The organism is Paenibacillus sp. J22R67, assembly GCF_059692175.1.
On sequence record NZ_JCAUAX010000003.1, the window covers coordinates 691650 to 749320 of the forward strand.

A 57671-nucleotide genomic window follows, 5' to 3' on the forward strand; every position below is an offset into this window, starting at 1 on the left:
TTCTATCGGAAGTTGTCCTGACAGGCAAGAAAAAAAGCCTAATGGAAGAAACGCTGCAATGCCTGCTCTATATCGTAAAATCATTGGAAGAGGTTGAACTTCCAGATACGGTTGTCAATCAAATTGAAAGCTTGATGGCAATGATTGAATCGGATTTGCGCGATGAAAATGAGCGGATGCAGGAGATCAGGGGCCACTTAGATTGGACGCAAAAGCGGAGGCGAAATCCGCCAGATGTTGATAGATTGTGAGAAATGGTCTCCTCATGATATAATGTAGAGTACTGTTTTTTTTATAATTAAGAGGTGATAGATATGAGCTATGAAATCCCAAGAGATGTGCAAATGTTGGGACGTGACATCACAGAGAACCAATTAAAATATCATCACAAATCCGTTTTGATTTCTAAGGAATTTACGTTTGACAGTGCGCATCATCTGCATTGTTATGAGGGAAAATGTAAAAATCTGCACGGCCACACCTATAAGCTGCAAGTTATTATGCGCGGTAAGGTCGACAGCCGGGGGATCGCAATAGATTTTGGAGATATTAAACGTATTGCAAAAGAACGCGTCATTGATCGTTTGGATCATAAATATTTGAACGATGTGCTGCCACCTATGAATACAACGGCAGAAAACATGGTTGTTTGGATGTATGAGGAAATTCATCAGGCGCTCCTGGATGAAAAACTTTATCCAGCCATTAAGCTGGAAGAAATCCGGCTGTGGGAGACGCCGACCTCCTACGCGGCCATCACTCGCTCGATGATGGAGGAGGAAGAGTAATGCGAGATATCCGCATTCCGATGGTCGAGATCTTCGAGACGGTTGAAGGCGAAGGGACCCGTGCCGGGTTCCCAACGGTCTTCGTCCGTCTTTTTGGTTGCAACCTGCGCTGCACCTGGTGTGACACCAAGTACAGCTACCCACCCGCTGAAGCGGAGAACGTCATGACCATTGCTGAAATTATCAGCAAGGTCACTTCGTTCCGCTCCCGGCATATTTGCCTGACCGGCGGCGAGCCGCTCCTGTACGGCGAGAAGTCGCTCGCGCTCATCGACGCGCTCGCTGAGCTGGAGCAGGTCGACGACCTGCACATAGAGACGAACGGCGCGATCGATCTCGCTATGTTTGTAGAGCGTGTATCCTCACCGAAGGTGCGATACATTATGGACTTTAAGCTCCCTGACTCCGGTGAGATGGAGCAGATGATTGTCAGCAACTTCGGCTTGCTGCGCGAGCAGGATGAGCTGAAGTTCGTTATCGGCAGCGAGCACGATTTCCACACGGCGGTGGACGTGCTTGAGAAGTATCCGACGAAGGCGCTGCCGATGTTCAGCCCGGTGTGGGAGACGATGCCGCCGCACAAACTCGTCCAGCATATGCTGGAAGCGGGACTTTCCAAAGTAAAGCTGAATATGCAGCTGCACAAGATTATCTGGGATCCGGCGATGCGCGGCGTTTAGCCGCGTGTTAGCCGTGGTATCCCTTTTTTCACAACAATTAAATAAAAATGAGGTGTCTTTATGAACATGAGCAACGATAACAAGAAAAGAGCCGTTATTATTTTGAGCGGAGGCCTGGACAGTACCACGTGCATGGGCATTGCCAAAGAGGCGGGATACGACCTGTATCCGATTTCTTTTGACTATGGACAGCGCCATAAGATTGAACTGGAAAATGCGAAGCAAGTCGCGGAGCACTATGGAGTGAGCCAGCGGCACAAAATAATTAAGCTTGATTTCTTTCGTGATTTTGGCGGCAGCGCATTAACGGACGATAGCATTGATGTGCCTAACGTGATGAACGGTGAAGCGGAGGAATCCGAAATTCCAGTGACTTACGTGCCTGGCCGTAATCTGATGTTTCTCTCCATTGCAACGTCATATGCAGAAGTAACTGGCTCAGAGGCGATCTATATCGGCGTGAATGCCCTTGACTACAGCGGATACCCGGATTGCCGTCCGGAATTTATTCATAAAGTGGAAGAAGTGATCGCCCTGGGAACCAAGGTAGGTGTAGAGGGGAAAGGTATCACGATTGAAACGCCTCTCATTGACTGGACGAAAGCGAAGATCATTGAGGAAGGTTTGAAAATCGGAGTTCCCTACGAGCTGACGACTTCTTGCTACAATGGAAAAGCGGAAGCCTGCGGCGTTTGTGACAGCTGCAGATTGCGTTTGAAAGGCTTTGAAGAAGCGGGTTCGAAGGACCCTATTCCGTATCTGTAAGCAGTTCGAAGCTGGATGAAAGGCAGGGTATGTCGTGACCAGAATCATGGTGGTGGATGATGACGCGGACATCAGAGAGCTGATACGCGTATATTTAGTTGGAGAAGGCTTGACGGTATCGCAAGCTAGCAACGGCGTCGAGGCGCTCAACATGCTCGAAACAACCCCGGCGGATCTAGTCGTCATGGATATTATGATGCCCTTGATGGACGGTTGGGAATTATGCCGCGAGCTCAGGGCGCGTTACGACGACTTGCCTCTTCTCATGGTTACGGCCAAAAGCGAGTCCGTACATAAGGTGAAAGGGTTTCAGCTGGGCACGGACGATTACCTCGTGAAGCCCTTTGATCCTTTGGAACTGGTGATGCGGGTCAAAGCTTTGCTGAAGCGTTATCGCATTAACGCCTCGCAGACGATCTCGGTCGGCAATGTCGTGATAGACCGTACGGCTTATGAAGTGCGTTTGCAGGATCAAAGGCTGTCCCTCCCGCTAAAAGAGTTTGAATTGCTTTATAAGCTGGCTAGTTATCCTGCACAAATTTTCACACGAACACAGCTCATTGAACAGATCTGGGGGATCGATTACGAAGGTGATGATCGGACCGTCGATGTACATGTCAAAAGGTTGCGAGAGCGATTCGAGCCGCTGACCGAAGAGTTTCGGATAGCCACAATCCGAGGATTGGGGTATAGACTTGAGGTGAAAGCATGATCAAGTCGCTCTACCTCCGCGTGGTGCTGACTTTCTTAGCCGTTGTGGTCGTGAGTGTGTCGGTCGCATTTCCGCTGGCAACGATATTTTTCAGAAATCTGATTACGAACGAATTCCAGGATGAAATGCTCACGATCGGTAATCAAATCATCAAGTTAAGCGAAGACATGCAGGTTAGGCAGCTTGATTCCTTTGTAACGGGGAGCAACCGTTTTAATGATAACTACATTTTTACATTGTTTAACGAAAATGGAGAGCCTATGACGGCAGTTTCATTAAATAAAAACGGCGTCCCCCGTATTGAAGCATCGGAAGTTGCTTTTGTTTTGAAAGGCAGTGTGTACAAAAGCTTAGATTATGGCAGGATTAGAGATCCCCTGAAGGATATGAAAGTAGGCATCCCTCTTAAAGTTGGAGATAAGACGTTTGCTCTTTTCATTCATCCGTACTTATCTGAAGCGACCCGCCGACAAGTACAGACTGCTGTCATTACCGTTCTGGTTATTGTGCTTGTTGTCGGCAGTTTGCTCATTCTCATTGCCTCTCGGTATTTGGTGAATCCGCTGAAGAAATTAACGCTGGCTACCCAGCGGCTGGCTCGCGGTAACTTCAATGTGCATGTCGCGGTTATGCAGAAAGATGAGCTGGGAGAGCTTGCCGCTAGCTTCAATCACATGGCTGGCGAGCTGAAGCAGCTTGAACAGATGCGCCAAGACTTTGTTTCGAACGTGTCGCACGAAATTCAAACACCGCTTACGTCGATTCGCGGCTTTTCCAAGGCCTTGCGGGGGTCTGAAATTGAGGAGCCCGAACGAGAGCGTTATTTGGAAATTATTGAACGTGAGAGCGAACGATTATCTCGCCTCAGCGATAATTTGTTAAAGCTTGCTTCGCTAGAGTCCGAGCATCACCCGTTTCATCCGTCGACATTTGATTTGGATGAGCAGTTGCGAAGAATCGTCGTCTTTTATGAACCGTTGTGGTCAGAAAAGCAGCTTGATATGGATTTGTCGTTACCCAGAGTCAAAATTTCCGCGGATTCGGATCAGTTGAACCAGGTGTGGATGAATCTGATAGGAAACGCGGTCAAGTTCACGCCTGTCGGAGGTCATATTTTTGTAAAGCTTGTCCCTTTAAGAGATCGGGTTCAGATCTGGGTTCAAGACAGTGGGATTGGCATCGCGGAGGAAGATCAAGGACGGATTTTCGAGCGGTTCTTCAAAGTAGATCAAGCAAGACAACGGGATTCGGGAAGCGGGCTAGGGCTTGCGATTGCTAGGAAAATTATTGACCTGCACCAAGGCACGATTGAGGTTCGGAGTGAACAAGGGAAAGGGACTCAATTTCTAGTCACTCTTCCAATTTTAACCTATACGTTGAAGAAATAATGGAGAAATAATGAACAACGAAAGCTTGGAAAGCTTATTTCCAGGCTTTTTTGATGTTTGTTCATATTGGGTTCATATTTAAAATGTATCTTATAGAAACAATCATTAGTAGAGGGGAGTAAAGGAATGAATCGACTCACATACTTTTCCATGAAAAATGTTTCGGCATTATTCATTATCATGATCATGCTTTTTGTAGGCGGCTTGTATTCTTCATCGCAGCTTAAAGTAGAGAACATGCCGAACGTTTCTTTCCCGGTAGTTGCTGTAACGACTACGTATACAGGTGCACCAAAGGATGTCATGGATGAAATTACATCACCGATAGAGAAGAAGCTTGCGAATCTCGAAGATCTAGATTCGATGCAATCGACATCAAGTGATAACTTCTCCATGATCATTTTAATGTTCAAGCAAAATGTAGACACAGATAAGAAGAAGCAGGCCGTGCAGGATTTGCTGGCTGAAGTTTCACTTCCAGCTACTGCCGGAGCACCTAAAGCGTCGACATTCGGCGCGGCTTCATTCCCTTCCAACTATTTAGTTGCTTATGCCGATAATGGCATCAGCCAAACCGAGCTTGATAAATCTTTTAAAGATAAAATTAAGCCAGGTCTTGAAGGAATCAAAGGGATTGACCACATGGACGTCATCGGAGCCAGAGACACCTCGCTGGATATTGAGCTGGATGCCTCCGCCCTTGATGTCTATGGCTTATCACCAGGCATGGTATCGAATGCGATTAATGCCGCTGCGACGAAAAGTCCGATCGGCAGCGTAGAAATCAGCGGCAATGACAAGATGACGCGTGTAACTGGCAACTTGTCCAGCTTGTATGAGTTGGAGCAGCTAGAAATCACAACGCCAAAAGGCGATATTGTAACGCTAGATCAGGTTGCAAACGTCAAAGCGATTACAGAATCTGATTTCATTGGTCGACTGGATAGCAAGCCGGCGATTGGGATGATTTTGTACAAAGCAGGCAGTGCGAATGCTGTTGAATTCTCAGATGAGATTCAGAAACAGATTGAAGACTGGAAAACAACTTTGCCTAACGTAACATTCAAGAATACGTACGATAGTGCAGACCAAATTAATGAATCGATTTCAGGACTTATACGTGAAGGTATTGTAGGGGCTATATTGGCATCCTTAATGATTCTGATTTTCCTCCGGAATGTTCGGATGACGCTTATTGTTCTTGTTTCGATTCCACTTTCCATTTTGATTACTTTACTATTAATGTCTACCCTAGGTTTAACGCTCAATACGATGACCCTCGGCGGTATCTTTATTGCAGTAGGCCGGGTCGTGGATGACTCGATTGTCGTTATTGAAAATATATATGCCTCCTTGCAGAGAGCACAGGAGCGCAATGAGTCTGTAATTGCTTTAGCGACGAAGCAGGTATCCATGGCAATTACGTCCTCCACCCTTGCAACTGTTGGGGTATTCGCACCGCTTGCTTTGGTTACAGGCGTTGTCGGCGGATTCTTCAGACCTTTTGCCTTAACAATTGCTTGTGCGTTGCTTTCTTCCTTGATTGTAGCTTTAACGGTTATTCCGATGCTGGCTAAGCTGCTTGTTCTTCGCAGTAAACCAAGCAAAGCTCATCACGATGAGTCGCAACCAACGAAGCTAACAACCTTTTACGAGAAAGTATTGACTTGGAGTTTGAAAAATAGAATCAAAACGCTGCTTGCCTCAGCGCTCATACTCGTTGTGACAATGGCTGGAACTATTCCATTCCTGTCAGTGGCCTTCTTACCTGAATCAAGCGCCGCGACGACGATGTATTTCCAACTGAAGCTGCCATACTCGACTTCGTTTGAAGCGACAGATGCGAAAACGAAGGAAATCGAAAAAGTCTTGTTAGATACGAAAGACTCAAATGGCGAGCCTGTATTTAAATTTGTGGAATCCTTAGTTGGTTATGCTGGCAGTGACGATGAGCGTACACCTTATGCTTCACAGATTTTTGTTCAAGTAAACGATAATGTAGATGGTAATCAAGTAAAAGATGAAATGAAGGCTTATATTCTCTCAGAATTGCCTAGTGGATCTGAGGTTGAGCCTAAAGCCATGGAAGGTGATTTCGGCGTTTCATCGACGGATTTTGCCTATACACTGCAAGGTGATGATCAACTTCAACTGGAGAAAGCAGCCAAAATCGTGAAAGATAAGCTGCAAACTTACCCAGAGCTTGCTGAGATTGAAGATAATTTAAGTGATGCCAAAACAGAGATAGAGATTGCTGTGGATCAGAATAAAGCAAGAGCTTATGGCCTCAGCTCCTCATCTGTTCGAGATACAGCTCGTGCCTGGATTCAAAAACAAAGTCTGGGAGATATGAAATTCGATAATATCACGTATACAACAACGGTATCGTTAGACAAATCGGACAAAAATACGCTTGAAAAATTGGGCAACATTCCGTTAGCTGGATCAAATGGATCAACGATTCTGCTCAAGGAAGTAGCCAAAATTAACGAAACGAAGGGCGCTGCCTCCCTTGCACGTGAAGATCAGCAGCAGCTTGTCAAAGTGTCAGCGAAAATTAATGATACAAATAAAACTGGCGTAAGTGCTAAACTTACCGCGGCATTAAAAGATGTTGAATTACCAGAAGGCGTAACACCGAAAGTAACTGGTGTTTCCGACGATGTCAATGAGAGCTTCGGTCAATTGTTCGTCGCCATGGGAGCTGCGATTTTTGTTGTTTACCTCATCATGGTTCTAGCTTTTGGAAACGCAAGTGCACCATTTGCCATCTTGTTCTCTCTACCGCTTGCGGTTATCGGAGGGCTGCTCGGACTCGTTATTGCCCGCGAGCCGCTAACAGTTACATCTATGATTGGTTTCCTTATGCTCATCGGAATTGTCGTCACGAATGCGATCGTCTTGATCGACCGTGCACAGCAGCTGCGTCATGAAGGCTACACGGTTCGCCATGCTCTAATTGAAGCAGGGAAAGTGAGACTTCGTCCGATTATTATGACAGCTGGAGCTACGATTATGGCTTTGGTGCCGCTAGCATTAGGTATTTCTGCAGAAGGCGGGTTGATTGGTAAAGGACTGGGTGTTGTCGTTATCGGTGGTCTGATTACCTCTACCGTTCTTACTCTAGTAGTCGTACCAATTGTTTACGAGTTGATTGAAAGCATAAAGAACCGCATAGGTCGCATGTTCAATCGTAAAAAAGATAACCAAAACACAACTACAAGTACGATAGAGGTATAAGGAGGCACATAGATGATTAACGATAGTTCGCGAAAACGTAAATTTAGATATCGCTCGATGGGCGTGATTGCGCTACTGACCGCAGCTGCGGTCATGGCGTCCGCTTGTGCAGCGCCAGGCTCCAAAGGGGCTGCGACAGTTTCATTGGCGCCAAAAGCGGTTAAAACAGAAGCTGTTAAGAAGCAAAAAATTAGCAATCCCATTGAGCAAGTGGCTGATGTAGCGGCAGGAACGACTCTGGATGTTGTTTCAAAAGCAAATGGTGAAGTACTGAGCGTGGTGAAAAAACGCGGAGAATACGTGGAAAAAGGCGAAGTCTTGTTCGTTATCGATAATAAAGACGCCTTATCTGCGCAACGGAAAAGCGAGCTAGCTTTAAAAAGCGCGCAAGAATCTCTACAACAAGCACGAGACAATAAAGTGAACAACCGCAAGGATCTGGCGGACAATGTGGCAAGATCGCAGACCGCTTTGACCAATGCTCAGCAAGATTACAACAAAACACGTAATGATTTTGATGCTGGTACAGCTGTTCAACATCAAGTGGATCAAATGAAACAAGCATTGGATAATGCACAGATGAATTTGGAAGCTGCACAAAGCAAGCTGTCGGCCTTTGATAATTCCGATTCGATCTCTTCCGCACAAACGCAGGCAGAATCTGCTAGTTTATCCTTAGAGGATGCCACGCGGTCTTTAGAGAATTATGAAGTTAAGGCACCGGGCAGCGGCGTACTCACTGACTTCAATGTGGTCGTAGGCCAAACAGTAGCTGCGGCTGCTGGAAAGGTCGGCCAAGTTCAGCAAATTGATCCGATTAAAATCAAAACGGAGCTTACAGAAACCAACTACCAGCTTGTAAAAGGGAAACAAGAACTTGTTTTCTATAATCCAGATACACCGGACAAAAAAGGAACAGCGAAAATTAGCTATTTAGCTCCAATCATGAGCACAGCAACAAAAACATACACGCTTGAGTTGGAAGTTCCAAATAGCGATCACTTACTTCAGCCAGGCAACAGATTCATGGTGCAGCTAACAACGGAAACCGAAGAGCAAGTCGTTGCGATTCCAACACTCAGTGTGATCCGTGAAGAATCAGATACTTTCGTCTTTGTTGAACAAGGCGATCAATATGTGAAACGCAAAGTGAAGCTTGGACGTATCAGTGGAGAGTTCCAAGAAGTGATAGATGGCGTAAAAGATGGCGAGAAATTAGTCATTTCCGGACAGAACACATTGAAAGACGGGCAAAAAGTAGAGGCCGCTAGCGCTTCTCCAGCAGCGACTGCGACACCAGCAGCGAAATAATCCAGCAGCGAAACTACACAAAGAGGAGCGTATATACATGAAAAAAAGACCATGGAAATCCAGTCTGACCGCCATTATGCTTGGCGCAATGATCGTACAAGGCGGCACCGCCGTATGGGCAGCTGATGCTGCGCCAACCGCGCCAGTTAGTGCACCTACTGTCAATTATGGATTGACAAGTGACATCCGCGCAGCCGTGAAAAGTGTAGCCGTGACGCCAACCGCGACCGGTTCACAGCTTGCTGTCACGGTTCGCTTATACAATGGCGGTGTGACACAGAACCGAGTGCCTGAGCACGAGCTTCGTGTGCAGACCTCGAGCGGTGTTTCCTATACGCTAAAGCCAAGTGGAACCAATAAAGAGTCCTTGCAGCCGAAGGAAATTGGCGAGCTAGTTTATATGACAGCTGTTGATACGAAGGAAATTGGCACAATTGATCAGCTTTCTTTCGTCAATGTTGACGTGTACTCATACCCGAAAGTGGAAAAAACATTGCTTGCTATGCCAACCAATTCCGTTTGGTATGGCGCCATGGGAAGTGCAGCATTACAAAACCTTGGTAATATTGCTTGGGGGCAATCGTTTTTGATCCCGGGTGTTAACTCAGGATTAACTTATACAGCGATTGAAGCTTCTATGCAAAATACAACTGCCGGCCGCGTAGCTGTAGTGACAGTACTTGCTAGCAATCCGGGCGCTGGCCGCGAAACAGTGCCAGCATTCCGCGTGGATGCGCAATCCGAAACGAAGAACTACGAAGGAAAACGCGCGGAAGTGGAAGCTGTTACGTTGGAAGCAGGCGAGAAAAAATACATTCATTTTGCAATCCCGGTTGAGAATGGCGTGACTTTGTCTAACTTGGTGGTTTTATCAACGGATAACTTTGTTCCAAAGGGTGGAACCGAGGCGGCAACACTAGCAACAGGTAAACTGGCTATTGCATGGCCGAAAGAACAAGGGTCCTCAACAGCAGTTCCTTATACGGTCGGTCAACCGATCGCGTTTGATGCCTTGACCAAAGTGGTAGACAAATCGACCCAAGTATCTTTGATGGAGCTTCATCTGCATGAGAATCCAGGTGAAGGATTCAAAACAGCAGTAGCGAAGTTCAAACTAACGAATACGAGCACGACGCCTATTGCGTTGCCAGCCTTCATGTCGGAATTGGTGAGTACGCAAGGCTTAACCTACCAAGGATCTCGTCAAGCGAATGTGACGGAAATGATGAACCCAGGACTAAGCTACGTCGTAAGCTACTCCTACATTGTTCCGCAATCGGAAGAGGGAACAAGCTTCTCCCTGAAACTGCTTGATGCTGTGGCTGCCGCGCCGTACACAACGACAATTGCAGCACTACAAACGGATCTGCAGCAGGAAGAAACAGATTCAACGATTTCCTTGTATCCTTTCGATCTGAAATTTAATGATGTAACAGTTAACTCGATAACGACACCTCAATTGACATACACGTACAAAGTACGTCTTGATCTAGGCATCGAGCAAAAAGAGAATGTTGTCGTAGACAATAATTTCTCTAAATTGAGATTCGAGATCGTCGATAGTGCGGGACGCGTCATTGGTTCCAAAGATGCGGCATTCACAGGCGCCAATAAACTGATTAGCGGCGTTCAGACGCTGGATGCTTCGAACATCACAACGGATCAATTTAGCTATCCATTCACAGTGAATGTGTATGAAACAATTGAAACGGCTAGCGGTACAGCAAAACGTTTATTGAAAGTAATTAAATAAAGCGGATATCAAAAAAGCACCCTTCTTGGGTGCTTTTTTGATACATATATGAATTTATATGTTAAGGGGAAACCATATTCAAACGCGATTTACGAAGCCGAGTCATCCGTTGGGATAAACATATCACGTTAGCAGTGTTAATCAGTGTTTCAGGGTTGGGAGCAGGTGGCCTCGTTGGATGATATCCAACGAAAACACCAATACCGCATCAAAATTGTTCGATTTATTGGACGAATTCCAATAGAACTGCCATATTCAGCTCATTAGCGCCACGATTTAGCGATCTCATTGGATTTCATCCAATAAGATTGCAAATCGAGCCTTCAAATCACTGTGTTCATTGGATTTCGTCCAATGAACACAGTGATATCTTTTTACTATAAGAGGTGGCTAAACACGCGCTTTAACCGATTTTGCATAATCCGAGGGTGACATGCCGACCGTTTTCTTAAAGTCTCTGGAGAAATAATGAATGCTGGCATAGCCGAGCATCTCAGCAATTTCCGTGAAATTGTACTGACCTTCTCTGACATAGGTTTTGGCTTGTTCGATTTTCATAGATTTGAAGGCTTCTAAGACACCCGTCTGCATTTGTGACTGGAAAAGCTCCTTCAACCGGCTTTTTCCCAAGTGAAACGTCTGGCATAACTGATCCTGGGTAAAAGATTGAGAGAGATTATCCTTCAGATAATCGATAATTTGCTGAACGATGCGTTGTTCGGCTTTTTCTTTTTGCAGAGATGATTGCTTAATCTTAATGGTTGCATCTATGGATGAAGTGGCTTGTTTTTGATTGCGAATCAGTGTGATAAGCAAGGCTTCCAAGTACGATTTGATCAACTGCTCGCTGGCAAAAGGGGCTTCCAGATTTCGTTCAAGATGATGAACGGAAGGCTTATCAAATGGGGGCAGAAATGCCTGAAACCCCTCTTGGATAATGAGGGATAGCATATTTCTTTCCCGGTCGCCAAGGGACAAAATTTTATTATCAAAATCAGACATCGCTGCAGATGCGCATTCGAAGGAAATGACGATAAGATTAGGCGGTTTATGTTCATGCTTAACGCTAACCGTATGGAATTCTTCTGGTTTATGAAAGATCATATGCCCTTGCTGAAGTGTGTGAATGTGATCATCGGCCCGAACCTCGACCTCACCTTTGTCGACATATAGAATTTCCCAGAAGTCGTGTTGTTCGCCGTCAAACACATATCCCTTTGCATACTCAAAATAGTGAAAGGAAATGAGATTGCGAATGGTTATTGATTCTTGAAGCTGTATGCGTGGGAATTCCATGCTGTCCGTCCTTTCATAGCGTCGTTGTGGTGGTAGGACACAGCCTTATTTTATCATATCCGTTTTTGCAAAAGTGCAAATAAATCGGCTTTTTGGATAAATCTTATCCTGCCAACGTCTTTTATAATAAAGGAAAGAGACGGAGGAGATAACGATGAAAAAAGGGATTAATATCTGGTCATTTCCAGGCTCCATGAAGGTGGAAGAATGTATAGCGGTCGCGAAGGATGCTGGGTTTGACGGTATCGAGCTGGCTTTGAACGAAACAGGTGAACTCAGCCTTGAGAGTAATGAAAGCGAAATCAAACAATACCGCCAGCTTGCCGATGATAAAGGAATTGCGCTAACGAGCTTAGCCAGCGGTTTATATTGGACGTACTCTATCACTAGTGGACATGCTGGAACGCGTCAAAAGGCGAAAGACATCATCAAAAAGCAGCTGGAAAGCGCAGCGATTTTGGGCGTAGACACGATATTAGTTGTACCTGGCGCGGTTGGCGTTGATTTCATTCCGGACTCTGAAGTTGTGCCGTATGATCAAGCCTACGATTATGCACTTGAAGCTATCAGTGAATTGTCTGCGGTTGCAGAGTCTCTGAAGGTGTCCATCGGTATTGAAAATGTTTGGAATAAATTTTTGTTGTCACCACTTGAGTTGAGAGATTTCATTGATAAAATCAATTCCCCGTATGTCGGTTCCTACTTCGACGTTGGGAATGTCTTATTTGCAGGTTACCCGGAGCACTGGATTTCGATTCTGAATCATCGTATCAAGAAAGTTCATTTCAAAGATTATCGACGCGCTGCAGGCGGCTTGCACGGATTCGTAGATCTGCTTGCAGGCGATGTGAACTATCCGGAAGTGATGAAGGCTTTGCAAGCTATCGGCTACGAGGACTATGTCATCGCAGAAATGATTCCTGGCTATACGCATCACGGTCAGCAAATTATTTATAATACATCAGGTGCTATGGATGCCATTCTAGGGAGGAAATAAGCCATGTTAAAAATCGGATTAATCGGATTAGGTTTTATGGGAAGAACGCATCTGGAGAATTACATTCGTCTCGAAGCCGAAGGGGTTCCCATTAAAGTTGTTGCTTTATGCGATATTGACATTGAAAAGTTGGAAGGACATGCATCCGGAGGTAACATTGATACGGGAGCTTCCGGCATTGACTTCAGCGTTTACAATAAGTACACAAGTGTTGCTGAGATGATTGAGAAGGAACAGCTTGATTGTGTGGATATGACACTGCCAACATTTTTGCACAGAGATATTTCCATTCAATGCTTGAATAAAGGCCTTCATGTTTTGTGTGAAAAGCCGATGGCACTGAATGCAGATGAGTGTAAAGACATGATTGAAGCAGCCGAGCAAAACGGGAAACAGCTGATGATCGGTCAATGCCTGCGCTTCTGGCCAGCCTATGAGTATTTGAAACAAGTTGTCGCAAATGAAACGTATGGCAAAGTTCTCGCTGGTTACTTCTACCGCGGCGGCGGAACGCCGACTTGGGGACCATGGCTGTTGCAGAATGCGAAAAGCGGCGGAGCGCTGCTCGACATGCATGTGCATGACATTGATATGATCAACTGGTTGTTTGGTAAACCAGAATCCGTCTCCACGTTGGCTCGCAACGTTGTTCCAGGCAGTGGGTACGATGTCGTTTCAACGAACTATTTGTACGAAGATGGCAAGGTCATCAATGCGCAAGCGGACTGGACGCTGCAAGGGGATTATGGCTTCGATATGCAGTTCCGGGTTAATTTCGAAAAAGGTAACGTCGTATTCACAGCGGACGGCTTGAAAGTGAATGTGAACGACGGTCCTGGCTTCAGTCCTGAGATTTCCGCGGAAATGGGCTATTATCAGGAACTCAAATATTTCGTTGAGACTTTGATTTCCGGACAGCATGTAGCAACGGCCACGCCTTTCAGTACGATGGACAGCATTGTCATTGCGGAAGCTGAAATTGAATCTGCTGATAATCGCGGTGCATGGGTTCGTGTAAAATAGCTTGAATCATGGAACAACCTTGGACGTTCTCGAAAGAGAGATCCAAGGTTGTTTTATTGGATTTTAGTAGCATTTGACTGAAATCGCTTACGTATCCTAAACTAAAGGCAATTGAAATTGAGGAGCATAGAAAATGATAGACACCCAGTCAACAGCAACATGGAAAAAGCTTAGTCTATTCGCCATTACGTGGCCGATCTTCATTGATTCCGTTTTGCGGATGATGCTCGGTACCGCGGATGTGTTCATGCTCAGTCGGATCTCAGATGAAGTAACCGGAGCTGTCGGATTAGCGAATGAAATCATCGTATTCTGCATTCTGATGTTTGGCTTTGTCGGAATCGGAACGAGTGTAGCGGTAGCTCAGAACTTGGGCGCAGGCAGGGCCAAGGAAGCAAGTCGTATTTCCGCTTTGGCGATAACCATCAATTTAATATTTGGGGTCGTTGTCAGCATCGTCTTGGTCGTATTTGGCGAATCGATCATGCAGCTTATGAACTTGGCTCCTGACCAGATTACCATAGCTAAGAAATACCTGAATCTTATCAGTGCTTTTATTTGGATCGAAGCACTGTCGTATGCAGTTTCCTCCGTGCTTCGTTCGAATGGTCAGACGAGAGACGTTATGTACGTGACCCTTGGCGTGAACGTGATCCACGTCGTTGGTAACATCCTGCTCATCTTCGGGAATCTCGGATTTCCTGAATGGGGGGTAACGGGGGCTGCAGTCTCCACAGTCGTAAGCCGTTTACTAGGACTTATTGTACTTTTCGTCATTTTATATCGCCGGATTTCGTCCCCGATTCGCTTCAAGGATTACATCACGTTCGATAAGCGTATTGTGAAGCAAATCTTGAGCATTGGACTCCCTTCTGCGGGAGAGCACTTGTCCTGGCAATCTCAATATCTCATGATTGTGAGCTTCGTGAATATCATCGGTCAAGTCGCTTTAAGCACGCACGTGTATGTGATGAATGTTACGAATTACTTTATGGCGCTTGGCATGGCGATCGGTATGGGGACGGAGATCATCGTAGGCCATATGGTTGGAGCTGGCGAGTTTAAAGCAGCGTACCATAAGCTCATTCGCAGTCTGAAAATGACATTTTTACTCACCTTTGTGGTTGTTGGTATCGCATCTATCTTCCGTAAAGAGCTGCTCGGGTTATTTACGGATAATCCAGAGATTATTGCGATGGGATCGGGGATTTTGCTGTTAAGCGTAATTCTGGAGCCCGGTCGAACTTTTAATCTTGTTGTTATTAATTCACTCCGCGCTGCGGGTGATGCTAAGTTTCCTGTTGCCATGGGAGTCCTTTCCATGTGGGGGGTTGCAGTGCCGCTTGCGTATTGGCTGGGGATTCATATGAGCATGGGGCTTCTAGGCGTATGGATTGCCTTTGCAGTCGATGAGTGGCTGCGAGGTTTGATTATGTATTTGCGGTGGAGAAGCCGCATATGGGAGTCCAAGTCGCTGGTCAAACCTACTAGCGGTGGCATTGCAGCTAACTCATAACCGAAAACCGAAAAGCACAGGGCCCCTAAGGGTTCCTGTGCTTTTTTGGGTTGGAGGTTGACATACACACGGCTGCTGGTGGCTGGTGTAATACTATTCTATGCAGGTTTCTTCTAAATAACTGGATGTTTGGAGGATATGGTAGAAAAAATGCTAGTGTCCCGCTCACTGGGCTATTATTTCGTAAAACCCGTATAAATGTGTATGGAATCTCTCAGAAATTCTGCGGTTCCTGGTTGTTTATCATCATAGTAGGCTTTAAATCTTTCATCATCCACATACATTTGGGCTAGACCGGCATGTGCCTCTTTGCTGTATTCACTCCAGTAGTAGGATAGCCATTGCTTGTGCAAATTCGCGGCTTTTTGGGCGGCCTCACCAGCGGGATCTCCCGTTACAAAAGCTTCTGCGAGTGAGGCTGTTACTTCAGCTGCAAGACGCGTAACCTCATCATGCTCCTCTTGCGTCATATTTTTCAATTTTTGGTTCGATTGATTGACTCGCTCATCGCCATATTTCTCGCGAATTTCCTTCCCGTACTTTTTCTCGTTCTCATCAATAAGTTGTTGTTTGAAGCCTTCGAATTTCTCTTTATTTGACATGGATATACTCCCTTCATTTGATGCTATCGTTTTTTCAACATTGGCAATCAACACATCGAGCTGGGCTCTTCTGTCTAGTAACTGTACATAATGTTCTTTCAGAGCATCCTCTGCGTTGAAGGTGGGCGCGGTTATGATTTCTTTGATGCGATCCAGATTTACACCTAGTTCTCTGTAAAATAAAATCTGCTGGAGTCTATCAACTTCCGCCTGTCCATAGATTCGATACCCGGAAGAATTGATTCTTGCCGGCTTAAGAAGCTCAATCTCATCATAATATCGAAGCGTTCTGGTGCTTACACCTGCCAACTTCCCTAGGCTCTGCACGGTGTATTCCATCTGTTCACCTCCTGACAACTTAACTCTACAGCTTAACGCTGCGTGAATGTCAACGACTTTTTAATTGCCAAAACCCAAGAATCAAAGTTATACAAGCCCTATTCAAAGAATAGGATATTACGAGCCATAGGGCTTGTATGTATAAAGAGCGAATGGGTGATTGAGATGTATGTGATGCTAAGCTTTTTACTTTTAGGTTTGTCACTTTCCGCGCCGATTGGCCCTATTAATGCCGCCATGCTGGATAGAGGCATCAAACGCGGCTTTGTACATGCGTGGATGGTGGGGATTGGCGGTATGCTTGCGGACGTCATTATGATTGTTCTCATTTATTTCGGTCTTGTTCACTTTCTTACAACACCATTTATGAAGACGTTTCTATGGCTATTTGGTTGTTTTATTTTACTCTACACGGGAATCGAAAGTGTCATTGGGGCTGGCAAGTTGAAAACGGAGGGATACAAGTCAGAAGAAACGTTGGCAAATTCTTTTTTTACTGGATTAATTATGGCCATTAGTTCTCCGTTATCTATCCTATTTTGGCTAGGGATTTATGGATCTGTGTTAGCAGAAACCATTGCCAAGTATGATAGAAACCACGTGATTTTGTATACGGGGATCATGTTCGTGGGTATTATCCTGTGGGATCTCATCATGGCTTCATTAGCCAGCGTATTTCGCAGATTCCTTACGCCGCGCGGACTTTCGGTTATCTCTATCGTTTCAGGTTTATCCCTGATCGGTTTTGGTCTGCATTTTGGATTAAAAGCTTTTCATGCCCTTTTCAACTAATGACTAAGTGGCTCCCTCACGATTATCGGGTTTGGGTATGGACAACTTGTCAGGATGGAAAGTGGTGACGGAACCGGGTGCATGCTTCTTCCATTTGAAGCTCAGCCCCAAAGTCACAAAGCCAATCAAAACGATGAATAAGAGACTGATCCAGAAGCCTGGCCGGCTCGTCGGATGAAAGGCGGTGCCAGTGATAGCGGTTAGGATAAGAAGTATGCCAGTATATCTCTTGATTTTCCCCCACCGGGATAACGTCAGTAATCGTCCTGATGAAAGCAGGATGAACAGCCAATTCATCAGCAGCATAATCCCTGCCGCGGTGGTGATATACGCATACAATTGCTCAGGTAGAAGCAAGGCCATCAGCACCGCAGCCGTTATTCCGCCAGTCGTAAATCCGATGGCGGGTAACGGCATTTTGCGTTTGCCACCTGTTCGTTTAGCGAATATAGCGGGTGCATTGTGACCTTGAGCTAACGTGATAAGAATCGTTGTAACCGCAAATAGGGAAGCGACCATCGTCGAAAATCCCGCGATGATTAGAATCGCATTGAAGGCATGGGGGACAAAAGGGAGTTGGTAAGCACCTAGAGCCACCTGAAAAGGACTTTCTTTCCCTTGGAGATCGCGCAAGGGGATCAAAGCCAAGGCGAGTGCTAACGAGGCGATGTAGATGATGGTTAACAGGAGGATCATCATGTTCCCAGCTTTAGGCGCCTCTTCAGGCCGCTTAAGTCTGGCGGCCATGATGCCCAAGATTTCAATGCCACCAAAAGCGTAAAAAGCATAGATGAAAGATGACCAAATGCCGACTCCGCCTTTTGGTAAGAAGGCATCCTGGGTAGTTGGAAACTTCGGCGGGTATGTGCCTGCAAGGAACCCGAAGACCGCCGCACCCGCGATTATGACAAACATCACAATGGCGGATACTTTGATGATGGCAAAAATATGCTCAGCACGTTCAAAAACTTTGGTCCCTAGCAGAATAACGCCAAGTCCTAGTAGGGCATAGGCCGTCGCAAAGACCCACATCGGTAACCTGGGGAACCAGAAGCGGGTGAAAAATGATAAAGCTGTTAACTGACTACCCATAATTAATAGCTCTGAGCTCCAGTAGACCCAGCCACTGCTAAAGCCTGCCCAGCGACCGAAAGCATTAGCCGCATAAGTTTGAAACGAACCTTGCTGTGGATCCTTGCCTGTCATTTTGGCCAGCACGTCAAAGACGATATAAGTGCCGAAAGCTGCGAGTATAAACATGAACAGGACGGAGACGCCGCCCATTTGAATTGCGATTCCAGAGCCTAGGAAATACCCGGTACCTATCGTGCAAGCGACTCCGAGTAAGCTCAGTTGCCACCACTTCATTCCCTGGAACTTACTCGTACTCATCTTGTCGGGCATGTTGCCTCCTGAAGCCGTTCTATTGATAACAATAGCTGTTATTATAGCTTGACCACTGGTAAAATATACGTGAGATCATGCCATCTGAGCGAACAACTGGTTGTCACGAAGGATGACGTTATAAGAGGCAAGTCTGGCGCTAGGCACGTTATGACAGCGTCCTGTATGGACTTCAAAGGTCCAACCGTGCAAAGGGCATTCGAGCTCCCCGTCAATCAGATCCACGGTGTAACCGCCATGAGGGCAAACACTTGAGTAAAGATTGTACTGGTCATCATCTACCTGCATCAAAAAATATAAGTCACGGTCAAGCTGAACCTCCACAGGAAAAGTAGTAAATTGATCAATGGAGCCGATAAGGATTTCCTTCATGGCTTGAGTCTCCTTTTTCGAATAGAGTTAGCTTAATTATAATCCACCCCCTTTCTGAGACCAAGAGGGAGTTGTGACAAACAAAGGAGTACGATACAAATGAACAAAATCAATCCATTATTAGCAGCGTTTCAACAAACTAACTTCCCAGTGGGTGGGCATGGCAAAAGAAATATTCAAGTATTGATAGATGCCTTGCAGGAGGTAGATGGTCAAACAGATGGAGATACTTATGGCAATGGCAAGCTAATTGAGGATTTCCAAGCGGAGATGGCCGCTTTTCTTGGTAAAGAATCTGCCGTCTTTTTCCCAAGTGGAACGATGGCTCAGCAAATTGCTTTGCGAATCTGGTGCGATCATAAAGGGATCAAGAAAGTCGCCTATCACCCGCTCAGTCATTTGGAAATCCACGAGGAAGACGGGCTGAAGGAACTTCATCACATCCAGGCTAATCTGCTAGGTGAGAAAGAGCGACTGATTCGTCTGGAAGATGTGCTGCAAATAAAAGAAGATATCGCTTGTTTATTGCTGGAATTGCCGCAGCGGGAAATTGGCGGACAGCTGCCAGATTACGAAGAGCTTGTGCAGATCTCTGCCTATTGTCGAAGTCATGGCATCAAATTACATTTGGATGGGGCTAGACTGTACGAGATTCTTCCTTATTATCAGAAGTCTGCAAGCGAAATCTGTGAGCTGTTTGATAGTGTTTATATTTCTTTCTACAAAGGGATTGGCGGTATTGCTGGAGCCGTGCTTGCGGGAGACGAGACGTTCACGAAACAATCTAAAGTATGGAAAAGGCGCCATGGCGGCGATTTGATCAGTCTTTACCCGTATATCCTTAGTGCAAGCCATTATTTCAAGCAGCGTTTGAATAAAATGGAGCAGTACTACGAGGAAGCCATAGAACTTGCTGCTTTGTATAATCAGGTTCCAGGCGTTGCTACGAACCCTAGTAAACCAGTCACAAATATGTTCCACGTACATATCAAGATGCCAAAAGAGAAGATGGAATCCCTGTTAATCAACTTATATGAGGCAACAGGCGTTGGACTCACTCATTATGTAAAGGAAGTGAATGAGTCATCATGCTGTTATGAGGTTTCCATCGGTGATCGGTATGCAAATGTACCGAAGGCAGAGCTTAGGAAAGCTTTTGCGTGGATGGGGAGTCATTTGAGCGAAAATGGCGTTTAGACTGTCGATGAAATCCCCAAACTGGTAACAGGAGGGGATTTTTATGTTATTTTCAGCCATAAAGCCAATGGCCGTTAGCTTCGGTGAGGAGCCTTTTGACGATCAACACTTTATTTATGAGCCGAAATGGGATGGCGTTCGAATCCTTATCCATAAGCAAGGAAACCGCATTGAAGCCTATTCGCGGAGCGGAAGAGCCGTAACGCACAGATTCCCAGAGCTTCAGGAAGCATTGCGAGCGATTAAGATTCATTCTGCTATTCTGGATTGTGAAGGGATTGTACTGCGTGACGGGGCACCTGCATTTGATGACTTTCTATATCGAGATCGGATTAGTCACTCAGGGAAAATAAGCCGTGCGGTGCATACACATCCGGTGACTTTTGTTGCGTTTGACCTTTTATATACGGATAGAGAGCATCTAAATGAGCCTTTAATAGAGCGGAAAAAGCGTCTAGCTGCTGTCGTTGATCCTACCGCAGTACTGATGCCGACGTTGTTTGTGGAGGCGCAGGGGAAGGCGCTGTTTGAAATGATGAAAGCACGGAATATGGAAGGGATCGTGGCCAAAAGGAAAAACTCGATGTATGTGCCTGATACTAGAAGCAGTGAGTGGCTTAAAATTAAGTATGTGAAGTCCATAGATGTGGAGATATTGGGGTACAGAATGGACCCTTTCGAGCTGGTCATCGGATTGAATTTCAGGACGGTGAAGCATAAAACTGTTGGTGTAGTGGCAGATGGAATTACAGCAGAGGACAAGGAAATGTTTGTTGCATTAGCAGCGCCACTAGGTACGGTAAAAGAGGGAAACACACAGTGGATGGAGCCGCGCTTATGCTGCCGTATTGATTATTTGGATCGAACGGATATGCATCAGTTAAAGATGACGACGTTTCGGGGGTTTCTACTCGATAAGAAGCCTGAGGATTGTGTTTGGCATTATTGAGACTTGTTCACATGGGCATACTCAAATTGAAACATTTCAACTTGGTAAAAAAAGTGTGATAAAATAGTTTTATGTAGAGTAGAAAAATAATAATCAGGAGGTTGGTCCGACGCGATGTTTGAACATTTGGTGTGTTTTAGATTTAAGGAGACTTTAACTGCGCAGAAGGAACAGGAATTGATTGAGACGTTGTTGTCTTTCAAAGGTAAAATCCCGGGCATTGCCCAGATTACTGCAGGCGTAAACGAGACATCAGAAACGGGCAATATTCAGGGATACACGATAGGACTACGGGTGACCTTCCAAGATCGAGAGTCTTTACGGCAGTATGGCCCACATCCTGTTCATCAGGAGTTCGTGCAATCGCTCAAAGGTATAATTGAAAATGTGATTGTGCTTGATTACCCTATTAAATAAAATGGGGGTTGATAGGAAGGGGACTGGCAGCTTTTGCCGGTCCTCTTTTTGTTTTTTGGAACGAATGATTACCCTTATTTCCCATAAAGGAAATGAAGTAGCAGGCTGGAGAGTTGGGGAATAGTATTAGCGCGGTAAAATAATTTTCAACATAAGGAAGGTGTCTGCTAGTGCAACAATGGAAGGGAAATAACAAACAAAGAACGAGAATCGGTCTGTTTGCAGGAAAATATCTAGGCGTTGCCATTCTGTCTGTTATGCTGCTGCTGTATGTGCCGAATCTGGCAGGGGCAGTTGGGAAACCCGCCAATGGTCCTGATGTATTTGTTATTCAGGGAATGCTGAAGACACTGGGCAGCTATTCAGGTGAAATTAATGGATACTATGATGATGTGACCGTTAGGGGAGTTAAGTATTTTCAGAAAAAACACGGGCTTCCCGTAACAGGAGCGGTAGATAACCGAACCCTCGAGTCAATCACTTATGCTTATATACGTGCTAAAGGAGCAGGTCAAGGCGGAACCGGAGGCGGACAAGGCGGTAGCCAAGGTGGCGGCGAAGGTAAAGGTGGTACCGGAGGCGGACAAGGCGGTGGTCAAGGCCAGGGTGAAGGTAAAGGCTTTGGCGGAGGCGGCAAGGGTCAAGGTGGTACTGGAGGCGGACAAGGCGGTGGTCAAGGCCAGGGTGAAGGTAAAGGCTTTGGCGGAGGCGGCAAGGGTCAAGGTGGTACTGGAGGCGGACAAGGCGGTGGCCAAGGTCAGGGTGAAGGTAAAGGCTTTGGCGGAGGCGGCAAGGGTCAAGGTGGTACTGGAGGCGGACAAAACGGTGGCCAAGCCCCTAGTGCTCCGACACCAACGCCGAAGGGAAATGGCTTTAAAGCTCCGAATGGTAACGGAGGGCAGGCACCGATGCCAAATGGTAATGGAGGGCAGGCACCAGCACCAAACGGAAATGGCTATAAAGCGCCGAATGGTAATGGAGGACAGACGCCGATGCCGAATGGCAATGGTTCTAAAGCACCGAACGGTAACGGAGGACAAGCTCCTGCACCAAATGGCAATGGCAATGGAACTCAAACGCCAAATGGGAATGGGAACAATGGCAACGGAAATGGCAATGGGATCAGCAATGGAAATGGCAATGGGAACGGCAGTCAGTCAAACAATGACTAATTGAGTTAAGTAGGGCCTGTTTCATCCGAATAGGATGAAATGGGCTTTTAATACATAAGAATTTTTCGGGTAGCTGAAGGTTAGCCATTATTTATATACTCGTTGGTGAAATAACAGCAATTTCTACGGTTAATAATGGTGCTGAGCAAGGATTTTTGCGGAATAACAGGAGTTTCTCCAGTTAATTCGTCCGCTGCGCCTAATAATGGGTAAACGAAGCTCGCCTCTTATTTTATGTCGTAGGCGAGTCCTCAAGCTTCGATTCCTGACGCTGCTTCCAAAATAAAACGGTCAACATCCGCTCGACCCATTCCTTATCTTCATCGGTTAAAAGAATGCCATCGAACATGAGCTCATTCTCACGCAAAAACCTCCGTAAATTGACGGGGTTACTTTGGAATTTTTCAGTTGAAGGCGTTGATTCCAAATATCCAGCTAGGTCCATTAGCTCAGAATAAGACGTGTTGAGCCCTTCGGAAAGCTTCATCAGCACTTCCGGAGACGGGATGCCGCGATTGCCGTTTTCTAACTGGGAGATATATGCCGCAGAAACGCCAGAACGGTCAGCTAGCTCTCGCAGGGTAAAACCTTTTAATTTACGCATATCTCGTAATTTATCATAGAAATACATTATTCTCACCCTCGCGTTTCGAAAAGTAAACAGTAGTAAACATTTTAATAATATCAGTATACAAAAGTAATTACAATGAGCGGAGGACTGGAAGATAGGCGGAAGGATTGTTATTTAAAGTAAACGTTTTTGGTTGCAATAGTTAAATTTTGTGATATAATAGAAATTAGGGGAACAAAATGAGAACGGGAGGGGAGCAGAAACGACGACGTGATCAAGGAAAATAGAGATCGTTAGTGGAAAATAAAGTCCGTTAGTCGCTGTTAACTTTTGTAAACATGTGGTTTTGGGAAGAATATATGAAAAATTTTGCGATTTATTAGAATTTAATTCAGATAATTCGTTTTCCTGATGGTTAAAGCCAAATAAGGACATTAAATAATTATTTTTTTAACAATGAATTATAAGTTTTTTTAATAAGTGCTTATGTTATTGGATGAAGGAGAGCAGGGATATGAGGATTATGGCTAAAACCGATTCGTTTATGAGGGCTCGAATTATCAAAGGGTACTCCCAGAGGGAGTTGGCAAAACACTCGGGGTTAAGTCATTCCTATATCAGCTTACTGGAAAGATCACTAAAGTCAGTGGGACCTGCAACAGCGAAGAAGTTAAGTGATTTATTGGGAAAGGATTTGGAGGATGTGTTTCGGATTGATTAATGAAAAGGAAAATAAAGTGTTTAATTTTTTTCTTTATGAAAGGGGAAAATAATGCACGAAATCAATTTTTTATCGATTTTTCCAGAGGAAGACTACAGAAGTATAATTACTAGATATAATAAGCATTCATCGGACATTACTCTAAATAAAACCAATAAATCACTTTTTAATAAAAACTCTGCAAGAATCGGCTTAGTTCCAATCATTTGAATTGGTTAATTAGTAGAGCAAGAAATAGTTAGAAAGAGCAGATAGAATGTTTAACCTTCTAATAATACTTTATTACCTCTCATTATTTCGTTTTTAAATAATTCTCAACTTGAGTATTAAAAAAACGTTTCAAAAAATATTAGGTGCTGCCCAAAATGCGTATATTGTTTATCTACTAAAGCACCCTGCTAATTCAGAGATAATTTATAATAATTTTATTACTATGGAAGCGAAAACTCCTGGGGTTAACGTTCGCAGATTAAATAACAATCTTTATGTTTGGTTAATTGCGATGACATAAAATGGTTAGATAAGGTTCTGCCATCAAGGCAATACTCACATAAACCCGTATTTCGTGATCTTGATACCGATAATTAAGGCTCTTTTTATTAAAAATAGAGTTCACTATATCTCAAACAATTTTTTAGTTTGTAAATGAAGTGGAACAGGTGAGCGAAAGCCTTCGTCTTTTTTAAGGACGAGGGCTTTTTTATAAGCGGATTAGAAAATCGAGAAAATGGTGCTATGCTAATTACTGAGCGTGCTAAATAACCCTCCAAACGATCTGCACATAAACCCGTGATCTTCTCTGTTTCTCTGTTAATTTAGATTCACCGGTACTGAGAACGTCCTTGGACGTTGGAAAGGCTAACAAGGTTTGCAGAGACGCCGCAGAGTACAAAGCCCCGTAAACGCCCCTAAACTCCGTAAATGCCTGTGTGTGAATGATCGTAAAGCTCTTACCGTAGGGCTTTCCTTTATCCAAGAAGGCCTGACCCTGACTTTCTCCTTTTGCAATATCCAGTCCAATTACTGGATTCATACTTCAATCCCTCCTAATACTGAATTTGCCGGCAGCCACTAGTCCTTCTTGCAGTGTCATAGCCTTAAGTAGGGATTGGTTACCGCATGTGCTTTTACATAAGGCTGTAGATGAAAACAACAGGGGCACTCCTTGGGGGAAGAGTTCAAATTGTAATTAACCATTGAAGGGTCTACATTTCCCTCAACTGTTCGTAGGAGCAAGGAGAATGTAACCTAGGCTTTCCGCAAAGTACACCATTCTTCATGCGTAAATTTGGTGCAATAAGAGTTCAAATCGTCACGCAGACCATCAACGCGTTTGGAATGTTCTGGCTAAGCGATTTGGATATGGGTAAAATTACTCGTCTTTTATTCTTCCGGCCTGTATGGAACCATACTAAATCATATTTAATAATGGACATGGAGTATAGTTCAGGTACTATTCTTGAAACCGTAACTGAATAAAACGTCACGATTGAATGCTAATAGGTAGTCAATCAATTATCAATCACCAATTAAAAGAGAGAAGGAATACTCGTGGCACAAATTCGAATTCACAATACAAACGAGCGCATTGAAGCTGAGGATCAAGTGCTTGATTTTCTGCAAAAGCAGACGATTCTGTATGAGCACTGGAATGCTGACAAGCTCTCGGAAGAACTTAAAGAAAAATACGTGCTGAGCGACGAAGAGAAGCAGCGAATTCTCGCGACCTACGATTCCGAGATTAAAGAACTGGCTGTTCGACGCGGCTACAAGATCTGGGACGTTATCACCTTGTCCGAGGCGACGCCTAACTTGGAGGAGCTGCTGCAAAAATTCGAAGCAGTGCACACACATTCCGAAGATGAAATTCGCGCCATCACAGCGGGCAAAGGAATCTTTAATATCAAAGGCACGGATGATACCGGCTATTTCGACGTCGAGCTTGAGGCAGGAGACGTCATCTCCGTACCGGAATCGAAGCCACATTTCTTCACGCTGATGGACAACCGCAAAATCGTAGCGGTTCGTCTCTTCATCGAGACGGAAGGCTGGGTAGCTTCTCCTTACAACGAACCTGAGTTTACGAAGGCTAATGCCTAATTGCAGCACAATCCCATTCAGTAGCCTCTTGCGGGGCCAGCTAGATGGATATAGTAAATGATTTGAAATTTGACTGGTGATCAGGAAAAGGATTGATCGGGATAATAGGAGAGATAGTAATGAGTACATTTGTTTTGGTACATGGATCGTGGCATGGAGCATGGTGCTGGGAAGAAATAATTCCAATGCTCGAAGAGGCGGGGCACCGGGTGATCGCTTTAGACTTACCTGGGCATGGCCAAGATAATACGCCGATGTCCGAAGTTAACTTAAAAAGTTATACAGACCACCTAAGCAATATTCTGGATAAGGAGTCTGAGAAAGTCATTTTGATAGGGCACAGTATGGCAGGGCTTGTCATTAGCCAGACAGCCGAGTACCTCCCCGAAAAAATTGAGAAACTTGTTTATTTATGCGCTTATCTTCCGAAAAATGGTCAGACCTTACTTCAAATTTCTCAAAACGAGAAAAAAGAAAAAGAATCTCCTTCCATTGTTATCATAAGTGAGGATCAAACGTTCATGGATATTAAAGACGAACTGATAAAGGATTCTTTCTATGGCGATTGCTCCGAAGAAGACGTAATTAAAGCGAAGGAAAAACTTTGTCTTGAGCCGCTGGCACCTTTTTTTACCCCAGTGCATCTCACGGACGCAAGATTTGGCACGATACCTCGCGTTTATATAGAAACTTTAAGAGATAAAGCTATTTCCATAGGCTTACAAAGGGATATGTATAGCGTGTCTCCGTGCAATCAGGTTATTACAATGGACTCAGACCACTCGCCATTCTTTTCACACCCGAAAGAGTTAACGTCTCATTTAATACAGTTAACATTTTAAACGAACAGGAGCAGTCGTTACTTACGCCAAGGATCTAAAATGGTTTGACACGATGCCAGGCGAACAAATGGCCATTCGCATCCACAGCAATCAAGTTGGTGGAGCAATATCTATCGTTGAAGCGCGTGTACCGTCTCTGATGGGCCCTCCAAAGCATTTCCATAACGAACGCGAGGAAACGTTTGAAATTCTTGAAGGCACTTTTCGTTTCCAAGTTGGTGGCGAGGAATTCGATGCTACACCTGGAACAAGTGTCTCGGTTCCTCGCGGCGTGCCCCACGCGTGGACTAACGTAAGTCTTGACACGGGTCGGATTCTGTTTATCTTCACGCCGGGTGGAATCGAGGATTTCTTCCCTGAAATTGGTCGTCATTCTCTCGAGGAAATTGTTCAACTGGCCGCGGAAAATGACACAGTGATTATCGGACCTCCGATGGTTGTGAAATAATCAAGTGGTCATCTAGACCTCAAGAAAACAAACCATCATAACAAACACAAGCCTAACGGGACAAAGCACAGAAGAAGATGCCAGATTAACGATATCGCCAAATTTGCTTGAAGTGTAATGTAGAAGTAGTGCACTTTAAAATCGTTAGTATTCAAACACATGAATCACACGAAAGACTCCCTTCTGATATAACTAGGAGGGAGTTTTTCGTCTTTTTAGATCAGGAACGTGTGCAACCTTGTAGAAACATTAGGTGCTGATTGTATAAATTTACTGTTACCTGATGGAAAGGTGGCGTTTGCATGGAAGAAACGCTACGACCTATCTTCAAATATTTGGAAGTGACTTCTGAGGAATCAGGCTTTTTGTCCGAGAATTATACCAGTCGTTGAAGCGATAGGCCATGTTTGGTGTTACTGGAAGATCGGAACAAAAGGTGGTAATTATGGGTACAAATCAAGCAGGACTAGTAAAACTAAATCAATCAATGAGCGATTTAGAATGTTCGACCCAACAATATAAAAAGATAAATCAAATGAAGAAAAAAGGCAGCATACACCGTGTCAGGCTTATATGCATATTGTTGGAAACGGTGTATTAATTTCTTTAAGCACCCCCTATAATTTTTTTATGCACTGTCTGTGTCCGCCCTCTCCGACTTTTCACTCTACATAAAAATTCCAATAAAAAGATGTCAATGATCTAATCCCTTGTGCTTTCGATTCGTCTTAGTTTCTTCGTGTCCCGAGCTGCAGATGAACCGAAGAAGCGGGAGTACTCTCGATTAAACTGTGAAGGACTTTGATAGCCAACATGAAATGCGGCACTGGTTACTGAATAGCCCTCAAATGCAATGAGATTTCTAGCCTCCAAAAGCCTTAATTGCTTTTGAAATTGAATAGGACTTAAACCGGTTGCCCTTTTAAACTGACGGTGAAAGGTATTTATAGCCATACCAGATTTTGATGCCATATCACCAATGTCTATTGGCCTCATAAAATTTTCACGAAACCATTTTACAATCTGGGAAATATTAGATAAATTACTTTCCTGCAGACCAAATTGCCTCAGATTCCATCCTTGTGGTCCCATCAGAACGCGATAAAGAATTTCGCGCTCATAAGCTGGTGCAAGAGCTGGAATATCTTTTGGTGTTTCCGATAATCGCAATAAGCGCAGCCATGCCGCCATAAATTCAATGTCTATTTCACAAGCTGCGAAATGCTCGGAAGCAGTTGGGATTAGATTTTCAGGGAGATCTCTTAATAAACACTGAAGAACATCCTGATTCAACCTAAGACCAAGGGACATGTAAGGACGGCCATCACGATCTGGGTGTACACTCGCTGTTGCAGGAACATGTACCGGTAACACGTAATAGGATGGCCCTTTCAGGTCTGTGTAACGCTCCCCAATGGAAAGAATCTTTGTTCCTTGAACCGTAAAACCAATCATCGGCTCGTAGAGCGCTGCAAGTTGATGTGCGGGTATGTCTCCCTTAATCATACTTAGCCCTGGTACTCCAGTTTCAATCGGTCGAGTGCTTGCACTTTTCATTAGATCAATAATTTCATTAAGGATTATATTCATACACTTATTTTATTACACGACTTCTTATTCCTCAACACCACTATGAAATGATTCGGCACTTTTAGGCTCTTCTTGTGATAATTATTAGGGATAATCCGGATTCTTTGAAAGGGTCTATGGTGTTTTTAGGCAATAAAAAGGCATGATTGGATCTATATTATTTCAGTAGATACGACTAAAATTAAATCCAGATCGAACACAAAAAAGGAGAGATCTTATGAAAATTGCAATTGTAACAGGTGGAAGTAATGGCATTGGAAAAGCGACGGCTCTTGGGCTTGGCAAGCGCGGAATTAACGTCATTCTCACATACAATTCCTATAAGGACCGTGCGGAAGCTGTCGTTAAGGAAATTGAGAAGAATAGTGGAGTTCGGGCATTAGCACTGAAGTTGGATCTGACTCAACTATCATCATTCGAAGGTTTCGTTCTAGAAGTGAAAAAGAACCTCAAAGAAATTTGGAATAGAACGACTTTTGATTACTTAGTTAATAATGGCGGTATTGGCGGGCCAATGATGTTCTCTGAAATGAGCGAAGAATATTTCGACAAGATTCTTAATACGAACTTCAAAGGACCGATTTTTTTAACACAACAGCTTGTCGGATTCATGAATGATAATGGAGCCATTGTAAATACCACAAGTTCATCAAGGAACCAATCATTTCCAGGCTACTCCGCCTATGGATCGTTAAAAGCAGCGTTCTCAACTTGGACTCGCTACATCGCCAAAGAACTTGCTCCTCGCCAAATTCGGGTCAATGCCGTTTCTCCTGGTCCTACGCACAGCAATTTTGGCGATGGAGCATTCGATAAACATCCTGAATTTATTAAGCCGTTGGCTGAGCAATCTGTATTTGGTAGAATCGGCCAACCCGAAGATATTGCGAAGGTCATTGTGAACTTATTGTCCGATGATTTCAGCTGGGTTACTGCCCAGGACATTGAAGTGTCTGGCGGACATTTGCTTTAAGAATGCTGTCCATTTGAGCAATGACGATCGGAAGAGATAAAAAGGGTGTCCCATCGTCATATATTGCCATCACTATATTCCGTTGCACATAGGTGGAAAAGACACAATGCTTACCTATTGCAAACCTTTAGTTCATGATATAAAGGCAGCTGGAATACTAACAACTGGCTACTGTTGTCTGTTGATGTAACGTGCAGCTTAACTTAAAAGTGTATTGAATAAAAGTAAGCATAGATTGTGAACGAATATTGAACATTGGTAGATTAATGATTTAAAATGGCATATATCGACATATTTCTAGAATAATCTATTTTATTATATTGTTGCAACTCTCATTCGTGGAATATTTTGGATTAAACGGGCGCTGTAAGGAGGGAAAAGGGCAGGCTTTGGGTAGGGAAATTTTTGAAAACATGTACATATCAACGCTGTACGAAGGATGCCAGCAAATTGGTCGGTGAATATGACTCCAGGTTGTGCGAAATTGAGAAGTTCATGGGCCATTAGGAGTAAAAATATGATTGAAAGGATGCTGATATCAAAGATTCTTGTCTGGGATGCGATTCTAAGGCATTATCAAAATCAAAATTTGGTTATTTCAAGTCATAAATCATATTTTATTGGAGGGAATATTTATGAAATTAAGGCTACACTTCAGAGGCTGGATTCCTCTTGTTCTGGCCGGCACAATGGTATTATCATCCTTCAGTATAGCTGCTCACGCATCAAATCCAGTCGCTACGACCACTTCTACACGTTCAATTGCTACGTCCGATGCTTCAAATGTCTGCGCGCCAACCTTTCAAGAGAGGAATATGCTTGCTACACCATATTCCCCTGATGCTGCTTCTAGCACAGCCCAATTTGCGTCTGACGATGTTAATAATGTGGGAAATGTTTCTCAATCCAAGGCTCCGACTCCCGTTTCTTTAATGCTGGATACGCTTTCGGATACTTCACTTTACGAAGGAGAGCAACAACAGGTCCATTTGACACAACTCTACAGTGATGGCTCAACAATCGATGTGACTAAATTCGCAAAATGGTCTTTTTATGATGAGAATATTGCGAACGTGACCGTGACTGAGACAGTCTACGGTATTGGAGAAGCAGTCCTACATGCGAAATCTGTCGGCGATACAGTTATCACAGCTACATATAACTCTGAAGCTGGAGTGCCTTTCTTCGTCACGGTTTTTCCTAATATGCTGCCAGATGAGACGCTGAGCGTTACGTTGTTAGAGGAAAATGTCAAGATGAAGGTAGGCACTTCTAAGGAAATGTTGGCTATTCGAAGCGACCTAAATGGTATCAGAAAGGATGTAACAACCCAAGGACAATGGACTTCCCTTGATCCAAGTGTTGTTTCTGTCACCCCAGATGGGATTATTCAGGCCAAACAATTAGGCAAAACATATATCTATTTTAAATATGATGGTTTAACCGCTACGGCTTTGGTTGGTGTCGTTGAAGCAAATGGACTATCGACCAATGAGCCGAGTGTAGAGTTGCTGCCCTCTGATCAATTTATATTGGTTGCCTACTCCGAATTAAGTGATGGCACTCAGACAGATGTATCTGAAATGGCGGCATGGACGGTTAAAGACCCCGAGATCGCTACCGTTGAAAATGGCGTCGTCAATGCCGTTTCAGTTGGAACTACAGAGATTACGATTTCCTATGATTCACACACCTATCAAGTACCGGTAACGGTGACGAACAACCTGCGTAATCCTGTGTTACTGGGGCTGGACATTAATCCGCCAAGCCTCACGCTGGATATGGGGGAGAAATCTAAACCTATGAAAGTTACCGGCATCTACAGTAATGGAACAACGAAAGACCTGACGGATCAAGGAATCGAATGGCGAACGGGAAATATCGTTGTTTCCATGGAAGATAATTCAGCTGTAGCAAATGCAGGAGGCTCTGGTCCAAGCATTATTTCAGCTACTATTGAAAACCGAACGGCTTATGTTCCGGTCTATGTGAAGCAAGATCCTAACACGCCGCCGATCGAGACACATATTTTTACTTCGCTTAACGTTACTCCGGATGTGAAGACATTACAGGTTAATGCTACGCAAGAGATTCAAGTAGAAGCCATTTACAACTTTGGTTCAGATATCGCTAAAAATAAAGATGTTACTCAGATGTCCACGTATACGTCTTTAAATCCCGATATCGTATCTGTAAGTCCAGCAGGGACGATTACAGCCCTGAAGGAAGGAAGCGCAACAATCACGATTTCTGCATTTTCGTTGACGAAATATCTCGCGATTACAGTTACCCCAGGCGCTCCGAAAGCTGCTGCAGTAAGTAAACAATTGACGAGCATAGTGCCGAGTGCAAGTAAAGTGAGGCTTGATCTAGCTAAGGGAGCCCAGCAACTGACTGCACAAGCACGTTATAGTGATGGTTCTTCTGAAGATGCTACAAATGCAAGCATCTGGACTTCCTTAAACCCTGGCATTGTTCAGGTAAAGGATGGTGTTTTAACCCCGGTAAGATCAGGTACAACTCAAGTTTTAGTACATGAGGGGAATTCAACAGCATTAGTTGAGATATCTATCGGTGACGAGGGAGCCGTACAGGCCTCTTCTAGCGTACATGCTTTTTATCGAACTTCTGAGGCGATCATTCAGAAAAATGGTATCATTCCAGCACGCCTTCAAGCGGCTTTAGACGACGGTAGAATTGTTGACGTTACGGAGAGTAATGGAACGCTAGGGTCAGAACTGGCTCCCACAGTGTGGCGTATAGATGAACCCACAATTGCTACGGTTCATGCAGGTATGATAAAAGGCCTTGAACTCGGACAGACAACTGTAACGGTAAAATATGGGGACTATCCAACCATTAGAATTCCAGTTACTGTACAATCGAATGCGGGTCCGATTACCATTCTTGGTTTATGGGTAAATGATCTTAATGTCAGAGTTTTCGAGCCAAATACGGAAGTGCCTGCTCATCCCGCATATGTGCAATTCAGCAATAATCAAGTTGTTGAGGCGAACGATGTAGGTGACTGGTGTACAACTGATCCATCCGTTGTAACCGTTGACGACCATGGGAATCTTAAGACTACCGGTCTCGGAGAAGCCTATGTAAGATTTATGATTGATGATCCGAATACGGGTACGCATTTGAATGATCAGATGTATGTTAGAGTGAATAAGCCTTCCTCGCTATCTTACTATGGTGACGCTGATAACGTGAACATACCAGTGAATAGTGAGTACCGGCCTACCATATTTGCATTTTTTCCAGACGATCCTCGCCATCCGTTTACTGTTGAGGATAACGGGATATGGAGATCTTCGGATGACTCCGTTGTTACGGCTACGGATGCAGGCCTTATTCTTGCACAATCCCCTGGCAAAGCAACGCTTACGTTTTCTTATATGGGGCTAACGCTCGATCTTCATGTCATTGTTGGGGAAGCAGTTGTGAGTGGCGTAATTTCGATTTTTGCTACACCAAGTTATGTGATTCAAAAAGTCGGAGGGACCGTGAAACCAACCATTACGGCTATGTACATAGATGGTAAAATTGAAGATGTGTCTTCAAAAGTCCGTTGGTTGGAAACAAGTCCCTATGTAGCTAATGTATCCTCGAATGTGATTGCGGCTAATTCGACTGGAGCGGCAGTAGTTGGCGCGGAGTATGGAGGGGCAATCGTCGCTATTCCAGTTGTCGTTAAAGGAGCTAGAACAACTGGAAATGATTCAAATGATTCAACTGCTCCAACTGCTCCAGTGTCTTCTACGGTACCAGAGAAGCCGGCAATACCGGTGGTGCCTGAAGCAAGTAAACTATCCTTTATCGACGGTGTGAATGCAACCGCTTTGAAATCGATCATCGCGCAGGCACTGAAGAATAAGACAAAGGTGACTTACTCGGATCTTTCTGATCAGTCATGGAGCGCGTCCGCAATTACGATCGCGAGCCACATTGGTTTTGTGCAAGGATACTCGGATGGATCTTTCCAACCGAAAGCGAACGTAACTCGGGCTGAATTTGCTACGATGTTGGCACGTGCACTAGGCGTTACAGGTAAGTCTGGAGCGTTGTTCTCCGATGTTAGTGACACAAGCTTTGCAGCGGATTCGATTCGCACCTTGCAAGCAATGGGATTAATCGATGGTTATGACAATGGTACATTCAGGCCAGATCAGGTCATCTCCCGCGCTGAAATTGCATCCATTCTAGCGAAAGCTGTGAAGATCTCAAAATCTTCGGGAGTCGGTCAATTTACAGATGTTGATGGTCACTGGGCGGCAGATGCGATTAATGCCCTGGGCGAGCAGGGTATTATTGAAGGCAAAAGCACTCAACTATTTGAACCTAACTCCAATACGACCCGTGAGGAGTCGGTAGTCTTAATTCTACGTACACTTGGTAAAGTGCTTGATCTTGATTTGAAGCTATAAAATGCATTCCAAACGATCCCCCCTCTTTCGGCTGATGTCGTGTAGGGGGATTAGCTTTACCCTCGGTATGATTCAATTGGCTGTAGTGACTGCCATTGGTTGGATCTTGGGCTTGGTGAAATGGACTTGTTGAACACAAATAATTATAATAAGTATCTATACAAACAACCATATCATTCATTATGGTGAAAGGAGTATACCGATGATACAAAAAGCGACTTTTGCCGGTGGCTGCTTCTGGTGCATGGTAAGTCCATTTGAAGAACAACCGGGCATTCATGGTATTGTGTCTGGTTATATGGGCGGTACCGTGGAGAATCCAACTTATGAACAAGTAAAGACTGGGGAAACCGGTCATTTGGAAGTTGTCGAAATTACGTTTGACCCGGCTATCTTCCCATATGAGAAACTGCTCGAGTTATATTGGCCTCAGATAGATCCTACCGATGATGAAGGACAGTACATTGATCGCGGTAGTCAGTATCGTACAGCTATTTTTTATTACAATGAAGAGCAGCATGAGCTTGCTTTAAAATCGAAAAATGAGCTTGGGCAAAGCGGACGTTTTGATAAGCCGATAGTAACGGAGATCAGGCCGGCAGCTACATTTTTTCTCGCAGAAGAGTACCACCAGAATTACCACATCAAAAACCCTAAGGCATATAAAGAAGAACGGATTTCCTCTGGGCGCGATGCTTTTGGTGAAAAATATTGGAAGTAATAAAAACGCAGAAAGGAAGCAATCCCTTCTCATGGGGAGGATTGCTTCCTTTTCGATGTAAAGGAGAGGGAAACCTTGCTACACTCAATCATTTTTGATATGGATGGAACACTATTTCAAACGGATAAGATTTTAGAAATATCACTCGAAGATACGTTTAATCAATTAAGATCGCGGAATAAGTGGAATAAAGAAACGCCTATTGAAAAATACCGTGAAATTATGGGTGTACCTTTACCCAAAGTATGGGAAGCTTTGTTACCCAATCACGCTAAGGAAGAAAGAGAACAAACGGATGCCTATTTTTTGCAAAAATTAATTGAGAATATAAGGAGTGGGAAAGGCGCTTTATATCCTAATGTTACGGAAGTTTTCAGTTTTCTAAAAAGCAATCATTGTTCAATTTACATAGCAAGTAATGGTTTAACGGAATATTTAAAAGCAATTGTAAGTCATTATCGTTTGGATAATTGGGTTACTGAAACATGCAGCATTGAGCAAATTGATTCGTTAAATAAATCAGATTTGGTTCAAAATATGATAAAAAAGTATAGTATTACTAATGCAGCAGTAGTAGGAGACCGCCTGTCGGATATTCTTGCAGCCAAAGACAATGGTTTAATGGCAATAGGATGTAATTTTGATTTTGCACGAGAGGATGAACTTTCTCAGGCTGATATTGTCATAGATGACTTAATTGAGCTAAAGACGATCGTGTCGCAATTTTAAAATATAGTTACGTTAGCTTGTAAGAGGGTACAAAAGCTGTAACCGCATATTTGCTGTTACGGCTTTTTTGGCGTGGGGAAGCGCAATCTATAGGGAGGTGATTCAAAAGTCATGGATTTTTCCTGAAAAACAGGTATAATGACCTATGAATCCTAACGGTTTTAGGGAAAGAACATACATATAAATGAAACGTTTCATATGGATTCTGAAAAGAGGTGATGAGCATGAGAGTGCTCATAGTTGATGATGAACCATTAGCTCTAAAGAGTATGGAAGAATTACTCGGCCATCATGCGGAGATTGAGATTGCAGCTTCCGTATTAGATCCCAGGGAAGCTCTGGTTCTATGCGGGCAGACCAGATTCGACGCTGTTTTCCTTGAGACGGTAATGCCTGAAATTGGTGGTATGGAGCTTGCTGCGAGGATATCATCTTTACAGCCAGATGTGCATATTGTCTTCGTTACTTCTTTTGACCAGTATGCCGTTCAGGCATTTGAATTGCAGGCATTAGACTACCTGCTGAAGCCAGTCTCAGAGAGACGTTTGACCAAAACAATAGAAAGATTGCGCAGAGCGTCAGGTAACCTAGGTCGCCTCCCAACACCAATAATTCGGTATACGCAGCTTGGATGTCTCGGCACCTTGTATTGGATGAAGGAGTCTGAAGAGATCCGTACCTTTTCTTGGCGAACAAGCAAGACACAGGAACTATTCACCTTTCTGCTGCATCAAAGGCGTGGGCCAGCTATACGTAAAGAGGCTATTCTTGACGTACTGTGGCCGGAACAAGATCCAGTCCGAGCGACTGTGCAGCTGCATACGACCGTTTATCAAATTCGTAAAATGTTGAAAGAACAAGGGCTTGCCATTCAAGTTGTGTATGAGCAGGAGGGCTATCGTCTGCAGCTTAATGATATTCGAGTGGATGCGGATGTATGGGAACAAGAGTGTGCCAAAGTACCGGTACTAAATGTTGCTTCCATAGAAGCATATAAACAATCGCTTGCTATGTACAAAGGAGACTATTTTGCAGATTCCCCGTTTCAATGGCTGGAAGGGGAGCGGGAGCGTTTGAGGCTGCTCCGGTGGCAGTATCTCCAAAAGTTTGCTGATTTCTGCCTGGCACAGGAGCTGTTGCCGGAGGCGAGGGATGCCTTTCAGCAGATGAAAGAACATTATCCTCTTGTCGAAGCCGGATACTGGGGGTTGATGCAAGTTCATGTGAAGCTTGCCAATTATGCGGAAGTTAAGCAGCAGTATGATACGCTGCGGGCTCGTCTTGAGGAAGAGCTTGGCATCTATCCAAGTTCGGAGATAAGAGAATGGTTTGTAGATGTGTTTGAACAAAGACAACTCACTTAATATAGGAGTAACCGCCATGTCTGGCGGTTTTTTTGATTTTATAAGGACTTTTTACCTACTATTTTGTCAAATGTTCAGATATTGTTCAGTGTTATGTAGTTTAATGTCGAAAAGCAGAAGTTTTCCTAGGACTAAGGTATCATCTTTTGGTATTTACATAGGTCATTGCCGCCAATCTGGGATGGGTTGATGCTGCGTTTGCATGAACAAAATAAGATCGGGTAAGGAGAACGAAGATGAAGAAAAGATTGTTTAGCAAGCCCTTCTTGTCACTAGTAGCGGCTTCTTCTATCGCGGTTGGTGTACTGCCTCAAGCAGCTTGGGCTACCCCGTTATCACAAGATGGCTACACATCATTTGTAACCACAGATAATTGGGGTGGCGGAAGTATTGGTAACGAGCCGAAAGATAATGATTTGGACTCGTATACCCCCGCCACATCAGATAGCAGCGACGGTGGTGATATCCGCAAAAAGTATGATCCTAGCAGTGGCTCGATGATCAAAAATGGAACCGCTGTGAAGTACCCGTTTGAGTTCAAAATCCCTGTTCCTGCGGAGAGCTTGCCGCATACGAGCGCTTATTTATTAATTCGCGCTTATGATGTGGATGAAGAATCGGGAGAATGGGATCGTGTGTACCTCTCCAATTCTCCTTTGGCTCTCACAGAGAATTCAAACCTTCCAAATGGCTATACGGAGCCTGAAACATGGGGAGATACCTATAAAAAGAGTTTCCCGCTTGCTAATTATGTAGGGGCGCTTTCAGGAAACAACGTCAAATGGAATACAACCGTATTTAAATTAAATCTCGATCAGGTGAGCGCGGGAGATAACTATGTAGGCATTTCTGTTCATTCTAATCCAAAGGTAAGTAGCTTTAACAGCGGTTGGGAGACAACGATTGATTGGGGACAACTTATTTTAGATGGCGGCAGCCGCACGACTGGTGAGTTGAAGGATGTTAATATTGGCGTTGTTAATGGCAAAGTAACGGTAGACACGACCGTGCAACAAAATGGGGAAGGTAATCATTTCCTGATCGAGGCAAACGTTATTGATAAAGACGGGAACAATATCGCGACGGAAGTTCTGAAGGTCCCCTTAGAAAATGACGGACGACCTCTGCAAATTCAATTAAACAACCCCAATATTGATGCGAGCAAAGAATATACCGTCAATATTATTTTGTTCGATGAAGAGCCGGAAACAACGGGGCCGAATGCGGGTGTTTCGGGTTTAGTGGTTCCAACGAAAGCAGAGCATATGTATTCTATTTCGACAATTCAACCGAAGGTCGGAAATATTGCTAAGACAGGATTTCAGTATGATCCGACCGTGTTTCAGGCAAATGATTTTAAAAATCAATATTTCGTTAACAACAACGTCGCCTACGGAGAGAAACTTGAGAAAATTCAAATCAAGTCGCTTCCTGCAGCAGCCATTGGTAAGCTCCAGTTGAATGGTACAGACGTAGCCCTCAATCAGGAAATCCTCAAGGGGAATTTGGGGCAGCTTAAGTTCGTCCCAGTTGCTGCTGGATTTACGGGTACAGTTACTTTTGACTGGAATGGTAATAATGGTACGAAGTACGCGGAAACCAATGCGACCGTAACCATTACAGCCAACACTGCGCCTATCGTAGATAACATCAGCAAGAGCGCAAATAAAGGCTCCGAGATTCCTTTTGTGTTAAGTGATTTCGAACAGGCAACAGTGGATAGCGATACATTAACAAAAGTGAAAATTACAACGCTGCCTGAAGCAGGGACGCTTGTATGGAATCATATCCCTGTGACGATCGGACAGGAAATTCCTGCAGCCGAGTTAGATAAACTGAAATTCGTGCCTGCCGAAGGTCAAACCGGTGGCGTGTCTTTTGAATGGAACGGGTTTGACGGCAATCAATATGCCAAGGATGCGAAGCAAGTTTTGATCACAATCAACACGCCTCCAACAGTAAGTTTAATACAAAAAGCAGGGCTAACGGGAGAAACGATTTCTTTTTCCGAAAATGACTTTGTTAGTCATTATCAAGACATCAACACGGATCTTATGACCAAAGTGAAGATTACGTTACCTAGCGGATTCGACCAAAAAGGAAAGCTGTGGTACACCGATGTTACGACGGCTGTCTATCTGCCAGCTGGTAGTTCAACTGAATTAACGGGTGCTAATCTTGATTCGTTGAAGTTCTCACCGACAGCTGAATTGCCCAATGGCAGTGGTGTGACATTTAGTTGGTTAGGTTTTGACGGGAAGCAATATGCCGAGATGGCAGCGGCTGTCACCATTGCTTATAATGGAAAGCCAGTTGCGGAGCCTCAAACGGTAAAAGCTGAACAAGGTAATCCAGCCATTCTGGTACATTTAACGGGGAATGATCCAGAGACTGTAACGGGACTGGTGTATGGCATCGTGTCTCAACCGGCTAAGGGAACTTTAACGCCTACTAGCGAGCCTGACATCTACACGTTTACTCCAAATGCTAGTTTCGAATATGGGCATGATAGTTTCGCGTTCACGGTAACGGATGCAGATGGTCAAGTCAGCCAACCAGCGATTGTGACGATTCAAATCAATCGTACATTAGACGGTTGGGTTGGCAATAAAGAGCAAACCGATATGACTACAGTAAAAGCTCTGCCCGGTGAGCCATTGATGCTAAGAGCAGTGAGCTCGTTGCTGGCTGATCAAGTGACCGCGACCATTAATGGTACTGTCGAATCGTTGATGCTTATGAATGCAAGCACAGCAGTGGCTGACGGGTACAAACTATGGGAGAAAACGAACTTTGTCCTCTCCCAAGAGACTTATGCAGGCAGTTACGAAGTTACATTTTCATCTGTACAAGGCAGTACGCCATTGCCTGCGGAGACTGTGCTTGCTAATAACCGCTTTGAGGTTATTCCTGCTACATTGAAACTAACGGCTAATCCTGAAAAAATCGTTGGAGACGGTAATTCCAAGACTGAACTTCAAGCTTTGCTGACGGATGAGGATGGAAATCCAATTCAAGGTGTAGAAGTTACATTTTCTGCACCAGCAGGGATCGGTTCGTTCGTTGGCTCGAATAAGGCAATTACTAACTCACAAGGGCTTGCGACTGTTACCTACAAGTCATCTAAGATAACCAGCGATATGGAACAAAATGTTCCTGTGAAAGCCAATGTACACGATATCGAACGCAGTCTAGCGGCAGAAGATGAAATTCAAATTGTCTTCCAACCGGCTATCATTAGCGGTGTGATTACACAAGGTGGCACTAATCAGGTTGTTACTGGCGCTACTGTGAGAATTACGCTTGATTTGAATGGCGATCATGTCATCGATGCTGAACATGATTTTATTCGGACGGTTGTTACGGATGAGCATGGTGCCTATTCCGTTCCTGTTCCACAGGGCGACAAGGTCTACGATTTGGAATTTACGCAATTAGTTAACATTGGTGGGAATGCAACGCCGATTACGTATAAGCAAAAAGCTGTGGTAGGTACCATTACTGGCGGTGGCGACGAGGAGTTTAATTCTGTCAAAACAGTTACGGGTATTGTTCTATTGAAGTCCTCCTCCGGTGAATCGAATATGCTCAGCGATGAGGCCAAAGGCAAGACGAAAGTGTATTTGAAAGATCAGTTTGGCAATTACACAGTGGCTCCGCTGCAAGCAAGCGGCGTGTTTAATGCTGAAGGTTTAACCATTGGCTCCTATAGCATGGAAGTGCGCTACGAGTTAGCGCAAGGTCAGGAAATCGTTATTAAGCGCAGCAATGTTACCGTGCTCTCCAACGGGGAAATGAACATTGCCGAAGAGTTGATTGACCCTTATGGTACAGTAACTGATGCTGTTACTAATGCCGTAATACCTGGAGCGAAGGTGACTCTCTATTACGCCAACTCCACTAGGAACGGTGTGAAAAGCGGCACCAAGGTTACGCTTCCAGCTATTCCTGGATTTGATCCCAACAACAATGCAAGCCCAGAGCAAAATACAGATGTAAATGGTTTGTATGCTTACATGGTTTATCCGAACACCGACTATTATTTGGTCGTTGAAAAAGCAGGTTACGAAACGTATATGAGCCCGATGATTCCCGTAAATGCTGATATCGTTAGACATGATATTAAGCTGAATCGTCCTTCAACTGATAACGGGTATGGTGGACCTGCAAGAAATCCAGTCACTTTGAGTCTTTCTGTGGACAAGAATCAGGTGGAGGAAGGCACATCTTCATCGATCCTTGTTAATTACAAGAATACAGATAGCTTCACGGTTAACGATGGGGCTATTACGCTGCAATTACCTGACGTTCTGGAAGTTATCGACGCAGATGGAGGGAAAGTCGAGAACAAGACGATTACTTGGAAAATAACAGATCTAGCAGTTGGAAAAAGCGGCAAGCATACGATTGTTGTCAAATGGCCGCAATTAACTGAAGCCAATAAGGAATTCGATATTCCTGGGGTGTTTAAGGCAGGGCAAGCAGATGGCAAGGAAGCAAGCTCGGATGTGAAAGTTAATGTGTTTTCTAACCGCTTCGGGAATTTGCAGCATCAACGTTATATTCTCGGATATCCAGACAAACAGTTTAAACCGAATAATTCCTTGACTCGTGCCGAGCTAGCAGCCATTGTTGCAAGATTGACCGAGAACCAAACATTGAATGAGTCGCTTCCATACAAAGATGTCTCTAATAGCCATTGGGCGGCCAACTATATCAAAATTGTTACAAAGCACAATTATTTTAGCGGTTATGCAGATGGCAACTTCCGGCCAGAGGCGCCGGTGACGCGTGGCGAATTGGCCTCCGTTATGACTCGTTTCCTGAAGTTGAACGTTAGTGATCCAACCAACCTCCATTTCACGGATGTCAAAGAGCACTGGGCTGCCGCAGCCATTGAGCAATTGTATAACGGGAAATTCCTTTCCGGTTATCCGGATGCGACATTCAAGCCGAATGATGCGATCCGCAGGGTAGAAGCGGTAACGATGATCAACCGTATGCTGTACCGTGGTCCGTTAAAAGGCGTCAACGCGTTATTCCCTGATGTCAGCTCTGATCACTGGGGCTTTGGCGATGTACAAGAAGCAACCTTCTCTCATGAAGCTTCTCGAAATCTGGATGCTAGTGAGCAATGGAAATCGAACCTGAAAGATGATGTTCAGTAAAGTAGAGAAAGCAGGGGCCTATCTAGGTGCCCTGCTTTTTTTGTTTGGATTTAGCGGAATTTCACTTGCAGAAATCGGACAACCCTAAGTAAAATATGGTAGTAACTTTATTACGTACTTATGGGAGGAAAGCAATGCGCATTCGCAATGACCGATTTCCTGGCGGGGTTCACCAAGCCCTAACCCTTAGTTATGATGACGGAAGAGTACATGACCGTAGACTCGTGGGGAAGTTAAATGAATACGGGATCAAAGGAACGTTCCACTTGAACAGTGGCTTTTTGGGCAAAGAAGGCTATGTGACAGCGGAAGAAGTTGCTTCTCTTTTTACAGGGCATGAGGTATCCGCGCATACGGTTGATCATCCATTTCTGGAGCAATCTCCGACTGATCAAATAGTGACGGAAATCATGGACGACCGCAGAGCTCTAGAATCGCTAGTTGGCTATCCCGTCAGGGGGATGAGCTACCCTTTTGGAACACACAGTGATCGCGTAGTTTCGCTGCTGCCTGCTCTTGGCATTGAATATGCGCGAACCGTAGCAAGTCATGGGAAATTCCAACTACCGGACGATTTTCTTAGGTGGCATCCAACCTGTCATCATAAGCAGATGATGGAGTACGGGGAGCAGTTTATCAAACTTGAACAAAGGCACACACGCATGGCTCTGTTCTATGTATGGGGACATAGTTATGAATTTGAAAACGATAACAATTGGGATCTTATCGATCGTTTTGGAGAGATGATTGGCGGGCATAGCAACATTTGGTACGCAACCAACACCGAGATCTTCACCTACTTACAGGCAGTAGAACAGTTACGTTACTCAGTAGATCGTCATCTAGTACACAATCCCACAGCGACTTCCGTTTGGATCAGTGTGGAGGGAGACTCCGTAGAAATTCCAGCGGGACAAATCGTGAGGTTGATCTGAGGTATGTGTGCGATTCTTCCCATAATCAGGTATACTAAAGCCTGCAGATGAAAAAGGGGGGATACGATGTTTACGACTACGAGTTATACGGTTGAAGTGATCAAAGATCCGTTCGGTATTTTGACCGGACGACGATACGAATTTCTCATAGACATCGAGGTTGAGGAAGATGATGAGTTGTACTCCGAAAGCGGATTGTATATTCGTGCGATCTATAACGTTGAAGAAGGCAAATCAGGTCTATTGAAATATGAGCTTTATGAGAAAACGACGCAACTGTACCTGGATTTTGAACTTGAGGATGATGAAATCGCGGAAGTAGAGGCATTTTGCAAAGCGCATGTGCTAGAAGCGGACGACGAGTAGAAGGAATAGCAACGAGTGAGGGGCTGTCTCGTGGGTCATTATAGACCTTGGAGACAGCCTTTTTAATCTTAAGAATATTTGACGACCTTGTTTTTCCCGGTTGTTTTGGCCTTATACATGGCCTGATCCGCTTGCTTGATAAGCTCCTCGGCGCTTACGCCGTTTTTGTATTTGCTGTACCCAATGCTGGCGGTAACGATGGTTTCCTTCTCAATACGGCTGCGAACGCGCTCCGCGAATACATCCATCTTGACACTCGGATCCGTAACCATCACGACCATCTCTTCCCCGCCGTAACGGCCTGCAATGCCGCATTCCTCGGCTTCATCCTTCATAATTTGCGCCACTTGCTTGAGCACATCGTCGCCCATTTGGTGGCCCTTGGTATCATTTAATTTCTTGAAATTGTCAATATCACTGAACAAAATATAAATAGGAAGATGTCTTCCAACATACTGCGAAACACGATTGTAGAAAAATTTGCGATTATACAAGCGAGTTAGTCCGTCCGTGATGGATGAATTATAGATGGCCTGCATAAGCTCAACGACACGATCAAACAGCATGATAAATAATAAAAAGTAGAAGACGATCGGCAAAATATTGCCCGCGAGGGTCAGCCAAATCTGATCATTCCCATACATATACACATTGATTAAATGACAGGTTTGGATGAAGAAAAAGATCGTAAGCGCCCATTGATACTTCGCTTGTTGACCAATATAAGGAGGTATCATGTAAAAACACAGAAAGATTAGCACAAAAACATAAAGCTCAAGACCAATGTCTTGCAGCAGTCGAACTTGCTGAATCGTTCCGTTGTACATTTGAGGCACACTAAAATGAAGAATAGAGACAACGAATCCCATAATGATCAAACCATAGAAAAATATGTACTGTTTGCGGTGCGTTCGGTTGTATAATTGATAAACTCCAAAATTCAAAAGTACGAATGAAACGATTTTCAGCATTAACAGCACATACGCCGTTAAGCTTGTATCTAGCGCTGTGAGCAAGACGTATATCTTAAGCAGGTAATGAATGCCAACGAAAATAACGGAGAAGGTCATGGACATGTACCCTTTTTTACGACGATCAAGAAACAATCGAAGTGAAATAACGAACATGAGTGTCACAATGACCAATACGATAGCATTCGATAATAATGAAGCTAAATCACCGAACATGAGATCAACAGCTTTCATGCGTTCCCCCAAAAAACCTATTTTTCGACAAGATGTGATTCTATTATAAAGGAAAATGGGAGAGAGGGATAGAATCGTTTCGAGTGGCATGAAGTTGTTCTCTTTTCTATTCGGTGCACACAAGTTACAATAAGAAGGTAAAGCTCAAGGCTTTGAGAGAGGGGCTCATGCAATGAACATCTTGCAAGCATTATTTTTCCCACCGGAACAACCGGGTGGGGTGTCATCCATGGTTCCCTATATATTGGACCGATTTAATAAAAAAGGTTGGGAAATGGAACTATTTTCGCTGCCAAAAAGGATTCGCAATAAAGGCACAGAGGAAGTGGAATTCGTCACTTTCGATTGGCGGAAGTATGCCGGTAACCCGATCGTTGATAAATACATTCAGACTTACAAGGATTATGTTTGGTGGACGAAGCTCCGAATAACTAAGAAGTATGACATTATTCATGCGCATCATCCGATTGCAGCCATGGCGATGAAGCAAATTTATCCGGAAACACCCGTGATTCTGACCATTCACTCCAGCTTTGAGAGAGAGCTTGTTTTGAATGGACGTATTAAGGAGAATGGGGTGGAGCATCAGTTTCTTACCCAGATATATGAGGAGCTTGAAACAAAGGTTGATCAGATTATTACAGTGTCGAATTCGTTCAAGCAATATATCGCAGAGTTTGTGCAGGATAGCGAACGAATTGGCGTGATCCCGAACGGTTTTGACGAGAAACGTTTCCGGCCGATTTCCCATGAAAATGCGGTGACGCAATTCATTACGGTGTGTCGTCTCGTGCCTGCGAAAGGGCTGGATACGCTGCTAATCGCTTGCGGAGAGCTGAAAAAGCGAGGTCATCCCTTTGTTTTACATATCATTGGGGATGGACCAGACCGGGAAAAGCTGGAGAAGCTGGCCATTCAGCATAATATTTATGAAGAAACGATTTTTTATGGCTACATGCTGCATCCTGAGGAATTCATGCCTTTCTTTGATGTCTTTGTATTACCGTCGCGCGCGGAAGCATTCGGTTCCGTATTTGCGGAGGCCGCATTATGCTGGCTAGCCTTGATTGGGACTGATGTCGGGGGGATTGCAGAGCAAATCGAACATGGACATAATGGATTGCTGGTGCCTGTGGGAGATGCCATGGCATTAAGCCATGCATTGGAGAAGGTCGTCATTGATCCAACATTCCGCTACAACCTAGCGCGTACCGCGTGGGAAAAAGCGAAGAAAACATATTCGTTGAATCGTGTTCTACGCCAACTGAAAAGCGTCTACGAGAGCTATCAAATAGAGGAACATACAACGGCAACGGTAAAAAACGAAGATCAGAACGAAAATAGCTAAAGCAGGAAGGCGTTATAGACATGAAACGACTGCGGTTTATGCATGCCGCCGACTTGCATTTGGATTCCCCGTTCAAAGGCATGTCGGCGCTGCCTGAACGCGTTCGTGAGCGCATGCGAGAATCAACGTTTGGTGCGCTCAAGGAGCTCGTCGCGGCAGCTGTTCAAGAGCAAGTGGATTTTGTACTTATCAGCGGGGATGTCTACGATTTGTCGGATCGTTCCCTTCGCGCGCAAATTCGCTTTCAGAAAGCATTGGAGCAATTAGCTTCGCAAGGAATCCCTACATATATTATTCATGGAAATCATGATCCGGAGGATGGACGCGCCGCAAAGCTGGTTTGGCCGGCAGACGTCCATTTTTTTGCGTGCGATCAAGTGGAGACGCTGACGGTAACGAAACCGGGGCGAGGTGTCATTGCACAGATTCATGGGATTTCTTATCGCAGCGCAGCGGTTATGGACAACTTAGCGCTACAGTTTGAACCTGGGCATGAAGATGCGGCTCAAATCGCTCTTTTACATACGAATGTTGATGGTGACCCGGCTCATGATAATTACGCCCCGTGCAGCAAGCAAGATTTGCTGAAAGCGGGTATGCACTACTGGGCTTTAGGCCACGTACATACAAGAAATGTGCTTAATGAGCAGCCGGCAATTGTGTACCCGGGGAACCTGCAAGGGCGAAACATTCGGGAAACAGGGCCGCGCGGCTGTTACATCGTAAACATGTCGGAAAATGGACGAGCGGATCTCGCCTTTCGTGCGCTAGATCAGGTGCGCTGGTTCCAGCAGAGGCTGTCTGTTGCTGGCATGCAAACGGAGCAAGAACTGAAGGACAAGATCGGCGACCAACTTGAACGGATTAGGGCTGAAGCAGATGGCCGTGATGCTGTCGTCCGTATCATTTTGGAAGGGCGAAGCGCGGTCTCCAGCATGCTCCGCAAAGGGCGGCTGCTTCAGGAACTGATCGCTGAGCTGCGGCTGGACGAAGCAGAGCGAAGCCGCTTCGTCTGGATCGAATCGATTGAGGACCGCACGGCAAGTGAGCTCGATCTGGAGGCACTGCAGCAGGAGAAGAGCTTTCTTGGCGATCTCCTGCGGATTGCAGCTGCGCTGCGCGTCGACGACGCCGCGCTGAAAGAATTCGCGGGCGAAGCACTCGCCGCGCTGCAAAACCTGCCGCAGTCAGCCGGAGACCCGGCTGCGGCTGATCCCGAGCGGCTGCGCGAATGGCTGCGCGCCGCAGAGGAAATGGCCGCGGATCTCCTATCCGCGGATGGGGGGTGGCCTGGATGAAGATCATATCCATCCAGGTAGAGGGCTTCGGCAGCCTGCGGCAGCGGCAGCTCGACACGGACAGCCCGCTGGCGCTGTTCTACGGCGCCAACGAAGCGGGCAAGAGCACGCTCATGGGCTTCGTCCGCGCGGTGCTGTTCGGCTTCCCGACTCGGCAGAACCGGTCGGAACGCTACGAGCCGCTGGGCGGCGGCGCCCATGGTGGCGCCCTGACCCTGCAGGATGAGCAGGGTCAGCTCATTCGCGTCGAGCGTTACGACGCGCCCGCCGCAGGCGGCAGACGTGCCTCTGCGGGGCACGTTAAGGTTACCCTCGGTGATGGCACCACCGGAGGAGAAGAACTGCTGAACACGCTGCTGGGCGGCCTATCGGCCGACCTCTTCCGCAGCTTGTTCGCTTTCGGTTTAACCGAGCTGCAGGAGCTTCGCACCCTGCAGACGGACGAGCTCAGCGGCTATTTGTATAGCGCTGGGCTTGGTGTAAGCGGCTCGGCCATCATGGAGGCCGAGCGCAAGCTGACGGCGCAGGCCGACGGCTTGTACAGACCCCGCGGGCGCAATCAGGAGATGAACCGTCTCCTGAAGGAGCTGGAGGGTCTGGAGCAGTCGCTGCGCCGCAGCCGTGACTTGGCAGCCGATTATGATCGGCTGCAGGGAGAGCGCCGCTCCGCGGAGGAGCGCATTGCTGCGCTGGAGCAGCAGCAGGAGGCGCTGCGCGCGGAGCAGCTCAGGCTTAGCCTGGCCGGCAAGGCGCGCAGCGGATGGACCCGGCTGCGGCAGATCGGCCAGGAGCTAGCCGCGCTGCCGGTGCTGGCTGGCTTCCCCGAGCACGCCTCGGCGAGGCTGGACGCGCTCGAGGCGGAACTGGAGCGCCTCCATGCGGAGCGCGCAAGGCTCAGCCTGCGGCAGCAAGTGCTTGCGGATCAGCTGGGCGCGATCCGCATTCAGCCTGATGTGCTTGCGCATCAGACGGAACTGAATCATTGGCTGGAGCAAGCGGCCACTTATGAAGAACAGAAGCGCAGTTTGGACGGGCTGTGCGTGGAACAAGAGCACGGGCGCGCGCAGCTGGACAGACTGCTGAAACAAATAGACGCTGCAGACGGGGAAAGACAGATGGATATTGGCACATTTGCGGTGTCCATCTCCCTTCGCGAGCAAATTCGCTCTTTCAAGGAACAGTTTCATAAGTGCCGGGGGGATGAACTGCGTGTTCGAACAGAGCTGGAGAGCCTTGAACAGCAGCTTCTGCGAGTCGAAGATACGATTCGCAGCTTGGAAGCCGATGTACGGCTAACCCCTTCATTTGCAGGAGGGATCGACCCCGGAGCGGCATTGCAAAGAATCGCAAGAGATTACGCGCAGTGGCAGCTTCTCGTCAGGGAGGTTCAGCATCACAAAGAGCGGGAAGCCGTACAGAAGGAGTACAAGATTAGCCTGGAGGAAGCGGCCAAAGCTGGTAAAGCCGCCTCGCGGAAGCTTCGAAAGCGTATGGTGCTTTTGATCGGCACGTTAGCGATTCTTGCCCCTATTCTGTTGGCTTGGCAGAGCAGCTGGGCCATGGCTGTTTGTGCGTTCGTGCTATTTGCTGGCGCGGCACTCTATATCCAGTTCGGCGATCGCTCGGCATCAGATCGCCGAGCTTCCCGCACGATGATGACGACGTCTCCCAGTCAGGAGTCTTCTCCGAATGAAACGACCGCTCGCGAACTTCTTGAATTGGAGCGGCGTTTGCAGGAACAAATTTCTGCATTCATGAAATCAAATCTATCTCAGACTGGCTTTAACGAAGCTGCGGCAGCATCTGCCTTCCACTCTTCGCCTCAAATGGGCCGTGCCGACTCGCACTTTCTTCCAGGCATCCAGCCTCAGCTGGATGCCTGGTTGAGAGAAGCGGAGAACAACAAGCAACAGCTTAGCCAGCAGCAGCGCAAGATGGAAAAGCTGCAGGATGCGAAGGAAATGCGCGAGTCCCTTCAGCACCAAGAAGGGCAACGAGGAATGTTGTATGAACAGTATGTAGCGGAGTCTGAGCAGCTTCAGAGAGATTGGAGCAACTGGCTGTTATCGCTTGGTTTAAGTGGACGATTGTCCCCTGATGCCGCTATGGAAACGATTCAGACGATTGAGCAGGGGCAGGAGAGCCTCCGTCAGCTCCATAAACTGGAAGCAAGATTAGCTTCATTGCTCAAAAGTGTAGAACAGTATGAAGAAGCTATCGTATTAAGGCTTGAGTTATCTTCAGGACAAGAGCCTCTATTTGCGCTCAAACGCTGGAAAGAGCAGGAGCAAGAGCAGTTTAAGCTGCTTGCGACTAGAAAACACAGCGAAGCGCTTTATGCAGAGGTCGCAGAAGAACTGCAGCTTCTGGAAGCTGCCGAACAGCGCACGCGCGAACGGCTTGCCTTCTTGCTGCAGGAAGCCTCTGCAGGGGATGCTGAAGCGCTGCGCTCGCAGGAGAGAGAGCAAGATGAGCGCAAGAAGTTAACAGAAGAACAGAAGCTGCTGGAATCATCGCTTGAATCATTGCTAGGCCATGCGTCGCTAGCTAGTTACACAGAGCTGTTGGAGACGCAAGGGGAAGCAGATATGATTTACCGCTTGGAGACTCTTGAGCAGCAACTGGCGGAAACGACAAGTTTAACGAATGAGCTCCGCGAGGCAGCTGGCAAGCTGGCAGCACACATCGAACAGCTGGAGCAAGGCTCGGAGCAAGCCGATGGCCAACTTCAGGCTGAGGCTTTACGGGCCTCAATACGGGAACAGGTGGATCAATACGCTGTGGCTTCCTTTGCTTCCTTGCTCATGAAGAAAGCTCGCGAGATCTACGAGCAGGAGCGGCAGCCAGGTGTGCTTTTACGAGCATCCGATTATTTGTCTAGGATGACGAATGGAGCATTCACTCATGTCAAAGCGCCATTTGGAGAGCAACGTCTTGTTGCGGTTAGATCGAATGGGCAGTCTGTGGATACGAGTCAATTAAGTCGGGGAACTGCGGAGCAGCTATACTTATCCATGCGTTTTGCGCTTGTGGAAGAATATGCCGGCAAAGCGGTATTACCGCTCGTCATGGATGATATCCTCGTCAACTTCGACGAAGAACGGATGGAGAGCTGTCTGCGTGTGCTCGCTGACTTAAGCAGCAGGCATCAAGTGCTTTTGTTTACATGTCATGGGCATGTGCGAGATGCGGCGGCACGCGTTATTCGCGATTACCAATTAATAAACTTGTAGAACGGTTGCCCTGCATGGCATGAGAACCCGTTCAAGATCATATAAGTTGAAGAAAAAAGCTGGAGGAATCAAAGTGGAACCAGGAAGCGAGAAGAAGAAAGAACATCGTGAAATTACGTACCAGGTTGGTTGGAAAAAAGGGAAAATCGAGTGGAATGAAGGGGCAGCGGAAGCGTTATCCATTAAATCACTTAAGTCTGTAGAAAGTCCGGAGGATGCTGAAGTGAGACGGCTTCAGCTTCTATGGAAACCAGCGATGAACCTCCCAAGCTGGGTGCTGTTTCCCCTTCTTTATGCACTTCCGGTTCTTTGCTTTGGTTTAACGCTTATCCTCATTTATGGTCTGCGGCACGGATAGTCGACAATTAGAAAGGAGGTCATAGGCATGAATATGCTATTAGCGATAATTGGCGGGTTTCTTGGTCTTTTTGTAACTGGCGTTGCGATTTATACGGCTTGGATGATTCATCAGCTTTGGCGTCAGCAGGCGGCAGCGCCGAAGGCTTTGAGTCAAGTGGAGATTGCGGTGAGCTATTTTTCGCGCTGGACGGTGATGGATTACGCGATGATCGGGCTGTTTATCAGTGGTCTGCTGCTATTGTTAGCCCAGCTATTCGCGATCCTGCGCGATCAAACGGCGACGACAGCTAATTTTCATTTTTCCTATTTGCTCACTGGCCTTATTTTATGCGCGATGGGGATGCTCTTGTTAGTGGTTCGTTTGATCGTCGTTCTCGGCTTTGCCCAAACAGGGGTCTTACACCGCACGTTTACGGTTGCGCCAGATCATGAGCACCAGCCAGACAACGCTAATTAAGCCGAATACAGGGTACAGAGCTGCAAGAAGCGTTTTAAAACCAATTTGACTGACCAGATAACTAAGTCCTAGAATGCTAATCAGCAAAAACTTTCGGTTTAATTTGGTACGTTGCTGCAACTGCAAGGACAAGCCATACGCGTCAGCAATAAATGTTGTGAAAATCTCTCCGTAAATAACGAGCAAATAGGCGATTTGCGGGATAGAGCCCAGCCTGTTAATGATGTTTCCCATTGGAATCTCATATTGTGCGATACCAGGCATTTGTGCTGAAAGCGCATAGTGGGCGGAGAGAAGCAGCATGCCAATGCCAGTCCCTCCGATAAGTCCGCCCCAGTATAGATCGGAACGCTTCGTGATGGCAGCTCCCATTGGGACTAGCACGGCTTGTGCCATGGCCAAATTGAAGGCGGTATAGAGAAATGGAGCAAACCATATTTTACCAAGAGAATCATCCGTTGTGATCCGCAGCCAGTTTCCCGAAGATGGTGAATGCCACGTATAAACGACGATAACCACACTAAAAAGCAGCATGATAGGAACAACAATCGAGTTGACTGTCATAATGGCTCCAATTCCTCGCGATAATACGAGATAGGAAAGTACCAAGGTGACCAAAAGTCCAGTCTGATAGGACAGATGAAGCTGCTCCTCAAATACCGTGCCGCCACCGGCAAGCATGACGGTTGTGATTCCGAACAACACGATCATGGTAAACAAGCTGATCCAATTCCCTATTTTCGGCCCAAAAATGACCCGGTTCAGATCCTCATAAGATGTGGCTTTCAATGTATGAGCCATTAGCATGAGTTTAATGCCAATCCATATGAAGAGCACGGTGGATAAAGCGATCGTTAATGTTGCTATCCATCCGTAGCGCGTAAAAAACTGCAAAATCTCTTGTCCGGAAGCAAAACCTGCTCCGACGACAGTTCCGATATAGGTAAAGGCAATACGGACGATCTGTGACCCTTTTCGCATGGATTGCCCCGCTTTCTTTCGTTTGGTATAGTACAAGGTATGTTCGCGAAGACAGTAGCATGACTGCAACTTGGGGCAAGCCCTCTTTTTTGATAAAATGGTTAGGAACAGAAAGACGAAAGAGTTTGGGAGTGTGTCTTTTGTGAAAGAAGCTCTTTATGATTTAATTGGGCAATATGGCTATATTGCTTTGTACCTTCTTCTATCTGCGGGGATTGTTGGCGTACCCATACCAGATGAAACATTAATGGCTTTCGTGGGCTCGCTGACCGCGCCTGGAGGTCCTTTTGAGTATGGGACAACATTAATGGTGATTTACGCAGGTACCATGACGGGAATGATTGTGAGTTATCTCATCGGTCATCGGGTCGGTAAGCCATTCTTATACCGCTATGGAAAATGGATTAAACTGACGCCGGATCGGATTGAAAGGGCGGAAGGTTGGTTTCATAAATATGGGCTTTGGACCGTATTCTTTGGCTATTTTGTACCAGGGGTGCGCCATTTCACGTGCTATTTGTCTGGTGTAAGCGGAGTTAAATTCTACAAATATATGCTTTACGCGGGGACAGGGGCTTTGCTGTGGTGTACAACCTTCCTCACCCTTGGCCATTTTATCGGCAGCAATTTGGACGGATTGTTCAATCTCATACATAAATACTTGGGTGTGAGTCTCATCATTCTCGCTATTGTGGCTGTGATTGGGGCGGCGATTTATTTCCGCTTTCGGAAAAGAAGAGCGATCTAAACACGAAAAGACCATACTTGTCATCCTTTCGGTGACGGTATGGTCTTTGTTTTCTTGTTTTCCGTGCGGTATTAATGATCTGCGAAAAGCTTGATCGATTGGATCGTGTTAGCACTTGGGTCCACATCAAGCTTCAAAAGAGTGCCTTGTGATTTGTAAGAAAGCACATAGGATGTGTTGGAATTCGGTTTGCCGAGAATAGTAATGGCATCCTCAACTTTCTGACCGAGGTGCAGGCCGCGCAATCCCGGATCAATATCCGTGGAGTGTACATCCACGAACTCTAGGGCATCCTTGACATTGAAGCCAACGGAGAAATCACCGAAGTCGTAGACTTGAATCGCGTCATCATCTTCATCCATAACGAATTGCTTCTTTGCTTTGCCGAATCGGTCCAGCACCAAGTTTTTGCTTGTTCCAAGCTTTAAGCCCATGAGGGTCGGTTTCTCCTCCTGATAGGCATCTTCAGCTTTCACCCGCGGCTTAGACGTTGGTTTGGCACTTGCAGAGTTCTGTGGCAGATCCGATAAGTCCGTTTTGTTCGTGTTTGCAACTTGCGCTTCGTGCTTGGCTATCGTATCCTCCGGTACCAAGGAAGCAGCAGGAGTTTCTACAACCAACACGGGAGGCGTGCTGACCGGACTTGTGCTTAGATTCTGCTTCTGAACATTAACCGTTGGATCTATAGTAGGCTGAGCGGAAGGAGCAGATGACTCTTGGCAGCCAGCTACGATAAGCAAGGAAAATGCAACAGGCACAAAGCCAAGCATAACGGGTCTCATAGCATTGTTCATTCATCATCATTCCTTTCTGCCGGATAGTTGTCTTCATAAATTCTTAAAAAAGAATCTTACTAATCATACTGCGTTCGTGTTGTCAATCTCAATGGATCTTGCTGCCTAAATGTGAGCATTTCTAAACAAATTTCAAAAAGTTAAACCCTATATGATTATAGACACCTATTCAGCGTTAAAAGTTTCACTTCCAAGAGCGTTATTCGCAAATTGGGACTTGAAACCTACTTCATCATTATGGTAACTTACTCATAATAGACAGGATTAAGGGGGCCAGTATCATGGAATTGTTAAAGCAGCGGATCCAAGAGGTCGGTGTCGTTGTATCGGATAAAGTACTTAAGCTGGATGCCATTCTTAATCATCAGGTAGATCCGGTTTTGACCATGGAGATGGGACGGGAGTTTGCTAGACTTTTTAGAGATACCAAACCAGACAAGGTGTTAACCGTAGAGTCTTCTGGAATTCCAATTGCCTTTACAACCGCTTTGCACCTTGAAATTCCTATGATTTTCGCACGCCGCAAGAAGACATTAACGATGGATCAAGATACGTATAGTGAGCGTGTGCCTTCTTTTACCAAAGGAATTGTGACGGACATTATGGTATCCTCCCATTTGCTGCACAAAGGTGAACGAGTGTTGCTTATTGATGATTTTATTGCAAATGGGGACGCTGCTCGCGGATTAATTCGCATTATTGAGAAAGCGGAGGCTGAACTGGTTGGTGTCGGCATCGCCGTGGAGAAATCCTTCCAATCAGGTGGCAGTTCGATTAGAGAACGTGGGATTCGGGTGGAATCATTAGCAAGAATTGCCTCGCTAGAGAACGGGCAAATCACTTTTGACTGATTTTACATCTAGTCTATGACTTCCCTGAATGCCAATTATCCATTATAATGGTTATAAGGTAAGAGAGGAGGCTGACATCTATGGGTATCGAAAATGGTTCCATTGAATATTTCATGACTAAGCTTGGGGAAGCCAAAACACATTTTGAACGTGCTCTTGATTGTAAGCATACAGAATTTGATGATCTATATCCGTATATGATCGAACATCCTCAATTTTTCTGGTACAAACGCTATGTTGCCTGGTCTGAGTTGTTAACGATTGTAAAGCTCTGCACAGAGCTGACTATTGAATGGGAACAGCAATTTTCCGTGGCACAAGTGGAATATATTCAGAAGCGTGTAATGTCAAGTAAAGTCCTTGATTTCTGGTTTGAAACGAATGATTCCAAGGAACATGTAAGTTAATGCAAATTCAAGAGGCCAATGGATCCGTAGCGGATTCGTTGGCCTTTTTTCATGATGGGTTGACGGGAGCGGCGTCTGAAGAGAGTCAAGCTCATTGGATGAATTCCAACGAACAGGCGATTTTTGACGCTTAAATCCCATTCTAGTTGGATGAAATCCAACAAAGAGATGAATTTTGTGGGGGTTCAGGGTCATTTCTGTTGACCTTGTTGGATTTCATCCAACGAAAAGAAGAATGAACACGTTTGCACAGTGTTTTCATTGGAATTCGTCCAATGAGAACTGGAAGTACGCTAACTTCTAGCGTGTTTAAGTACAGTGTAGCGCCCGTATGTGAAATCGCGTTCCATTCGTATAATCATTCAAAGGAAACACGATTTCAAGAAACGGTTGGAAACCCATATCCAATTCCCTACCATGATCGAACGTATAGGTTTGGAAGAGGCTCTAGCCCCTAGCCCTGGGTTAGGTTTTTCTTTTGATAGTAGGGCGTCCGGGAACTGGTTCGTTATACACCATTTTGTAAAATATTCATGCTTTCAATATGTCTTTTCGTTTTTTCATTCCCTAATCGGTGCAAAGTGCGATAGACTTCGGTCAAGTAATAATCATATTCTTGATTAGCCTCATTGGAGTAATAAACCGTCCAAGGAAGCCAAGAGGTAGCATAACTGGCCTGGGAAGTATTATCTGTTTCCTCAAATAGCTCCTGCAGTTGATCAAATTCCTCTTCCGTGGCGGTAATTTCAAATTCATAATTGAGCGCGGTACTGTCTTCTAGTACTTCGCCTGTTCCGACGTTAACGTAATAAGTTTTTTTGTCCAATATAAAAACCCCCAAGGTTAGGATGGCGTTCTATTGCTTCGTCCTGATTAAGTTAACCCTGATCTTGCGGATTTATGTAAAGTTTCAAGTAGACAGGAATTGGTGTATGCTTAAGGTGTAAAACTGGATGGCTGGAGGTAAAATGAATGATAACAGAAGATCAGTTGGATCTTTATCGTGTAGAAAGCACATTGCTTCGCGTTATTCGCGATGTTAGCCCAAGGAATGATGTCCGCGGCATTGTCGTTGCTTGGGATGATGAGAGTGTCTTAATCCGCAAAAAAAATCGCAGAGTGGTCAAGCTAGCACGCAGCTATGTGTATCAGCCTTATGAGGCTGAACGGCCACCGGAATATATGCTTCCGCAAGAACCTATCGAGCCGGATGATGTTTCGGATGAATCTGAATAAGGTTCCAATCTCCGGTGTTCAGATGGATTTGGTGAATTCCGCACACGGCAGTTATGTGCTAATTCGAAGCGACAGTCCAATGCGCACCTTGAATTCTTCGCCATGGGGCGGAGGATTCGGGATGCATACTACGCTGATGAACAGGCAGGTAGACAAGCTATATAACGAGGCTGATCCCCTGCGTGAAATGCATGAATTCATCCTGCGTGAAGGATTAAACCCTCGAGGAACGGCTGGCATGCTCACCGCAGCAATGGTGAAGGATGTGGGGTTTAGTACGCTAACCTGGACGCGCGATGGTGCTGAATTTACCGGTACCCAGAACGAGACCGGGACTGGGACGCATACCCTTCATGTTTGTGCATGGGTCACGGTAGGTCTTGGGAACAAGGCTAGGGCCGGGGCAGAGTTGCCGGCTGCCTCGCTTTATCCCGGAACGATTAATACGATTATCGTCATAGATGGGCAATTAACCGATGCCGCGATGGTCAACGCGGTCATTACTGCGACTGAAGCTAAGGCGGCTGCGCTTCAATCGTTAGGCGTTGAAGTCGAGGGACTGCCAGCAACAGGGACGACCACTGACGCGGTGCTCATTGCAACAACATGCCGCGGCCACTTATACAGCTATGCGGGTACGGCAACAGCGCTGGGTTACATGATTGGAAGAACCGTGTACGAGGCCATCATGGCTTCGGGACAGTTGTATGAGAAAACGCCCTACTGATCCGTGAGGATCTGTAGGGCGTTTTTGTGTGTCTGCACCGGAACCAGGAACGCATTACGATGAGAAACATCGTTGGAGCGAGCATGCCGGTACCTGAGACCTCTTCTAACGATGAAAAACATCGTTGGAAGTCAGGCGGAGCGAACGCGAAGATGTGTTTCACGTCGCTAACGATGAAAAACATCGTTGGAGCGAGCACGCCGGTACCTGAGACCTCTTCTAACGATGAAAAACATCGTTAGAGGTGCGAATGGGCAGGGGGTTTAGCTATGTTCTACGGGTAACACCAAAGGCCAGTCCAGCAGTAATGGCATCAACACCGGCAGGATCGTCTTCTTCATTTTTGTAATTT

Annotated in this window: 52 protein-coding genes and 1 pseudogene (2 of these 53 cut by a window edge); 41 read left to right on the plus strand and 12 right to left on the minus strand. The window is 45.5% G+C overall.

Annotated elements, in window-relative coordinates; all coding sequences use genetic code 11:
* The 9 genes from AC58VC_RS15120 to AC58VC_RS15160 all read left to right on the plus strand — a co-directional run.
* Positions 1–251, plus strand: the 3' portion of a protein-coding gene (locus AC58VC_RS15120) for a hypothetical protein (RefSeq protein ID WP_497369814.1). Its footprint begins 31 nt before the window's first position; 251 of the gene's 282 nt are visible here — the last part of the coding sequence; its start codon lies off the left edge, out of view; the stop codon is at positions 249–251.
* Positions 252–314: 63 nt separating this feature from the next.
* The gene (gene queD, locus AC58VC_RS15125) at positions 315–788 is read left to right on the plus strand and encodes a 6-carboxytetrahydropterin synthase QueD (RefSeq protein WP_145659181.1); all 474 of its coding nucleotides are present in this window, start codon (positions 315–317) and stop codon (positions 786–788) included.
* Positions 788–1468: a 7-carboxy-7-deazaguanine synthase QueE gene (locus AC58VC_RS15130; protein WP_497369558.1), complete on the plus strand. Its 681-nt coding sequence runs from the start codon at positions 788–790 to the stop codon at positions 1466–1468. The genes queD and AC58VC_RS15130 overlap by 1 nt, the downstream gene beginning before the upstream one ends.
* Positions 1469–1528: 60 nt before the next feature.
* Positions 1529–2233: a 7-cyano-7-deazaguanine synthase QueC gene (queC, locus tag AC58VC_RS15135; protein WP_497369559.1), complete on the plus strand. Its 705-nt coding sequence runs from the start codon at positions 1529–1531 to the stop codon at positions 2231–2233.
* Between the two features lie 34 nt (positions 2234–2267).
* Positions 2268–2945, plus strand: coding sequence for a response regulator transcription factor (locus AC58VC_RS15140; protein WP_497369560.1), 678 nt, complete (start codon positions 2268–2270; stop codon positions 2943–2945).
* The gene (locus AC58VC_RS15145; RefSeq protein ID WP_497369561.1) at positions 2942–4333 is read left to right on the plus strand and encodes a HAMP domain-containing sensor histidine kinase; all 1392 of its coding nucleotides are present in this window, start codon (positions 2942–2944) and stop codon (positions 4331–4333) included. Before AC58VC_RS15140 ends, AC58VC_RS15145 begins: the two co-directional genes overlap by 4 nt.
* A gap of 126 nt (positions 4334–4459) precedes the next feature.
* Positions 4460–7573 (plus strand): efflux RND transporter permease subunit, encoded by a 3114-nt coding sequence (locus AC58VC_RS15150; protein WP_497369562.1) that lies wholly within the window; start codon positions 4460–4462, stop codon positions 7571–7573.
* Positions 7574–7585: 12 nt separating this feature from the next.
* The gene (locus AC58VC_RS15155) at positions 7586–8884 is read left to right on the plus strand and encodes an efflux RND transporter periplasmic adaptor subunit (protein WP_497369563.1); all 1299 of its coding nucleotides are present in this window, start codon (positions 7586–7588) and stop codon (positions 8882–8884) included.
* Positions 8885–8921: 37 nt separating this feature from the next.
* A complete protein-coding gene (locus AC58VC_RS15160) occupies positions 8922–10637 on the plus strand; it encodes a hypothetical protein (RefSeq protein ID WP_497369564.1) in 1716 nt (571 codons plus the stop codon).
* A gap of 390 nt (positions 10638–11027) precedes the next feature.
* On the opposite strand, the gene AC58VC_RS15165 is transcribed toward AC58VC_RS15160, so the two are convergent.
* Complete coding sequence (locus tag AC58VC_RS15165; RefSeq protein WP_497369565.1) at positions 11028–11933, minus strand: AraC family transcriptional regulator; 906 nt, start codon at positions 11931–11933, stop codon at positions 11028–11030.
* A gap of 154 nt (positions 11934–12087) precedes the next feature.
* Between AC58VC_RS15165 and AC58VC_RS15170 the strand changes: the two genes are divergently transcribed.
* The 3 genes from AC58VC_RS15170 (at position 12088) to AC58VC_RS15180 (ending at position 15469) form a co-directional block, all read left to right on the plus strand.
* On the plus strand, positions 12088–12930 hold the full coding sequence (locus tag AC58VC_RS15170; protein WP_497369566.1) for a sugar phosphate isomerase/epimerase family protein: 843 nt from the start codon (positions 12088–12090) through the stop codon (positions 12928–12930).
* A gap of 3 nt (positions 12931–12933) precedes the next feature.
* Positions 12934–13953, plus strand: coding sequence for a Gfo/Idh/MocA family protein (locus tag AC58VC_RS15175; RefSeq protein WP_497369567.1), 1020 nt, complete (start codon positions 12934–12936; stop codon positions 13951–13953).
* A gap of 133 nt (positions 13954–14086) precedes the next feature.
* Positions 14087–15469, plus strand: coding sequence for an MATE family efflux transporter (locus tag AC58VC_RS15180; RefSeq protein ID WP_497369568.1), 1383 nt, complete (start codon positions 14087–14089; stop codon positions 15467–15469).
* Between the two features lie 176 nt (positions 15470–15645).
* On the opposite strand, the gene AC58VC_RS15185 is transcribed toward AC58VC_RS15180, so the two are convergent.
* On the minus strand, positions 15646–16410 hold the full coding sequence (locus AC58VC_RS15185; RefSeq protein WP_497369569.1) for a MerR family transcriptional regulator: 765 nt from the start codon (positions 16408–16410) through the stop codon (positions 15646–15648).
* Positions 16411–16575: 165 nt separating this feature from the next.
* On the opposite strand from AC58VC_RS15185, the gene AC58VC_RS15190 reads away from it, so the two are divergent.
* Positions 16576–17202, plus strand: a complete 627-nt coding sequence (locus AC58VC_RS15190; protein WP_497369815.1) for a LysE family transporter — start codon at positions 16576–16578, stop codon at positions 17200–17202.
* A gap of 3 nt (positions 17203–17205) precedes the next feature.
* Here AC58VC_RS15190 and AC58VC_RS15195 read toward each other — a convergent pair whose 3' ends face one another.
* Both AC58VC_RS15195 and AC58VC_RS15200 read right to left on the minus strand, forming a co-directional pair.
* Positions 17206–18606 (minus strand): amino acid permease, encoded by a 1401-nt coding sequence (locus tag AC58VC_RS15195; RefSeq protein ID WP_497369570.1) that lies wholly within the window; start codon positions 18604–18606, stop codon positions 17206–17208.
* A gap of 75 nt (positions 18607–18681) precedes the next feature.
* Positions 18682–18978, minus strand: coding sequence for a Rieske (2Fe-2S) protein (locus AC58VC_RS15200; protein ID WP_161409395.1), 297 nt, complete (start codon positions 18976–18978; stop codon positions 18682–18684).
* A gap of 99 nt (positions 18979–19077) precedes the next feature.
* Between AC58VC_RS15200 and AC58VC_RS15205 the strand changes: the two genes are divergently transcribed.
* The 4 genes from AC58VC_RS15205 to AC58VC_RS15220 all read left to right on the plus strand — a co-directional run bounded on the left by AC58VC_RS15205 (position 19078) and on the right by AC58VC_RS15220 (position 22713).
* The gene (locus AC58VC_RS15205; protein ID WP_497369571.1) at positions 19078–20175 is read left to right on the plus strand and encodes a threonine aldolase family protein; all 1098 of its coding nucleotides are present in this window, start codon (positions 19078–19080) and stop codon (positions 20173–20175) included.
* A 43-nt stretch (positions 20176–20218) separates the two neighbouring features.
* Entirely contained in the window at positions 20219–21124 is a 906-nt protein-coding gene (locus AC58VC_RS15210) for an ATP-dependent DNA ligase (RefSeq protein WP_497369572.1), read from the plus strand.
* Between the two features lie 114 nt (positions 21125–21238).
* The gene (locus AC58VC_RS15215) at positions 21239–21541 is read left to right on the plus strand and encodes a Dabb family protein (RefSeq protein ID WP_497369573.1); all 303 of its coding nucleotides are present in this window, start codon (positions 21239–21241) and stop codon (positions 21539–21541) included.
* A 170-nt stretch (positions 21542–21711) separates the two neighbouring features.
* Positions 21712–22713, plus strand: coding sequence for a peptidoglycan-binding domain-containing protein (locus AC58VC_RS15220; protein WP_497369574.1), 1002 nt, complete (start codon positions 21712–21714; stop codon positions 22711–22713).
* A gap of 232 nt (positions 22714–22945) precedes the next feature.
* Here AC58VC_RS15220 and AC58VC_RS15225 read toward each other — a convergent pair whose 3' ends face one another.
* Complete coding sequence (locus AC58VC_RS15225) at positions 22946–23317, minus strand: helix-turn-helix domain-containing protein (RefSeq protein WP_497369575.1); 372 nt, start codon at positions 23315–23317, stop codon at positions 22946–22948.
* 481 nt (positions 23318–23798) lie between these two features.
* Here AC58VC_RS15225 and AC58VC_RS15230 point away from each other — a divergent pair, with 481 nt between their 5' ends.
* Positions 23799–24005 carry a helix-turn-helix domain-containing protein gene (locus tag AC58VC_RS15230; RefSeq protein ID WP_497369576.1) on the plus strand — a complete coding sequence of 69 codons (207 nt, stop codon included), beginning with the start codon at positions 23799–23801 and terminating at the stop codon, positions 24003–24005.
* 754 nt (positions 24006–24759) lie between these two features.
* Here the strand turns inward: AC58VC_RS15230 and AC58VC_RS15235 are convergent.
* Positions 24760–25038 carry a hypothetical protein gene (locus AC58VC_RS15235; RefSeq protein ID WP_497369827.1) on the minus strand — a complete coding sequence of 93 codons (279 nt, stop codon included), beginning with the start codon at positions 25036–25038 and terminating at the stop codon, positions 24760–24762.
* A gap of 518 nt (positions 25039–25556) precedes the next feature.
* Between AC58VC_RS15235 and AC58VC_RS15240 the strand changes: the two genes are divergently transcribed.
* The 3 genes from AC58VC_RS15240 to AC58VC_RS15250 all read left to right on the plus strand — a co-directional run bounded on the left by AC58VC_RS15240 (position 25557) and on the right by AC58VC_RS15250 (position 27395).
* The gene (locus tag AC58VC_RS15240) at positions 25557–26105 is read left to right on the plus strand and encodes an acireductone dioxygenase (RefSeq protein WP_497369577.1); all 549 of its coding nucleotides are present in this window, start codon (positions 25557–25559) and stop codon (positions 26103–26105) included.
* Positions 26106–26224: 119 nt separating this feature from the next.
* Positions 26225–26947, plus strand: a complete 723-nt coding sequence (locus tag AC58VC_RS15245; protein ID WP_497369578.1) for an alpha/beta fold hydrolase — start codon at positions 26225–26227, stop codon at positions 26945–26947.
* A 52-nt stretch (positions 26948–26999) separates the two neighbouring features.
* Entirely contained in the window at positions 27000–27395 is a 396-nt protein-coding gene (locus tag AC58VC_RS15250; protein ID WP_497369579.1) for a cupin domain-containing protein, read from the plus strand.
* Between the two features lie 702 nt (positions 27396–28097).
* Here the strand turns inward: AC58VC_RS15250 and AC58VC_RS15255 are convergent.
* Positions 28098–28985 (minus strand): AraC family transcriptional regulator, encoded by an 888-nt coding sequence (locus AC58VC_RS15255; protein ID WP_497369580.1) that lies wholly within the window; start codon positions 28983–28985, stop codon positions 28098–28100.
* A 217-nt stretch (positions 28986–29202) separates the two neighbouring features.
* Here AC58VC_RS15255 and AC58VC_RS15260 point away from each other — a divergent pair, with 217 nt between their 5' ends.
* The 8 genes and pseudogenes from AC58VC_RS15260 to AC58VC_RS15295 all read left to right on the plus strand — a co-directional run bounded on the left by AC58VC_RS15260 (position 29203) and on the right by AC58VC_RS15295 (position 43674).
* On the plus strand, positions 29203–29958 hold the full coding sequence (locus AC58VC_RS15260; protein WP_497369581.1) for an SDR family NAD(P)-dependent oxidoreductase: 756 nt from the start codon (positions 29203–29205) through the stop codon (positions 29956–29958).
* Between the two features lie 635 nt (positions 29959–30593).
* Positions 30594–34391 carry an S-layer homology domain-containing protein gene (locus tag AC58VC_RS15265; protein ID WP_497369582.1) on the plus strand — a complete coding sequence of 1266 codons (3798 nt, stop codon included), beginning with the start codon at positions 30594–30596 and terminating at the stop codon, positions 34389–34391.
* Between the two features lie 202 nt (positions 34392–34593).
* On the plus strand, positions 34594–35112 hold the full coding sequence (gene msrA / locus AC58VC_RS15270) for a peptide-methionine (S)-S-oxide reductase MsrA (protein ID WP_497369583.1): 519 nt from the start codon (positions 34594–34596) through the stop codon (positions 35110–35112).
* A gap of 75 nt (positions 35113–35187) precedes the next feature.
* A pseudogene (locus AC58VC_RS15275) lies at positions 35188–35864 on the plus strand (HAD hydrolase-like protein).
* A gap of 201 nt (positions 35865–36065) precedes the next feature.
* Positions 36066–37205 carry a response regulator gene (locus AC58VC_RS15280; RefSeq protein WP_497369584.1) on the plus strand — a complete coding sequence of 380 codons (1140 nt, stop codon included), beginning with the start codon at positions 36066–36068 and terminating at the stop codon, positions 37203–37205.
* A 236-nt stretch (positions 37206–37441) separates the two neighbouring features.
* Entirely contained in the window at positions 37442–42373 is a 4932-nt protein-coding gene (locus tag AC58VC_RS15285; protein ID WP_497369585.1) for an S-layer homology domain-containing protein, read from the plus strand.
* Positions 42374–42507: 134 nt separating this feature from the next.
* Positions 42508–43308, plus strand: a complete 801-nt coding sequence (locus AC58VC_RS15290; protein ID WP_497369586.1) for a polysaccharide deacetylase family protein — start codon at positions 42508–42510, stop codon at positions 43306–43308.
* Positions 43309–43374: 66 nt separating this feature from the next.
* Positions 43375–43674: a DUF6509 family protein gene (locus AC58VC_RS15295; RefSeq protein ID WP_497369587.1), complete on the plus strand. Its 300-nt coding sequence runs from the start codon at positions 43375–43377 to the stop codon at positions 43672–43674.
* A 68-nt stretch (positions 43675–43742) separates the two neighbouring features.
* On the opposite strand, the gene AC58VC_RS15300 is transcribed toward AC58VC_RS15295, so the two are convergent.
* Positions 43743–44879: a GGDEF domain-containing protein gene (locus AC58VC_RS15300; RefSeq protein WP_497369588.1), complete on the minus strand. Its 1137-nt coding sequence runs from the start codon at positions 44877–44879 to the stop codon at positions 43743–43745.
* Between the two features lie 172 nt (positions 44880–45051).
* Here AC58VC_RS15300 and AC58VC_RS15305 point away from each other — a divergent pair, with 172 nt between their 5' ends.
* From AC58VC_RS15305 to AC58VC_RS15325, 5 genes are all read left to right on the plus strand, one after another.
* The gene (locus AC58VC_RS15305) at positions 45052–46227 is read left to right on the plus strand and encodes a glycosyltransferase family 4 protein (RefSeq protein ID WP_497369589.1); all 1176 of its coding nucleotides are present in this window, start codon (positions 45052–45054) and stop codon (positions 46225–46227) included.
* Between the two features lie 20 nt (positions 46228–46247).
* On the plus strand, positions 46248–47525 hold the full coding sequence (locus AC58VC_RS15310) for a metallophosphoesterase family protein (protein WP_497369590.1): 1278 nt from the start codon (positions 46248–46250) through the stop codon (positions 47523–47525).
* A complete protein-coding gene (locus tag AC58VC_RS15315; RefSeq protein WP_497369591.1) occupies positions 47522–50758 on the plus strand; it encodes an AAA family ATPase in 3237 nt (1078 codons plus the stop codon). The genes AC58VC_RS15310 and AC58VC_RS15315 overlap by 4 nt, the downstream gene beginning before the upstream one ends.
* 73 nt (positions 50759–50831) lie before the next feature.
* Positions 50832–51116: a hypothetical protein gene (locus tag AC58VC_RS15320; RefSeq protein ID WP_497369592.1), complete on the plus strand. Its 285-nt coding sequence runs from the start codon at positions 50832–50834 to the stop codon at positions 51114–51116.
* Between the two features lie 27 nt (positions 51117–51143).
* On the plus strand, positions 51144–51575 hold the full coding sequence (locus AC58VC_RS15325) for a hypothetical protein (RefSeq protein ID WP_497369593.1): 432 nt from the start codon (positions 51144–51146) through the stop codon (positions 51573–51575).
* Here the strand turns inward: AC58VC_RS15325 and AC58VC_RS15330 are convergent.
* A complete protein-coding gene (locus AC58VC_RS15330; protein ID WP_497369594.1) occupies positions 51516–52556 on the minus strand; it encodes a YkvI family membrane protein in 1041 nt (346 codons plus the stop codon). The two genes, AC58VC_RS15325 and AC58VC_RS15330, sit on opposite strands and share 60 nt — an antisense overlap.
* 142 nt (positions 52557–52698) lie before the next feature.
* On the opposite strand from AC58VC_RS15330, the gene AC58VC_RS15335 reads away from it, so the two are divergent.
* On the plus strand, positions 52699–53304 hold the full coding sequence (locus tag AC58VC_RS15335) for a DedA family protein (protein WP_497369595.1): 606 nt from the start codon (positions 52699–52701) through the stop codon (positions 53302–53304).
* A 71-nt stretch (positions 53305–53375) separates the two neighbouring features.
* On the opposite strand, the gene AC58VC_RS15340 is transcribed toward AC58VC_RS15335, so the two are convergent.
* Positions 53376–54098: a hypothetical protein gene (locus AC58VC_RS15340; RefSeq protein WP_497369596.1), complete on the minus strand. Its 723-nt coding sequence runs from the start codon at positions 54096–54098 to the stop codon at positions 53376–53378.
* 281 nt (positions 54099–54379) lie between these two features.
* Here AC58VC_RS15340 and AC58VC_RS15345 point away from each other — a divergent pair, with 281 nt between their 5' ends.
* The 3 genes from AC58VC_RS15345 (at position 54380) to AC58VC_RS15355 (ending at position 55490) form a co-directional block, all read left to right on the plus strand.
* Positions 54380–54949 carry a xanthine phosphoribosyltransferase gene (locus tag AC58VC_RS15345; protein WP_161409454.1) on the plus strand — a complete coding sequence of 190 codons (570 nt, stop codon included), beginning with the start codon at positions 54380–54382 and terminating at the stop codon, positions 54947–54949.
* 80 nt (positions 54950–55029) lie between these two features.
* On the plus strand, positions 55030–55356 hold the full coding sequence (locus AC58VC_RS15350; protein WP_145662633.1) for a hypothetical protein: 327 nt from the start codon (positions 55030–55032) through the stop codon (positions 55354–55356).
* Positions 55356–55490, plus strand: a complete 135-nt coding sequence (locus tag AC58VC_RS15355; protein ID WP_497369597.1) for a hypothetical protein — start codon at positions 55356–55358, stop codon at positions 55488–55490. Before AC58VC_RS15350 ends, AC58VC_RS15355 begins: the two co-directional genes overlap by 1 nt.
* Positions 55491–55864: 374 nt before the next feature.
* Here AC58VC_RS15355 and AC58VC_RS15360 read toward each other — a convergent pair whose 3' ends face one another.
* Positions 55865–56182, minus strand: a complete 318-nt coding sequence (locus tag AC58VC_RS15360; RefSeq protein WP_497369598.1) for a hypothetical protein — start codon at positions 56180–56182, stop codon at positions 55865–55867.
* A gap of 146 nt (positions 56183–56328) precedes the next feature.
* Between AC58VC_RS15360 and AC58VC_RS15365 the strand changes: the two genes are divergently transcribed.
* From AC58VC_RS15365 to AC58VC_RS15375, 3 genes are read left to right on the plus strand one after another with little or no spacing between them, the layout of a single operon-like run.
* A complete protein-coding gene (locus AC58VC_RS15365; RefSeq protein ID WP_497369599.1) occupies positions 56329–56592 on the plus strand; it encodes a hypothetical protein in 264 nt (87 codons plus the stop codon).
* Positions 56579–57319 carry an adenosylcobinamide amidohydrolase gene (locus AC58VC_RS15370; protein ID WP_497369600.1) on the plus strand — a complete coding sequence of 247 codons (741 nt, stop codon included), beginning with the start codon at positions 56579–56581 and terminating at the stop codon, positions 57317–57319. Before AC58VC_RS15365 ends, AC58VC_RS15370 begins: the two co-directional genes overlap by 14 nt.
* A gap of 59 nt (positions 57320–57378) precedes the next feature.
* Complete coding sequence (locus AC58VC_RS15375; protein ID WP_497369601.1) at positions 57379–57561, plus strand: hypothetical protein; 183 nt, start codon at positions 57379–57381, stop codon at positions 57559–57561.
* 25 nt (positions 57562–57586) lie between these two features.
* Here AC58VC_RS15375 and AC58VC_RS15380 read toward each other — a convergent pair whose 3' ends face one another.
* Positions 57587–57671 carry the final stretch of a hypothetical protein gene (locus tag AC58VC_RS15380; protein ID WP_497369602.1) on the minus strand. The gene runs 95 nt beyond the window's last position, so 85 of the gene's 180 nt are visible here — the last part of the coding sequence; its start codon lies off the right edge, out of view; it ends in the stop codon at positions 57587–57589.

Coding starts and splice junctions, on each gene's coding strand:
- AC58VC_RS15195 (WP_497369570.1), bottom strand. CDS start 18,606: ATGCCCGACAAGATGAGTACGAGTAAGTTCCAGGGAATGAAGTGGTGG.
- queD (WP_145659181.1), top strand. CDS start 315: ATGAGCTATGAAATCCCAAGAGATGTGCAAATGTTGGGACGTGACATC.
- AC58VC_RS15345 (WP_161409454.1), top strand. CDS start 54,380: ATGGAATTGTTAAAGCAGCGGATCCAAGAGGTCGGTGTCGTTGTATCG.
- AC58VC_RS15280 (WP_497369584.1), top strand. CDS start 36,066: ATGAGAGTGCTCATAGTTGATGATGAACCATTAGCTCTAAAGAGTATG.
- AC58VC_RS15310 (WP_497369590.1), top strand. CDS start 46,248: ATGAAACGACTGCGGTTTATGCATGCCGCCGACTTGCATTTGGATTCC.
- AC58VC_RS15325 (WP_497369593.1), top strand. CDS start 51,144: ATGAATATGCTATTAGCGATAATTGGCGGGTTTCTTGGTCTTTTTGTA.
- AC58VC_RS15330 (WP_497369594.1), bottom strand. CDS start 52,556: ATGCGAAAAGGGTCACAGATCGTCCGTATTGCCTTTACCTATATCGGA.
- AC58VC_RS15165 (WP_497369565.1), bottom strand. CDS start 11,933: ATGGAATTCCCACGCATACAGCTTCAAGAATCAATAACCATTCGCAAT.
- AC58VC_RS15260 (WP_497369581.1), top strand. CDS start 29,203: ATGAAAATTGCAATTGTAACAGGTGGAAGTAATGGCATTGGAAAAGCG.
- AC58VC_RS15210 (WP_497369572.1), top strand. CDS start 20,219: ATGTTATTTTCAGCCATAAAGCCAATGGCCGTTAGCTTCGGTGAGGAG.
- AC58VC_RS15265 (WP_497369582.1), top strand. CDS start 30,594: ATGAAATTAAGGCTACACTTCAGAGGCTGGATTCCTCTTGTTCTGGCC.
- AC58VC_RS15250 (WP_497369579.1), top strand. CDS start 27,000: ATGCCAGGCGAACAAATGGCCATTCGCATCCACAGCAATCAAGTTGGT.
- AC58VC_RS15340 (WP_497369596.1), bottom strand. CDS start 54,098: ATGAACAATGCTATGAGACCCGTTATGCTTGGCTTTGTGCCTGTTGCA.
- AC58VC_RS15355 (WP_497369597.1), top strand. CDS start 55,356: ATGCAAATTCAAGAGGCCAATGGATCCGTAGCGGATTCGTTGGCCTTT.
- AC58VC_RS15295 (WP_497369587.1), top strand. CDS start 43,375: ATGTTTACGACTACGAGTTATACGGTTGAAGTGATCAAAGATCCGTTC.
- AC58VC_RS15370 (WP_497369600.1), top strand. CDS start 56,579: ATGAATCTGAATAAGGTTCCAATCTCCGGTGTTCAGATGGATTTGGTG.
- AC58VC_RS15245 (WP_497369578.1), top strand. CDS start 26,225: ATGAGTACATTTGTTTTGGTACATGGATCGTGGCATGGAGCATGGTGC.
- AC58VC_RS15365 (WP_497369599.1), top strand. CDS start 56,329: ATGATAACAGAAGATCAGTTGGATCTTTATCGTGTAGAAAGCACATTG.
- AC58VC_RS15290 (WP_497369586.1), top strand. CDS start 42,508: ATGCGCATTCGCAATGACCGATTTCCTGGCGGGGTTCACCAAGCCCTA.
- AC58VC_RS15230 (WP_497369576.1), top strand. CDS start 23,799: ATGAGGATTATGGCTAAAACCGATTCGTTTATGAGGGCTCGAATTATC.
- AC58VC_RS15175 (WP_497369567.1), top strand. CDS start 12,934: ATGTTAAAAATCGGATTAATCGGATTAGGTTTTATGGGAAGAACGCAT.
- msrA (WP_497369583.1), top strand. CDS start 34,594: ATGATACAAAAAGCGACTTTTGCCGGTGGCTGCTTCTGGTGCATGGTA.
- AC58VC_RS15205 (WP_497369571.1), top strand. CDS start 19,078: ATGAACAAAATCAATCCATTATTAGCAGCGTTTCAACAAACTAACTTC.
- AC58VC_RS15130 (WP_497369558.1), top strand. CDS start 788: ATGCGAGATATCCGCATTCCGATGGTCGAGATCTTCGAGACGGTTGAA.
- queC (WP_497369559.1), top strand. CDS start 1,529: ATGAACATGAGCAACGATAACAAGAAAAGAGCCGTTATTATTTTGAGC.
- AC58VC_RS15180 (WP_497369568.1), top strand. CDS start 14,087: ATGATAGACACCCAGTCAACAGCAACATGGAAAAAGCTTAGTCTATTC.
- AC58VC_RS15255 (WP_497369580.1), bottom strand. CDS start 28,985: ATGAATATAATCCTTAATGAAATTATTGATCTAATGAAAAGTGCAAGC.
- AC58VC_RS15190 (WP_497369815.1), top strand. CDS start 16,576: ATGTATGTGATGCTAAGCTTTTTACTTTTAGGTTTGTCACTTTCCGCG.
- AC58VC_RS15160 (WP_497369564.1), top strand. CDS start 8,922: ATGAAAAAAAGACCATGGAAATCCAGTCTGACCGCCATTATGCTTGGC.
- AC58VC_RS15170 (WP_497369566.1), top strand. CDS start 12,088: ATGAAAAAAGGGATTAATATCTGGTCATTTCCAGGCTCCATGAAGGTG.
- AC58VC_RS15285 (WP_497369585.1), top strand. CDS start 37,442: ATGAAGAAAAGATTGTTTAGCAAGCCCTTCTTGTCACTAGTAGCGGCT.
- AC58VC_RS15235 (WP_497369827.1), bottom strand. CDS start 25,038: ATGAATCCAGTAATTGGACTGGATATTGCAAAAGGAGAAAGTCAGGGT.
- AC58VC_RS15225 (WP_497369575.1), bottom strand. CDS start 23,317: ATGCGTAAATTAAAAGGTTTTACCCTGCGAGAGCTAGCTGACCGTTCT.
- AC58VC_RS15215 (WP_497369573.1), top strand. CDS start 21,239: ATGTTTGAACATTTGGTGTGTTTTAGATTTAAGGAGACTTTAACTGCG.
- AC58VC_RS15155 (WP_497369563.1), top strand. CDS start 7,586: ATGATTAACGATAGTTCGCGAAAACGTAAATTTAGATATCGCTCGATG.
- AC58VC_RS15375 (WP_497369601.1), top strand. CDS start 57,379: ATGAGAAACATCGTTGGAGCGAGCATGCCGGTACCTGAGACCTCTTCT.
- AC58VC_RS15150 (WP_497369562.1), top strand. CDS start 4,460: ATGAATCGACTCACATACTTTTCCATGAAAAATGTTTCGGCATTATTC.
- AC58VC_RS15315 (WP_497369591.1), top strand. CDS start 47,522: ATGAAGATCATATCCATCCAGGTAGAGGGCTTCGGCAGCCTGCGGCAG.
- AC58VC_RS15350 (WP_145662633.1), top strand. CDS start 55,030: ATGGGTATCGAAAATGGTTCCATTGAATATTTCATGACTAAGCTTGGG.
- AC58VC_RS15300 (WP_497369588.1), bottom strand. CDS start 44,879: ATGAAAGCTGTTGATCTCATGTTCGGTGATTTAGCTTCATTATTATCG.
- AC58VC_RS15305 (WP_497369589.1), top strand. CDS start 45,052: ATGAACATCTTGCAAGCATTATTTTTCCCACCGGAACAACCGGGTGGG.
- AC58VC_RS15185 (WP_497369569.1), bottom strand. CDS start 16,410: ATGGAATACACCGTGCAGAGCCTAGGGAAGTTGGCAGGTGTAAGCACC.
- AC58VC_RS15145 (WP_497369561.1), top strand. CDS start 2,942: ATGATCAAGTCGCTCTACCTCCGCGTGGTGCTGACTTTCTTAGCCGTT.
- AC58VC_RS15200 (WP_161409395.1), bottom strand. CDS start 18,978: ATGAAGGAAATCCTTATCGGCTCCATTGATCAATTTACTACTTTTCCT.